The organism is Burkholderia sp. BCC1988 (assembly GCF_905339895.1).
Lineage (GTDB): Bacteria > Pseudomonadota > Gammaproteobacteria > Burkholderiales > Burkholderiaceae > Burkholderia.
Genome location: NZ_CAJPHA010000002.1, coordinates 57,065 through 110,963 on the forward strand (window position 1 = coordinate 57,065; position 53,899 = coordinate 110,963).

61 protein-coding genes and 1 pseudogene (2 of these 62 cut by a window edge) are annotated in these 53,899 nt (G+C 68.0%); 37 read left to right on the forward strand and 25 right to left on the reverse strand.

Annotated features, from left to right (window positions below; genetic code table 11):
* A protein-coding gene (locus U4012_RS03055; RefSeq protein ID WP_124487108.1) for a LysR family transcriptional regulator crosses the window boundary here: on the forward strand, positions 1-269 show its 3' end. 685 nt of this gene lie to the left of the window's left edge; 269 of the gene's 954 nt are visible here — the last part of the coding sequence; its start codon lies off the left edge, out of view; its stop codon occupies positions 267-269.
* A gap of 38 nt (positions 270-307) precedes the next feature.
* Here U4012_RS03055 and U4012_RS03060 read toward each other — a convergent pair whose 3' ends face one another.
* A complete protein-coding gene (locus U4012_RS03060) occupies positions 308-529 on the reverse strand; it encodes a hypothetical protein (RefSeq protein ID WP_321796104.1) in 222 nt (73 codons plus the stop codon).
* A 192-nt stretch (positions 530-721) separates the two neighbouring features.
* Between U4012_RS03060 and U4012_RS03065 the strand changes: the two genes are divergently transcribed.
* Both U4012_RS03065 and U4012_RS03070 read left to right on the forward strand, forming a co-directional pair.
* Positions 722-1,627, forward strand: a complete 906-nt coding sequence (locus tag U4012_RS03065; protein ID WP_124667405.1) for an AraC family transcriptional regulator — start codon at positions 722-724, stop codon at positions 1,625-1,627.
* Between the two features lie 295 nt (positions 1,628-1,922).
* A complete protein-coding gene (locus U4012_RS03070) occupies positions 1,923-2,810 on the forward strand; it encodes an NAD(P)H-binding protein (protein WP_321796631.1) in 888 nt (295 codons plus the stop codon).
* Positions 2,811-2,837: 27 nt separating this feature from the next.
* Here U4012_RS03070 and U4012_RS03075 read toward each other — a convergent pair whose 3' ends face one another.
* On the reverse strand, positions 2,838-4,040 hold the full coding sequence (locus U4012_RS03075) for a benzoate/H(+) symporter BenE family transporter (protein ID WP_321796108.1): 1,203 nt from the start codon (positions 4,038-4,040) through the stop codon (positions 2,838-2,840).
* A 235-nt stretch (positions 4,041-4,275) separates the two neighbouring features.
* Positions 4,276-5,301, reverse strand: a complete 1,026-nt coding sequence (locus U4012_RS03080; protein WP_321796110.1) for a fatty acid desaturase — start codon at positions 5,299-5,301, stop codon at positions 4,276-4,278.
* A 343-nt stretch (positions 5,302-5,644) separates the two neighbouring features.
* Between U4012_RS03080 and U4012_RS03085 the strand changes: the two genes are divergently transcribed.
* Entirely contained in the window at positions 5,645-6,469 is an 825-nt protein-coding gene (locus tag U4012_RS03085; RefSeq protein WP_321796112.1) for a phosphate/phosphite/phosphonate ABC transporter substrate-binding protein, read from the forward strand.
* A 24-nt stretch (positions 6,470-6,493) separates the two neighbouring features.
* On the opposite strand, the gene U4012_RS03090 is transcribed toward U4012_RS03085, so the two are convergent.
* From U4012_RS03090 to U4012_RS03100, 3 genes are all read right to left on the reverse strand, one after another.
* Positions 6,494-7,234, reverse strand: coding sequence for a GntR family transcriptional regulator (locus U4012_RS03090; RefSeq protein ID WP_321796114.1), 741 nt, complete (start codon positions 7,232-7,234; stop codon positions 6,494-6,496).
* Between the two features lies 1 nt (position 7,235).
* Positions 7,236-8,924 (reverse strand): sigma 54-interacting transcriptional regulator, encoded by a 1,689-nt coding sequence (locus U4012_RS03095; protein WP_321796116.1) that lies wholly within the window; start codon positions 8,922-8,924, stop codon positions 7,236-7,238.
* 81 nt (positions 8,925-9,005) lie between these two features.
* On the reverse strand, positions 9,006-9,230 hold the full coding sequence (locus U4012_RS03100) for a hypothetical protein (protein ID WP_185500417.1): 225 nt from the start codon (positions 9,228-9,230) through the stop codon (positions 9,006-9,008).
* Between U4012_RS03100 and U4012_RS03105 the strand changes: the two genes are divergently transcribed.
* From U4012_RS03105 to U4012_RS03185, 17 genes are all read left to right on the forward strand, one after another.
* Entirely contained in the window at positions 9,229-9,441 is a 213-nt protein-coding gene (locus tag U4012_RS03105; RefSeq protein ID WP_321796119.1) for a phenol hydroxylase subunit, read from the forward strand. The genes U4012_RS03100 and U4012_RS03105 overlap by 2 nt on opposite strands.
* A 16-nt stretch (positions 9,442-9,457) precedes the next feature.
* On the forward strand, positions 9,458-10,453 hold the full coding sequence (locus U4012_RS03110; RefSeq protein WP_321796121.1) for a phenol hydroxylase: 996 nt from the start codon (positions 9,458-9,460) through the stop codon (positions 10,451-10,453).
* Between the two features lie 37 nt (positions 10,454-10,490).
* Positions 10,491-10,760: an MmoB/DmpM family protein gene (locus tag U4012_RS03115; RefSeq protein WP_044845465.1), complete on the forward strand. Its 270-nt coding sequence runs from the start codon at positions 10,491-10,493 to the stop codon at positions 10,758-10,760.
* A gap of 37 nt (positions 10,761-10,797) precedes the next feature.
* Complete coding sequence (locus U4012_RS03120) at positions 10,798-12,348, forward strand: aromatic/alkene/methane monooxygenase hydroxylase/oxygenase subunit alpha (RefSeq protein ID WP_044845464.1); 1,551 nt, start codon at positions 10,798-10,800, stop codon at positions 12,346-12,348.
* Between the two features lie 74 nt (positions 12,349-12,422).
* The gene (locus tag U4012_RS03125) at positions 12,423-12,779 is read left to right on the forward strand and encodes a phenol hydroxylase subunit P4 (RefSeq protein WP_321796125.1); all 357 of its coding nucleotides are present in this window, start codon (positions 12,423-12,425) and stop codon (positions 12,777-12,779) included.
* Positions 12,780-12,804: 25 nt separating this feature from the next.
* Entirely contained in the window at positions 12,805-13,869 is a 1,065-nt protein-coding gene (locus U4012_RS03130) for an NADH:ubiquinone reductase (Na(+)-transporting) subunit F (RefSeq protein WP_124892922.1), read from the forward strand.
* Position 13,870: 1 nt separating this feature from the next.
* Positions 13,871-14,227 carry a 2Fe-2S iron-sulfur cluster-binding protein gene (locus U4012_RS03135; RefSeq protein WP_044845461.1) on the forward strand — a complete coding sequence of 119 codons (357 nt, stop codon included), beginning with the start codon at positions 13,871-13,873 and terminating at the stop codon, positions 14,225-14,227.
* A gap of 25 nt (positions 14,228-14,252) precedes the next feature.
* Positions 14,253-15,197 (forward strand): catechol 2,3-dioxygenase, encoded by a 945-nt coding sequence (locus U4012_RS03140; RefSeq protein ID WP_321796129.1) that lies wholly within the window; start codon positions 14,253-14,255, stop codon positions 15,195-15,197.
* Positions 15,198-15,218: 21 nt separating this feature from the next.
* The gene (locus U4012_RS03145) at positions 15,219-15,668 is read left to right on the forward strand and encodes a heme-binding protein (protein ID WP_321796131.1); all 450 of its coding nucleotides are present in this window, start codon (positions 15,219-15,221) and stop codon (positions 15,666-15,668) included.
* Positions 15,669-15,757: 89 nt separating this feature from the next.
* On the forward strand, positions 15,758-17,269 hold the full coding sequence (locus tag U4012_RS03150; protein WP_321796133.1) for a 2-hydroxymuconic semialdehyde dehydrogenase: 1,512 nt from the start codon (positions 15,758-15,760) through the stop codon (positions 17,267-17,269).
* Positions 17,270-17,297: 28 nt separating this feature from the next.
* The gene (gene dmpE, locus U4012_RS03155; RefSeq protein ID WP_321796135.1) at positions 17,298-18,080 is read left to right on the forward strand and encodes a 2-oxopent-4-enoate hydratase; all 783 of its coding nucleotides are present in this window, start codon (positions 17,298-17,300) and stop codon (positions 18,078-18,080) included.
* 41 nt (positions 18,081-18,121) lie between these two features.
* On the forward strand, positions 18,122-19,042 hold the full coding sequence (locus tag U4012_RS03160) for an acetaldehyde dehydrogenase (acetylating) (protein ID WP_124892930.1): 921 nt from the start codon (positions 18,122-18,124) through the stop codon (positions 19,040-19,042).
* 44 nt (positions 19,043-19,086) lie between these two features.
* Positions 19,087-20,133: a 4-hydroxy-2-oxovalerate aldolase gene (dmpG, locus tag U4012_RS03165; protein ID WP_044845455.1), complete on the forward strand. Its 1,047-nt coding sequence runs from the start codon at positions 19,087-19,089 to the stop codon at positions 20,131-20,133.
* Positions 20,130-20,918, forward strand: a complete 789-nt coding sequence (gene dmpH, locus U4012_RS03170; RefSeq protein ID WP_044845454.1) for a 2-oxo-3-hexenedioate decarboxylase — start codon at positions 20,130-20,132, stop codon at positions 20,916-20,918. The genes dmpG and dmpH overlap by 4 nt, the downstream gene beginning before the upstream one ends.
* Before the next feature lie 24 nt (positions 20,919-20,942).
* Positions 20,943-21,137, forward strand: coding sequence for a 2-hydroxymuconate tautomerase (locus U4012_RS03175; protein ID WP_257129466.1), 195 nt, complete (start codon positions 20,943-20,945; stop codon positions 21,135-21,137).
* Positions 21,138-21,174: 37 nt separating this feature from the next.
* Positions 21,175-21,996: an alpha/beta fold hydrolase gene (locus tag U4012_RS03180; RefSeq protein ID WP_044845453.1), complete on the forward strand. Its 822-nt coding sequence runs from the start codon at positions 21,175-21,177 to the stop codon at positions 21,994-21,996.
* A gap of 67 nt (positions 21,997-22,063) precedes the next feature.
* Positions 22,064-22,966, forward strand: a complete 903-nt coding sequence (locus U4012_RS03185; RefSeq protein WP_124487088.1) for a transporter — start codon at positions 22,064-22,066, stop codon at positions 22,964-22,966.
* An 84-nt stretch (positions 22,967-23,050) separates the two neighbouring features.
* Here U4012_RS03185 and hndA read toward each other — a convergent pair whose 3' ends face one another.
* Positions 23,051-24,001: a 2-hydroxy-1-naphthoic acid nonoxidative decarboxylase gene (gene hndA / locus U4012_RS03190; protein ID WP_124520918.1), complete on the reverse strand. Its 951-nt coding sequence runs from the start codon at positions 23,999-24,001 to the stop codon at positions 23,051-23,053.
* Positions 24,002-24,122: 121 nt separating this feature from the next.
* Between hndA and U4012_RS03195 the strand changes: the two genes are divergently transcribed.
* Complete coding sequence (locus tag U4012_RS03195; protein ID WP_321796142.1) at positions 24,123-25,007, forward strand: LysR substrate-binding domain-containing protein; 885 nt, start codon at positions 24,123-24,125, stop codon at positions 25,005-25,007.
* 27 nt (positions 25,008-25,034) lie between these two features.
* Here U4012_RS03195 and dbpA read toward each other — a convergent pair whose 3' ends face one another.
* From dbpA to U4012_RS03220, 5 genes are all read right to left on the reverse strand, one after another.
* Complete coding sequence (gene dbpA / locus U4012_RS03200) at positions 25,035-26,432, reverse strand: ATP-dependent RNA helicase DbpA (RefSeq protein WP_044845449.1); 1,398 nt, start codon at positions 26,430-26,432, stop codon at positions 25,035-25,037.
* Positions 26,429-26,626: a hypothetical protein gene (locus U4012_RS03205; protein ID WP_044845448.1), complete on the reverse strand. Its 198-nt coding sequence runs from the start codon at positions 26,624-26,626 to the stop codon at positions 26,429-26,431. Before U4012_RS03205 ends, dbpA begins: the two co-directional genes overlap by 4 nt.
* A 432-nt stretch (positions 26,627-27,058) precedes the next feature.
* A complete protein-coding gene (gene mqo, locus U4012_RS03210; RefSeq protein WP_321796145.1) occupies positions 27,059-28,702 on the reverse strand; it encodes a malate dehydrogenase (quinone) in 1,644 nt (547 codons plus the stop codon).
* Between the two features lie 537 nt (positions 28,703-29,239).
* Entirely contained in the window at positions 29,240-29,566 is a 327-nt protein-coding gene (locus U4012_RS03215) for a hypothetical protein (protein WP_321796147.1), read from the reverse strand.
* Positions 29,567-29,627: 61 nt separating this feature from the next.
* The gene (locus tag U4012_RS03220) at positions 29,628-30,116 is read right to left on the reverse strand and encodes an Lrp/AsnC family transcriptional regulator (protein WP_124487083.1); all 489 of its coding nucleotides are present in this window, start codon (positions 30,114-30,116) and stop codon (positions 29,628-29,630) included.
* A 125-nt stretch (positions 30,117-30,241) separates the two neighbouring features.
* On the opposite strand from U4012_RS03220, the gene U4012_RS03225 reads away from it, so the two are divergent.
* Entirely contained in the window at positions 30,242-31,279 is a 1,038-nt protein-coding gene (locus tag U4012_RS03225) for a histone deacetylase family protein (protein ID WP_321796149.1), read from the forward strand.
* Positions 31,280-31,349: 70 nt separating this feature from the next.
* On the forward strand, positions 31,350-32,495 hold the full coding sequence (locus tag U4012_RS03230; protein ID WP_321796151.1) for a branched-chain amino acid ABC transporter substrate-binding protein: 1,146 nt from the start codon (positions 31,350-31,352) through the stop codon (positions 32,493-32,495).
* Positions 32,496-32,549: 54 nt separating this feature from the next.
* Here the strand turns inward: U4012_RS03230 and U4012_RS03235 are convergent, their stop codons facing one another.
* Positions 32,550-33,425, reverse strand: a complete 876-nt coding sequence (locus U4012_RS03235) for a mechanosensitive ion channel family protein (RefSeq protein ID WP_124487080.1) — start codon at positions 33,423-33,425, stop codon at positions 32,550-32,552.
* 325 nt (positions 33,426-33,750) lie between these two features.
* Here U4012_RS03235 and U4012_RS03240 point away from each other — a divergent pair, with 325 nt between their 5' ends.
* The gene (locus U4012_RS03240; RefSeq protein WP_321796154.1) at positions 33,751-35,121 is read left to right on the forward strand and encodes a M23 family metallopeptidase; all 1,371 of its coding nucleotides are present in this window, start codon (positions 33,751-33,753) and stop codon (positions 35,119-35,121) included.
* A gap of 185 nt (positions 35,122-35,306) precedes the next feature.
* On the opposite strand, the gene U4012_RS03245 is transcribed toward U4012_RS03240, so the two are convergent.
* The 3 genes from U4012_RS03245 to U4012_RS03255 all read right to left on the reverse strand — a co-directional run bounded on the left by U4012_RS03245 (position 35,307) and on the right by U4012_RS03255 (position 37,584).
* A complete protein-coding gene (locus tag U4012_RS03245; protein WP_321796155.1) occupies positions 35,307-36,047 on the reverse strand; it encodes a fucose-binding lectin II in 741 nt (246 codons plus the stop codon).
* Positions 36,048-36,249: 202 nt separating this feature from the next.
* Positions 36,250-37,068, reverse strand: coding sequence for a fucose-binding lectin II (locus U4012_RS03250; RefSeq protein ID WP_321796156.1), 819 nt, complete (start codon positions 37,066-37,068; stop codon positions 36,250-36,252).
* A gap of 126 nt (positions 37,069-37,194) precedes the next feature.
* On the reverse strand, positions 37,195-37,584 hold the full coding sequence (locus tag U4012_RS03255) for a fucose-binding lectin II (RefSeq protein WP_044845439.1): 390 nt from the start codon (positions 37,582-37,584) through the stop codon (positions 37,195-37,197).
* Between U4012_RS03255 and U4012_RS03260 the strand changes: the two genes are divergently transcribed.
* Both U4012_RS03260 and U4012_RS03265 read left to right on the forward strand, forming a co-directional pair.
* The gene (locus tag U4012_RS03260; protein ID WP_321796159.1) at positions 37,583-37,846 is read left to right on the forward strand and encodes a hypothetical protein; all 264 of its coding nucleotides are present in this window, start codon (positions 37,583-37,585) and stop codon (positions 37,844-37,846) included. The two genes, U4012_RS03255 and U4012_RS03260, sit on opposite strands and share 2 nt — an antisense overlap.
* Positions 37,847-38,269: 423 nt before the next feature.
* Positions 38,270-38,674 carry a hypothetical protein gene (locus U4012_RS03265; protein ID WP_044845438.1) on the forward strand — a complete coding sequence of 135 codons (405 nt, stop codon included), beginning with the start codon at positions 38,270-38,272 and terminating at the stop codon, positions 38,672-38,674.
* 115 nt (positions 38,675-38,789) lie between these two features.
* Here the strand turns inward: U4012_RS03265 and U4012_RS03270 are convergent, their stop codons facing one another.
* Both U4012_RS03270 and U4012_RS03275 read right to left on the reverse strand, forming a co-directional pair.
* Positions 38,790-39,599: a TlpA disulfide reductase family protein gene (locus U4012_RS03270; protein WP_321796162.1), complete on the reverse strand. Its 810-nt coding sequence runs from the start codon at positions 39,597-39,599 to the stop codon at positions 38,790-38,792.
* 229 nt (positions 39,600-39,828) lie between these two features.
* Positions 39,829-40,842 carry a hypothetical protein gene (locus U4012_RS03275; RefSeq protein ID WP_321796164.1) on the reverse strand — a complete coding sequence of 338 codons (1,014 nt, stop codon included), beginning with the start codon at positions 40,840-40,842 and terminating at the stop codon, positions 39,829-39,831.
* Between the two features lie 219 nt (positions 40,843-41,061).
* Here U4012_RS03275 and U4012_RS03280 point away from each other — a divergent pair, with 219 nt between their 5' ends.
* Entirely contained in the window at positions 41,062-41,787 is a 726-nt protein-coding gene (locus U4012_RS03280) for a class I SAM-dependent methyltransferase (RefSeq protein WP_124529310.1), read from the forward strand.
* Positions 41,788-41,832: 45 nt separating this feature from the next.
* Here the strand turns inward: U4012_RS03280 and U4012_RS03285 are convergent, their stop codons facing one another.
* Positions 41,833-42,309: a GNAT family N-acetyltransferase gene (locus U4012_RS03285; RefSeq protein WP_321796167.1), complete on the reverse strand. Its 477-nt coding sequence runs from the start codon at positions 42,307-42,309 to the stop codon at positions 41,833-41,835.
* A 131-nt stretch (positions 42,310-42,440) separates the two neighbouring features.
* On the opposite strand from U4012_RS03285, the gene U4012_RS03290 reads away from it, so the two are divergent.
* Positions 42,441-43,919 (forward strand): PLP-dependent aminotransferase family protein, encoded by a 1,479-nt coding sequence (locus U4012_RS03290; RefSeq protein WP_321796170.1) that lies wholly within the window; start codon positions 42,441-42,443, stop codon positions 43,917-43,919.
* Positions 43,920-44,053: 134 nt separating this feature from the next.
* Here U4012_RS03290 and U4012_RS03295 read toward each other — a convergent pair whose 3' ends face one another.
* Positions 44,054-45,091, reverse strand: a complete 1,038-nt coding sequence (locus U4012_RS03295; protein WP_321796172.1) for an aldo/keto reductase — start codon at positions 45,089-45,091, stop codon at positions 44,054-44,056.
* Between the two features lie 128 nt (positions 45,092-45,219).
* Between U4012_RS03295 and U4012_RS03300 the strand changes: the two genes are divergently transcribed.
* The 5 genes from U4012_RS03300 to U4012_RS03320 all read left to right on the forward strand — a co-directional run bounded on the left by U4012_RS03300 (position 45,220) and on the right by U4012_RS03320 (position 49,488).
* Positions 45,220-46,107, forward strand: a complete 888-nt coding sequence (locus U4012_RS03300) for a LysR family transcriptional regulator (RefSeq protein ID WP_321796174.1) — start codon at positions 45,220-45,222, stop codon at positions 46,105-46,107.
* 186 nt (positions 46,108-46,293) lie between these two features.
* Entirely contained in the window at positions 46,294-46,593 is a 300-nt protein-coding gene (locus tag U4012_RS03305; RefSeq protein WP_040139054.1) for an ArsR/SmtB family transcription factor, read from the forward strand.
* Positions 46,594-46,613: 20 nt separating this feature from the next.
* On the forward strand, positions 46,614-47,966 hold the full coding sequence (locus U4012_RS03310; RefSeq protein WP_321796175.1) for a pyridoxal phosphate-dependent decarboxylase family protein: 1,353 nt from the start codon (positions 46,614-46,616) through the stop codon (positions 47,964-47,966).
* A gap of 163 nt (positions 47,967-48,129) precedes the next feature.
* Entirely contained in the window at positions 48,130-48,597 is a 468-nt protein-coding gene (locus tag U4012_RS03315; RefSeq protein WP_321796177.1) for a cupin domain-containing protein, read from the forward strand.
* Between the two features lie 69 nt (positions 48,598-48,666).
* Positions 48,667-49,488, forward strand: a complete 822-nt coding sequence (locus tag U4012_RS03320) for an SDR family oxidoreductase (RefSeq protein ID WP_321796179.1) — start codon at positions 48,667-48,669, stop codon at positions 49,486-49,488.
* Between the two features lie 19 nt (positions 49,489-49,507).
* Here the strand turns inward: U4012_RS03320 and surE are convergent, their stop codons facing one another.
* From surE to U4012_RS03335, 3 genes are all read right to left on the reverse strand, one after another.
* On the reverse strand, positions 49,508-50,287 hold the full coding sequence (gene surE / locus U4012_RS03325) for a 5'/3'-nucleotidase SurE (protein WP_321796181.1): 780 nt from the start codon (positions 50,285-50,287) through the stop codon (positions 49,508-49,510).
* A 350-nt stretch (positions 50,288-50,637) separates the two neighbouring features.
* The gene (locus U4012_RS03330; protein WP_039322838.1) at positions 50,638-50,937 is read right to left on the reverse strand and encodes an AzlD family protein; all 300 of its coding nucleotides are present in this window, start codon (positions 50,935-50,937) and stop codon (positions 50,638-50,640) included.
* Complete coding sequence (locus tag U4012_RS03335; protein WP_321796183.1) at positions 50,930-51,667, reverse strand: AzlC family ABC transporter permease; 738 nt, start codon at positions 51,665-51,667, stop codon at positions 50,930-50,932. The genes U4012_RS03330 and U4012_RS03335 overlap by 8 nt, the downstream gene beginning before the upstream one ends.
* Before the next feature lie 126 nt (positions 51,668-51,793).
* On the opposite strand from U4012_RS03335, the gene U4012_RS03340 reads away from it, so the two are divergent.
* The 3 genes and pseudogenes from U4012_RS03340 to U4012_RS03350 form a co-directional block, all read left to right on the forward strand.
* Positions 51,794-52,252, forward strand: a complete 459-nt coding sequence (locus U4012_RS03340) for an Lrp/AsnC family transcriptional regulator (protein ID WP_006486309.1) — start codon at positions 51,794-51,796, stop codon at positions 52,250-52,252.
* 219 nt (positions 52,253-52,471) lie between these two features.
* A complete protein-coding gene (locus U4012_RS03345) occupies positions 52,472-53,041 on the forward strand; it encodes a hypothetical protein (RefSeq protein WP_321796185.1) in 570 nt (189 codons plus the stop codon).
* Positions 53,042-53,234: 193 nt separating this feature from the next.
* Positions 53,235-53,471 (forward strand): annotated as a pseudogene (locus tag U4012_RS03350) (hypothetical protein); the annotation flags it as partial.
* 75 nt (positions 53,472-53,546) lie between these two features.
* On the opposite strand, the gene U4012_RS03355 reads toward U4012_RS03350, so the two are convergent.
* Both U4012_RS03355 and U4012_RS03360 read right to left on the reverse strand, forming a co-directional pair.
* Entirely contained in the window at positions 53,547-53,834 is a 288-nt protein-coding gene (locus U4012_RS03355; RefSeq protein ID WP_044845424.1) for a helix-turn-helix domain-containing protein, read from the reverse strand.
* Positions 53,821-53,899: the end of a type II toxin-antitoxin system RelE/ParE family toxin gene (locus U4012_RS03360; RefSeq protein WP_415750353.1), read on the reverse strand. It continues 290 nt past the right edge of the window; 79 of the gene's 369 nt are visible here — the last part of the coding sequence; its start codon lies off the right edge, out of view; it ends in the stop codon at positions 53,821-53,823. Before U4012_RS03360 ends, U4012_RS03355 begins: the two co-directional genes overlap by 14 nt.

A 53,899-nucleotide genomic window follows, 5' to 3' on the forward strand; every position in this document is an offset into this window, starting at 1 on the left:
CGAGCAACGAGGCGATCAAGCAGATGGCCGAAGCGGGGCTCGGCGTCGCGTTCCTGTCGTTGCACGCGTGTGCACTCGAGTTGCGCACGGGGCTGCTCGGGCAGTTGCCGTTTCCGGGCAACCCGATCGAGCGCGAATGGTATGTGGTCACGCTCGCCGACCGGCGGATCTCGCAGGTGACGGGGCTGTTTCGCGACTTCCTGATCAAGCAGGGCGCGCCGGTGATCGACGGCGCGACCGTCGCGCCGCACGAGCGGCGGCGCAAGTAGGCCGACGCGGGCGGCGCGTGTGCCCTGTGTCGCGGCGGTTAAACGATCCCGAAGTCGTCGTTGCTGTCGGGAATCGACGCGAGCAGCCGCTCGAGCCGGTACCAGCCGATCATGCGCAGGCAACGTGCGGCGAGTGTCGCGCGGATACTGCCGGAACGCGGACGGGAAACAGCGCGGGAAGCGCGGCGGGAAGCAACGCGGGTGGCCCCGGACGGCGGCGGCGCGGCGAACGTCGCGCGAAACGGGCGGCAATCGGGCATGACGGGCTCCGTAGGTGTCGGATGAGGCGATCGTAGGCGTGTCGGCGCTTGCCGGCGCGCAGGCACGGATCGGCTGGAGCAGAAACGGATGATCTTTTTCCGCGCGGCGCGGGAACGGGCGTTCAGGCCCGGCAAGCACCGTGGAAAAGCGTCACAATGCGCGTTCGACACCCGATCTGGTGGAGGGGAACCATGAGCGATCCGATTCTCGCCGCGCCGACCGACAACGGCGTGCCGGTCAGCCTGCGCTCCAGCCGCGGGCTTGGCTGGCGCGGCTTCGGCGCGTCGCTGCTGGAGATTCGCGCGGGCACGTACCGGATTCCGGCCGCCGAGCATCACCGCATCGGCGTGCATATCGGTTCCCCCGTGCGCGCGGATTGTGTCTGCGACGGCGAACGCGTGTCGCGCATCCAGGCGCACGGCGACGTCGACGTGATTCCCGCCGGCCTGCCGGGCCGGTGGACCGACAGCGCCGACTGCCGGATCCTGCACATCGCGCTCAGCGACACGTTCGTGCGGCGCACGTTCGAGCAACTCGAACTGAAGCCGTCGCAGGCGCAGATCCGCCGGCGGCTGCAGGTGCGCGATCCGCGCCTGCAGCACATCGCGTGGGCGATGGCCGCCGAACTCGAGGCGGAAGACGCGTCGGACCCGCTCTATGCGGAGAGCCTGTGCACGGCGCTCGTCGCGCGGCTGGTCGACAGCCAGCCGGCGTTCCGCGAGCGCCGGCGTACGCTTGCGCCGAAGGCGGCGGCCCGCGTGATCGACTATGTCGAGGCGAACCTCGAGCGACGCATGACGCTCGCCGAACTCGCGGCGCTCGTGTCGATCAGCGTGCCGCATTTCAAGGTGCTGTTTCGCGAGACGCTCGGGATGCCGGTGCATCAGTACGTGGTGCGGCGCCGGGTCGAGCGTGCGAAGGCGTTGCTGCTCGAAGGCCGGCTCAGCATCAGCCAGATCGCGCTCGAAGCCGGGTTTGCGCATCAGAGCCACATGGCGAACTGGATGAATCGCGTGCTCGGCGCGACGCCGACGGAGATCGCGCGGTCAGGGGCGCGGGGTGGGCTGAGGCTCGCTTATGACGGCGACGACCGTTGATCGAGCGCGGTGGCTCAATGTCCGCGCGTGCGCGACGACGATCGGCGAGTGCTCGATTCGTCGCGCGCGGACAATGCTTCGTTTCGACTGCATGAGCGTGGCTGGCGGCACCATGCGAGCCTCGATCGCGAGCGTTCGACACCGTGCCGCACAACGTCCGGTTCCGGCCATGCAGCGGGCGAACCCGGCACGCGCCTGATCCGTCATCCTTTCCTGCTCGCGTCATCCGTCCGTGCGCGTCACGTCGGCGATGCGCACCGACAATCACATCACCTTCATCCCCCAGGAGCGGATCGTGTTCGTGATTTTCGGCGCATCAGGCAACGTCGGACTGTCGACTGCAACGACCCTGCGTCAGGCAGGCCATCCCGTGCGCGCGGTGCTGCGCGACGCACGCCGGCGCGATCGTTTCGCGCAACTCGGCTGCGACGTCGCGATTGCCGACCTGACCGACGCACGCGCGGTTGCGGCGGCGCTCGATGGCGCGCAAGCCGTGCAGATGCTGTGTCCGGTGCCGGTCGCCGACAGCGACCCCGCGGCAACGATGGAGCGGACGATCGACATCGTGACCGGCGCACTTGCCGCGAATCCGCCGCCGGCGCTGCTCGCGCTGTCGGACTACGGCGCGGAGCGTGAAGGCAACACGGGCATCACGCGGCTCTTTCATCGTCTGGAAGAAGCGGTGAAGACGGTTCCGACGCGGCTCACGCTGCTGCGCTCGGCCGAGCACCTGCAGAACTGGACGCGCGTGTTGCCCGTCGCGCTCGCAACCGGTGTGCTGCCGAGCTTTCACCATCCGGTCGACAAGGCGTTTCCGACGGTCTGGGCGCCCGATGTGGGTGTCGCGGCGGCGCGGTTGCTGCTCGATTCCGCCGAAACCGGCAACGGGCCGCGTATCGTCAGCATCGAAGGGCCGCAGCGCGCGAGCGTGCGGGACATCGCGGATACGCTCGGCGCGGCGGCCGACCGCGAGATCGTCGCGCGCGAACTGCCGCGCGACGCATGGACCGCGACGCTGTTGCGCGCGGGGCTCAGCGAACGGCATGCGCAATTGATCGTCGATCTGTACGACGTGCACAACGCGGGGCAGATCGATGTCGAGGCCGGCGTGTCGGAGCGCGTGTACGGCACGACGACACTGGCGGACGCGCTCGCGACCTTGGTGCGCGCGCACGCGCGATGAGCGGGGCGGCGGCTGGAAGGATGCGCGTTACGCCTGCCGCCGCGCCCTGCCGGACACCGCATACGCGACCGACCCGATCACGATCCCCCAGAACGCGGATCCGAGCCCGAGCCACGTCATCCCCGAAGCGGTCGCGAGGAACGTGATCACCGACGCTTCGCGATGGGCCTCGTCCTCGAAGATCCCGTGCACGTTCGCGCCGATCGCACCGATCAGCGCGAGCCCCGCGAGGATCGCGACGAACGCCTTCGGCAGCGCGAAGAACAGCGTGACGATGGTGCCGGCAAAGAGGCCGCCGATCAGGTAGATCACGCCGTTCGCGATGCCCGCGATATAACGCCGGTCCGGATCCTCGTGCGCGTCCTTGCCGGTGCATAGCGCCGCGGTGATCGCCGCGACCACGATCGTGATCCCGCCGAAGCACGCGACCGCGAGCGACATCACGCTGGTTGCCGTGATGATCGGCCGCGCGCTCGTGTGGTAGCCCGACACGCGCAGGATCGTCATCCCCGGCAGGAACTGGCCGGTGAGACTGACGACGACGAGCGGCAGCGCGAGGCTGAGCGTCGTGCCGAGCGTCCATTCGGGGGCGATGAAGACCGGCCGCGCGATGCTCGGCGACACGTTGCCGAGATGCGCCATCCCGAGCAGCGTCGCGAGCGCGGCGCCCGTCAGCAGCACGAGCACGATGCTGTAGCGCGGCAGCAGGCGCTTGAAGATCACGTACGCGGCGATCATTCCGAACCCGAGCACCGGCTGCGCGGTCGCGGCGGAGAACGCGCGCATGCCGAACGGCAGCAGGATGCCGGCCATCATCCCGCACGCGATGCCGCGCGGAATATGGCGCACGAGCCGGTCGAAATAGCCGGTGATGCCGATCACGAGGATGATCAGCGCGGCCGTGATGTACGCGCCGACGGCCTGGTTCAGCGTCAGTTGCGGAAAGAGGCCGACGAGCAGCGCGGTGCCGGGCGCCGACCACGCGGTCACGACCGGCACCTTCAGTTTCCAGCTCGCGAACAGCCCCGACACGCCCGCGCCGATCGAGATCGCCCAGACCCACGAAGCCACCATCTCGTTGGACGCATGCGCGGCCTGCGACGCCTGGAAGAAGATCGCGAGCGGGCCCGCGTAGGAAATCAGCACCGCGAGAAAGCCCGCGGTGACCGCGGAGACGGACCAGTCGTTGCCGATCGAGCGGATCGCGCCCGGCGAGGTGTTCGGTTGCATCGTCGTAGGGAGTGCGGCGCGCGGCCGGGAGGCTGAGCCGGGGCGAATGATTGTTGGAAGCCCCGGACGAGCCGTCATTCTGGACATTGCCGGTGGAATTGGCAATTCGCCGATGAAGCTCGGCGTTGTCGGCTTTTTGTAATGAATACGCGCCGGGGCGGCTTGGCGCGCGTCGTCGCGTCGTCGCATCGTCGTATCGGGCGGCTTCACGGCGGAGCGCAGCCCCGCTCGCGCGTTACGTACTGATCTGAAGATACCCGTCGACCGCGGCGACCCTCGCACCGCCGCCCGTCGACAGCGATGCCGTGCCCTGGTCGAACGGGTGCACGGGCGTGTCGGTCGGCGTCCACGCATGGCGCGCCAGCAGTTCGCGATACCCGCCGCGGATCACGAAGCCGCCGCATTTCTCCGCATAGGCGTCGCGCCGCATCCGGTACGCGCGCGGCAGGTCGTACCACGGCAGCCTCGGCAGGTCGTGATGCACGAGGTGGTAGTTGTTGTTCAGGTACAGCAGCCGCATCGCAAAACCGGCCTCGTTGATCGCGATGCGCGCCTTCGGATGCCGCGCGACGCGGTGCTCGAACAGCGAACGGATCATCGCGAGCGACAGCGCGGGCCACGTCACACCCAGCAGGTAGTACCACCACGGCACGCCGATCGCCCACTGCAGCCACGCGAGCAGCGCGACCACGCAGGCGGCGTGCGTCGCCCACATCGGCAGATAGCGGAAGTCGCCGCGCCGGAACGCGGCGAACGCGTCGGCGAACATCGCGGCGATGCTCGTCGGCGGCCCGACCACGAGACGTCCGACGAAGGTGGTGCGCGCAACCGTCAGCGCGCGACGCCAGCGCGGCAGCCGCGCCCACTGCTCGCGCGACACGTAGTTCGTTTCCGGGTCGACGCCCGGCACGGTCAGGTCCTCGTCGCGGTGATGGTCGAGGTGCGTGTCGCGATAGAGCGTGTACGGGTACCAGATCGTCAGCGGCGGATAGCCGAGCAGCCGGTTCACGAACGCGGAGCGCGTCGGATGGCCGTGCAGCAGCTCGTGCTGCAGCGACATGTGCCACGCGCCGAGCAGGATCAGCGGCGGCGTCGCGCCCGCGAGCGACAGGCGCTCGGCACGCACGAGCAGCAGCACGGCGAGCCAGCCGCCGTAGATCGTGACGACCAGCAGCCAGGTCGGCCACTCGGTACGGGCAGTGAAGCGGGCGTCGAGCGTGGCGATCGCGCGCGCGTGGTCGACGTCGAAGTATTCGGCCATGGTGCTGGGGCGGATGAAGCGGGTGAAGCGGGCGATATACGGATAACCGGTAGCGGACGATCGCGCCGGTGCGGGCTGCGATGCGGTTGGCCGACAGGCGTTGCGGCTCGCGGTCAGCCGCTGAAGCGGCATGCGGCGGCGTCGCGACACTGGAACGCTAACCGGGCCGCGTAGTCAGGCCAACCAAGCAATTCGGATTTGCTTATCGCTGCGCGGCCGATAAGCATTGGCCGCCCCGGCCCCGGCCCCGGCCCCGGCCCCGGCCCCGGCCGCGTGCCGGACCCCGGCGACGCCCGGGCGAACGGGCTTTCTCCAGGGCGCCGCCAATGCGTAGAATGCCCGCATGCGCCAATGGATCGCCGGACTGCCGATGTACAACGTGACGCCGCGCCACGCCGCGCTGTGGCGCGCGCTGCTGCGTGACGCGCTCGATGCGTTCGCGCGCGCCGGCGGGCCGGCCGGCGTCGCGTTGCTCGACGAGCCGTTCGGGGATCTGCACGCGCTGTGGCGCCGCAACGACCTGCTGTTGTCGCAGACGTGCGGTTATCCGTACCGGATGCTCGGATTGCGCGATACCGCGCACCTGATCGCGACACCGGCCTTCGATGCCCCCGGCTGCGACGGCGCGCGCTACAGCAGCGTGCTGGTCGCGTCGGCGCGCGTGCATGCGGGCGGCGCGACGACGCTGGCCGCGTGTCGCGGATTGCGGGCCGCCTTCAACGGCGCGGATTCGCACAGCGGGATGAACGCGTTCCGGCACGCGGTCGCGCCGCACGCGCACGACGGGCGTTTCTTCGGTTCGGTCGTGCCGTTCGGCTCGCACCTGAACGTGCTGCGCGCGCTGGCGGCAGGCGTTGCCGATTGCGCGGCGATCGATTGCGTGACCTTCGCGTACGTGCGTGACGCGCTGCCCGAGTTGTTGAAAGAGATCCGGATCATCGGCATGACGGCGTCGGCGCCGGGGTTGCCGTTGATCGCGTCGAAAGCGCTGGAAGGGCGGCTCGTGGAGGCGTTGCAGGATGCGCTCGATCACGCGGTCGCGCTCGATCCGGCGCGGGCGAGCGCACTGCGGCTGAAGGGATTCGAGCGCCTGCCGCCGGGCGCGTACGACACGATTGCCGGGTTCGCGCGGGACGCGGCCGCGCACGGGTATCCCGAGCTGGCGTGATCGCGTCGTCCGCGGGGCGGCACGCTAGAACGGCAACGTACCGGGCGGCGCGTTGCGCACCACCGCGAGTGTCGTGCCGATATGGTCTTCGAGCGCGAGCGCGGCCCGCGCATCGGCGCGGCGCATCGCGGCTTCGAACAGGCACGTGTGTTCCGCATGCACGTCGCGCTTCGAATCGCCGAGCCCGATGCACACGCGCCGGTAGCGCTCGCTTTGCTGCGACAGCATGCGCAGGATCAGGTAAGTCCACGGCGTCGCGGCCGCCGAGATCAGCGCTTCGTGAAAGCGCCGGTTGCACGCTTCCCATGCGGCGCGGTGCTCGATCGACACCGGCTGCTCCCAGGCCGACAACTGCTCGAAGCTCTGCCGCACACGCTGCGCCCATGCGTCGTCGCCGTGCCGCACGGAGTCGCGCAGCGCATCGACCTCGATATGAATGCGCAGGCGCGTGATCGCTTCCAGATCGTCGACCGACATCGGCGTCACGCGAAACCCGCGCTGCCCTTCGGCGACGACCAGCGCATCGCTGACGAGCCGCGTGAGCGCCTCGCGCAGCGTGCCCGCGCCGACGCCGTACACGTCTTTCAGGTGCTCGACGCGCAGCTTCGTGCCGGGCGGGTAATGCCCTTCGACGATGTGCTGCCGGAGCTGGTGATACGCGTGCTCGCTGAGCGTGCGGGCGTGCGGTTCGGCGGCGTCGTCGGCGGCCGGTTCGAGCGCCGGCGGCGGATCGTCGAACGGATGGGCGGGCAGGATGCTGTTCATGTCACGCGTCCTCCTGATCCTGTTTGCGGTTGAGCCGATAGCTGAGCTGCGCGCGGGTCAGCCCGAGCAGGCGTGCGGCGGCCGACAGGTTGCCGTTCGCGCGGTCGACGGCTTCATGCAGCAGCGCCCGCTCGAGGCCGTCGAGCCCGCCGCCGCCTTGCAGCTGGTCGAGGATCGACCCGCAGTCGATCGATATCGCGGCCGCCGGCCGGATCTGCCCGGCCCGGTCGACCGTCGCGCCGCCGGGCGAGCCGACGCCGGGGAACAGGTCCTTCGCGTCGACCGGACGGTTCGGCCGCGACAGGATCACCGCGCGCTCGATCAGGTTCTCGAGCTCGCGCACGTTGCCGGGCCAGCGATAGCCGCGCAGCGCGTCGTACGCGTAATCGGTCAGCGTGGGCGTCGGCTTGCCGTGCAGCGCCGCGAAGCGGTCGAGCATCGCGTCGGCGAGCGGTGCGATGTCGTCCTGCCGGTCGCGCAGCGGCGGAATCAGCACCGGATAAACGTTGATCCGGTAGTAGAGATCCGCGCGAAAGGTGCCGTCGCGCACCGCCTGTTCGAGATCGCGGTTGGTCGCCGCGACGACGCGCACGTCCACCTTCCGGCCGTCGGTCGCGCCGAGCCGCTCGACCTCGCCGTCCTGGAGCACGCGCAGCAGCTTCGCCTGCACGTCGAGCGGCAGCTCGCCGATCTCGTCGAGAAACAGCGTGCCGCCGTCCGCGCGCTCGAAGCGCCCGGCGCGGGCGGTTTGCGAGCCCGTGAACGCGCCTTTCTCCGCACCGAACAGTTCCGACTCGATCAGCGCATGCGGAATCGCCGCGCAGTTGATCGCGACGAACGGCTTCGCCGCGCGCGGGCTGAGGCCGTGCAGCGCACGCGCGAAGCGTTCCTTGCCGACGCCCGTCTCGCCGGTGAGCAGCACGGCGACCTTGGTCGGCGCGGCCGTCTCCAGCAGCGCATAGGCCGCGCGAAACGCGTCGGAGCGCCCGACGAGCCGCGTGCGGCCGTCGTCGGGCGTCATCTCGAGGCGCAGCGATTCGACTTCGGTCTGCAGGTCGCGGATCGTGTTGATCAGCGAGTCGGCCTTGAACCACGACGTGATTTCCTCCGCGTCGGGCCATTCGTCGGCCGGCTTGCCGACGATCGTGCAGTGCGGGTCGTTCATGCCGACGCAGGTCGTTTCCTTGAACAGGATCGTGCGGCCGATGAACGCGCTGGTATAGCCGGTCGCATAACCGATCAACATCCAGCACACCGGTTCGGGCTGCGGCCCGAACGTGCGGCGGTGCACGTCGGCTTCCCATGAATGTTCCCAGCGGTATTCGCAGTAGAACGCGCCGGTCGCGGGATCGGCCTCGAAACGCAATGGCGTGACCTGCACCGCGCCTTCGAGCATGTGCAGTTGCGGGCCGACGTGGAACATGTCGAACAGCGACGCGCCGCTGCGGATCTCGCGCGCGAGCGCGGCGTCGCGTTCGCCGGCCGCGAAGCCGACCCGCGTGAAGAAACGCCGCGTCTGCGCGGCGCCGACGCTTTCCATCAGTTCCTGGCGCAGCGTCGCCAGCGCGCCGGCATGCAGCAGCACCATCCGCTGTCCGGCCAGCCAGATGCGACCGTCGCTCGCCGAAAAATGGATCAGCTTGCGCAGGTCGGTGTCCGGCGGCAAAGGGGGCAGGCTGGGCCGCGTCATGTCTCCTCCGTCGAGATTTCTCGTGATTTTCAAAGTTTTCGCCAGCAGCGCCGCGGTGAGCGGATCGATTTGATCATTTCATCAAATGCGCTCGACCGAGTTGCTCAAATGATGAAAAAGGCCGCCGGATATAGGTTCCGGCAGGGTCGCCGGCGTGCGTTTGCCGTTCTGGTTAACCGCCATTGTGGATCGCGAATTCGAACTTTGCGTCAGGGCTTTCCCTGAATTATCGAGATTTTTTGAAGGTCGATCCGAACGTGGCACGGATGCTGCATTGAAGTCCGGCATGGAGGCGACACCGATCATGAATCAGCATCCGACCGATCTTTTCCCGCTCGATCCCGGCCGCAAGTGCGTCCGCGTGACGGGCACGAACGTGCGCGGCTTCGTCGAATTCGAGCTGTCGATCGGCGGTGCGCCGGAGCTGTGCGTCGAGCTGACGTTGCCTCCTGCCGCCTTCGATGCGTTCTGCCGCGAACAGCAGGTCACGCGGCTCGACGTCGAAGCGAACCCATGACATTGAGGAGCAAGAAGTGACCATCGAGCTGAAGACAGTCGACATCAAGCCGCTCCGGCACACCTTCGCGCACGTCGCGCAGCACATCGGCGGCGACAAGACGGCGACGCGCTACCAGGAAGGCATGATGGGCGCGCAGCCCCAGGCGAACTTCCATTACCGGCCGACCTGGGATCCGGATCACGAGATCTTCGATCCGTCGCGTTCGGCGATCCGGATGGCGAGCTGGTACGCGCTGAAGGATCCGCGCCAGTTCTACTACGCGTCGTGGGCGACCACGCGGGCGCGCCAGCAGGACGCGATGGAGTCGAACTTCGAGTTCGTCGAGTCGCGCCGGATGATCGGCCTGATGCGCGACGACGTCGCCGCGCACGCGCTCGACGTGCTGGTGCCGCTGCGCCACGTCGCGTGGGGGGCGAACATGAACAACGCGCAGATCTGCGCGCTCGGCTACGGCACCGCGTTCACGGCGCCCGCGATGTTCCATGCGATGGACAACCTCGGCGTCGCGCAGTACCTGACGCGCCTTGCGCTCGCGATGGCCGAGCCCGACGTGCTCGACGCGGCCAAGGCGGCCTGGACGAACGACGCCGCCTGGCAGCCGCTGCGCCGCTACGTCGAGGACACGCTGGTGGTGGCCGACCCGGTCGAGCTGTTCGTCGCGCAGAACCTCGCGCTCGACGGCCTGCTGTATCCGCTCATCTACGACCGTTTCGTCGACGAACGGATTGCGCTCGCGGGCGGCTCGGCGGTCGCGATGCTGACTGCGTTCATGCCCGAATGGCACGCCGAATCGAACCGCTGGATCGACGCGGTCGTGAAGACGATGGCCGCCGAATCCGACGACAACCGCGCGCTGCTCGCCCGCTGGACCCGCGACTGGTCGGCCCGGGCCGACGCGGCGCTCGCGCCGGTCGCCGCACGCGCGCTGCAGGACGCCGGCCAGGCCGCGCTCGACGAAGTGCGCGAGCAGTTCCACGCGCGTGTCGCGAAGCTCGGCATCGCGCTCTGACGACGGGCATTCACCTCACATCCCAAGGATAACCAGCATGTCCAACGTATTCATCGCCTTTCAGGCCAATGAGGACTCCAGACCGATCGTCGACGCGATCGTCGCCGACAACCCGCGCGCGGTGGTGGTCGAGTCGCCCGGCATGGTCAAGATCGACGCGCCGGACCGGCTGACGATCCGCCGCGACACGATCGAGGAACTGACCGGCACGCGCTTCGACCTGCAGCAGCTGCAGGTGAACCTGATCACGCTGTCCGGCCACATCGACGAGGACGACGACCAGTTCACGCTGAGCTGGTCGCACTGAACGCCGCGCTACGCGCACCGACAACACGGAGACACGCATGGACACGCCAACGCTCAAGAAAAAGCTCGGCCTGAAGGACCGCTACGCGGCAATGACGCGCGGCCTCGGCTGGGAGACGACCTACCAGCCGATGGAGAAGGTCTTCCCGTACGACCGCTATGAAGGCATCAAGATCCACGACTGGGACAAGTGGGTCGACCCGTTCCGCCTGACGATGGATGCGTACTGGAAATACCAGGGCGAGAAGGAGAAGAAGCTGTACGCGGTGATCGACGCGTTCACGCAGAACAACGCGTTCCTCGGCGTGACCGATGCCCGCTACATCAACGCGCTGAAGCTGTTCATCCAGGGCGTGACGCCGCTCGAATATCTCGCGCACCGCGGCTTCGCGCACGTCGGCCGGCACTTCACCGGCGAGGGCGCGCGCATCGCGTGCCAGATGCAGTCGATCGACGAGCTGCGGCACTACCAGACCGAAACGCACGCGATGTCGACGTACAACAAGTTCTTCAACGGTTTCCATCATTCGAACCACTGGTTCGATCGCGTCTGGTATCTGTCGGTGCCGAAGTCGTTCTTCGAGGATGCGTATTCGTCGGGCCCGTTCGAGTTCCTGACCGCGGTCAGCTTCTCGTTCGAATACGTGCTGACGAACCTGCTGTTCGTGCCGTTCATGTCGGGCGCCGCATACAACGGCGACATGTCGACCGTCACGTTCGGCTTCTCCGCGCAGTCGGACGAATCGCGTCACATGACGCTCGGCATCGAGTGCATCAAGTTCCTGCTCGAACAGGACCCGGACAACGTGCCGATCGTGCAGCGCTGGATCGACAAGTGGTTCTGGCGCGGCTACCGGCTGCTCACGCTGGTCGCGATGATGATGGACTACATGCAGCCGAAGCGCGTGATGAGCTGGCGCGAATCGTGGGAGATGTACGCGGAGCAGAACGGCGGCGCGCTGTTCAAGGATCTCGCGCGCTACGGGATTCGCGAGCCGAAGGGCTGGCAGGACGCGTGCGAAGGCAAGGACCACATCAGCCACCAGGCCTGGTCGACGTTCTACGGCTTCAACGCGGCCTCCGCGTTCCACACCTGGGTGCCGACCGAAGACGAGATGGCGTGGCTGTCCGCGAAGTATCCCGATTCGTTCGACCGCTACTACCGGCCGCGTTTCGACTACTGGGGCGAGCAGGCGAAAGCGGGCAACCGCTTCTACATGAAGACGCTGCCGATGCTGTGCCAGACCTGCCAGATCCCGATGCTGTTCACCGAGCCCGGCAACCCGAAGAAGATCGGCGCGCGCGAGTCGAACTACCTCGGCAACAAGTTCCATTTCTGCAGCGATCACTGCAAGGAAATCTTCGACCACGAGCCGCAGAAATACGTGCAGGCGTGGCTGCCGGTGCACCAGATCCATCAGGGCAACTGCTTCCCGCCCGATGCGGACCCGAGCGCGGAAGGCTTCGATCCGCTCGCCGCGGTGCTCGACTACTACGAAGTGCAGATGGGCCGCGACAACCTCGATTTCGATGGCTCGGAAGACCAGAAGAACTTCGCGGCCTGGCGCGGCCAGGCCACCCGCAACTGACCCGCAATCGATACGCAACCTTGAACAGGACCCGCGCGCGCCACGGCGCGAACGCGGGCCGACAGGAGACAAACATGGCCGTCATCGCGCTCAAACCCTACGACTTCCCGATCAAGGATGCCGTCGGGAAGTTTCCGGCGCCGCTGCTCTACGTGTGCTGGGAAGACCACCTGATGTTCCCGGCGCCGTTCTGCCTGCCGCTGCCGCCCGACCTGCCGTTCGGCGCGTTGGCCAACAAGGTGCTGCCGCCCGTCTATGGTTATCACCCCGACTTCTCGAAGATCGACTGGGATCGCGTCGCGTGGTTTCGCTCCGGCGAGCCGTGGACGCCCGACGCAGCGAAGAGCCTGGCCGACAACGGCCTCGGGCACAAGGACCTGATCAGCTTCCGCACGCCGGGCCTCGACGGCCTCGGCGGCGCGAGCTTCTGACCGCCACGCGGACGAGCGAACCATCATGAGCCATCAACTTACCATCGAGCCGCTGGGCGTGACGATCGAGGTCGAGGAAGGACAGACGATGCTCGACGCCGCGCTGCGACAGGGCATCTACATTCCGCACGCGTGCTGTCACGGCCTGTGCGGCACCTGCAAGGTCGCCGTGCTCGACGGCGAAACCGATCTCGGCGACGCGAACCCGTTCGCGCTGATGGATTTCGAGCGCGAGGAAGGCAAGGCGCTCGCGTGCTGCGCGACGCTGCAGGCCGACACCGTGATCGAGGCCGACGTCGACGAGGAGCCCGACGCGGAGATCATCCCGGTCAAGGACTTCGCGGCCGACGTCACGCGCATCGAGCAGCTCACGCCGACCATCAAGTCGATCCGCCTGAAGCTGTCGCAGCCGATCCATTTCCAGGCGGGCCAGTACGTGCAGCTCGAGATTCCCGGCCTCGGGCAGAGCCGTGCGTTCTCGATCGCGAACGCGCCGGCCGACGTCGCGGCCACCGGCGAGATCGAGCTGAACGTGCGGCAAGTGCCGGGCGGGCTCGGCACCGGCTATCTGCACGAGCAGCTCGCGACGGGTGACCGCGTGCGGCTGTCGGGCCCGTACGGCCGCTTCTTCGTGCGCCGCTCGGCCGCGCGTCCGATGATCTTCATGGCGGGCGGATCGGGGCTGTCGAGCCCGCGTTCGATGATCGCGGACCTGCTCGCGAGCGGCGTCACCGCGCCGATCACGCTGGTCTACGGTCAGCGCAACGCGAAGGAGCTGTACTACCACGACGAATTCCGCGCGCTCGCCGCACGCCATCCGAACTTCACGTACGTGCCGGCGCTGTCCGAAGGCGCGCCGGATGCGGGCGGCGACGTCGCGCAAGGGTTCGTGCACGACGTCGCGAAGGCGCATTTCGACGGCGACTTCTCGGGGCACCAGGCGTACCTGTGCGGACCGCCCGCGATGATCGACGCGTGCATCACGACGCTGATGCAGGGGCGCCTGTTCGAGCGCGACATCTATCACGAGAAGTTCATCTCGGCGGCGGACGCGCAACAGACGCGCAGCCCGCTGTTCCGGCGGGTGTGACATGGACGCGGGCCGCGTATGCGGGACGGTCCGGATCGCGCAGACCGACGAGCGCTATGCGTGCGTGTCCGGCGAGTCGCTGCTGGCCGGCATGGCGAAGCTCGGCCGGCGCGGCATTCCGGTCGGCTGCCTGAACGGCGGGTGTGGCGTATGCAAGGTGCGTGTGCTGCGCGGCGCGGTGCGCAAGCTCGGGCCGATCAGCCGAGCGCACGTGAGCGCGGAGGAGGAAAGCGACGGCTACGCGCTGGCGTGCCGCGTCGTGCCGGACGGCGACGTCGAACTCGAAGTGGCCGGCCGGTTGAAAAAGCCGTTCTTCTGCGGCGCGTCCTGTGCAGGCGCGCCGGCGATCGACAAGTAATCAGGAAACCAGGAGGAGACACATCATGGGTGTGATGCGTATTGGTCATGTCAGTCTGAAGGTGATGGACATGGAAGCGGCGCTGCGTCATTACGTGCGCGTGCTCGGCATGCAGGAGACGATGCGCGACGCGGCGGGCAACGTCTACCTGAAATGCTGGGACGAATGGGACAAGTATTCGCTGATCCTGTCTCCGTCCGATCAGGCGGGGCTCAAGCATGCCGCGTACAAGGTCGAGCACGACGCGGATCTGGACGCGCTGCAGCAGCGTATCGAAGCATACGGAATCGCGACCGAGATGCTGCCCGAAGGCGCGCTGCCGGCGGTCGGGCGTCAATTGCGGTTCCTGCTGCCGAGCGGGCACGAGCTGCGCCTGTTCGCGAAGAAGGACCTGGTGGGCACCGCGGTCGGCTCGCTGAACCCCGATCCGTGGCCCGACGACGTGCCGGGCTCGGCCGTGCACTGGCTCGACCACTGCCTGCTGATGTGCGAGCTGAATCCGGAGGCCGGCGTGAACCGCGTCGAGGAGAACACGCGCTTCATGGCCGAGTGTCTCGACTTCCACCTGGCGGAACAGGTGATGGTCGGGCCGGGCAACACGATCCAGGCCGCGACGTGGATGTTCCGCAGCACGACGCCGCACGACATCGCGTTCGTCGGCGGCCCGCGCAACGGGCTGCATCACATCGCGTTCTTCCTCGACGACTGGGCCGACGTGCTGAAGTCGGCCGACGTGATGGCGAAGAACAAGGTGAAGATCGACGTCGCGCCGACGCGGCATGGGATCACGCGCGGCACCACGATCTACTTCTTCGATCCGAGCGGCAACCGCAACGAGACGTTCGCGGGGCTCGGCTATCTCGCGCAACCCGATCGCCCGGTCACCACGTGGACCGAGGAGGAACTCGGGCGCGGGATCTTCTTCCACTCCGGCGAGCTGAACGAAGCGTTCACGACCGTCTATACCTGACCCGCGAAGGAGCGCAGCGCAATGAACCGAAACGATACGACCCGCAGCGTCGAGCTGCGCACGATCGACTGGCCTGCCGCCGCGCGTGCCGCGCAGGCGGCGGCCGAGGCCGCCGGGCGGCTCGGCGTGCGCGTGAACGTCGCGGTCGTCGATGCGGCGGGGCTGCTCGCGGCGTTCGTGCGCATGCCCGGCGCGCCGCTGCATTCGATCGACATCGCGATCGACAAGGCGTACACGGCCGCGAGCTTCGGTCTGCCGACCGGCGCGTGGCATGCCGCCCTGGCGTCGCACTCGGACGCCGTGCGGCAGGGCCTCGTGCTGCGACCGCGCTTCGTCGCGTTCGGCGGCGGGCTGCCGATCGTCGACGACGGTGCATTGATCGGCGGCATCGGCGTGTCGGGCGGCAACGAGGCGCAGGACGCGCAATGCGCGCAGGCGGGGCTCGATGCGGCCGGCCTTGGCGGGTCGTGACACGTGGCATGCGACACGACACGACATCGCACGCGAACACGCTTCACGAACCCACGGATCACGGATTCACGACTATCGGTAACTCCATCATGTACGACACCGAACCCAACGCCGCGACACGCGGCCCCGCCGGCGGGCAGCCGGAACCGCGGCGCGTCCGCAACTTCATCGACGGCGACTATCGCGCGGGCGAGCGCTGGTTCGACAAGCGCTCGCCGCTCGACAACGCGGTGATCGCGCGCGTGGCCGAAGCGAGCCGCGCCGACGTCGACGCGGCGGTGCAGGCCGCCCGCGCGGCGCTGGCCGGCCCGTGGGGCGGGCTGACGGTCGCGCAGCGCGTCGAGCTGCTGTATGCGGTGGCCGACGGCATCACGCGCCGCTTCGACGATTTCCTCGAAGCGGAAGTGGCCGACACCGGCAAGCCGGTGAGCCTCGCGAGCCATATCGACATTCCGCGCGGCGCCGCGAACTTCAAGGTATTCGCCGACGTCGTGAAGAACGTGCCCGGCGAAACCTTCGAGATGGCGACGCCGGACGGCGCGGGCGCGCTCAACTACGCGATCCGCCGGCCGGTCGGCGTGGTCGGCGTGATCTGCCCGTGGAACCTGCCGCTGCTGCTGATGACGTGGAAGGTCGGGCCCGCGCTCGCGTGCGGCAACACGGTGGTCGTGAAGCCGTCGGAGGAGACGCCGCAGACGGCCGCGCTGCTCGGCGAAGTGATGAACGAGGCGGGCATGCCGCGCGGCGTCTACAACGTCGTGCACGGCTTCGGGCCGGCTTCCGCCGGCGAATTCCTGACGACCCATCCGGGCGTGAACGCGATCACGTTCACCGGCGAGACGCGCACCGGCGCGGCCATCATGAAGGCCGCGGCCGACGGCGCGCGGCCCGTCAGTCTCGAGATGGGCGGCAAGAACGCGGCGATCGTGTTCGCCGATTGCGACTTCGACGCGGCCGTCGAAGGCACGTTGCGCTCGTGCTTCGCGAACGCGGGGCAGGTCTGCCTCGGCACCGAGCGCGTGTATGTCGAGCGTCCGCTGTTCGAGCGCTTCGTCGCGGCGCTGAAGGCCGGCGCCGAGCAGTTGCAACCCGGCCCCCCGGAAGCGGCGTCGACCGGCCTCGGCCCGCTGATCAGCCAGGAGCATCGCGACAAGGTGCTGTCGTATTACCGCAAGGCGGCCGAACTCGGCGCGACGATCGTGACGGGCGGCGGCGTGCCCGACATGCCCGACGACCTGCGCGGCGGCGCGTGGGTGCAGCCGACGATCTGGACCGGCCTCGGCGACGATTCGCCGATCGCGCGCGACGAGATCTTCGGGCCGTGCACGCTCGTGATGCCGTTCGATTCGGAAGCCGAAGTGATCGGCCGCGCGAACGCGAATGCGTACGGGCTGTCGACCGCGATCTGGACGACCAGCCTGTCGCGCGCGCATCGCGTCGCGGCGTCGATCGACGTCGGCATCGCGTGGGTCAATTCGTGGTTCCTGCGCGACCTGCGCACCGCGTTCGGCGGCGCGAAGCAATCGGGCATCGGCCGCGAGGGCGGCGTGCATTCGCTCGAGTTCTACACGGAGCTGCGCAACGTCTGCGTGAAGCTCTGACCCAACCGTTACTGACCGGAACACTCTTATGGACTCCACGTTGATTACCACGCTGGGCGACCGGCTGTACGACGCGATGACGTCGCGCGAACCGATCGCGCCGCTGACGTCGCAGCACGAGGACCTGTCGGTCGACGACGCGTACCGCATCCAGCAGCGCTTCGTGCAGCGCCGCCTCGACGCGGGCGAGACCGTGATCGGCAAGAAGATCGGCGTCACGTCGAAGGCGGTGATGGACATGCTCGGCGTGTACCAGCCCGACTTCGGCTACCTGCTGTCGGGCATGGTGTATGGCGACGGCGAGTGCATCGCGCTCGACACGCTGATCCAGCCCAAGGCCGAAGGCGAGATCGCGTTCGTGCTGAAGCGCGACCTGCTCGGCCCGGGCGTGTCGAACGCGATGGTGCTGGCGGCGACCGAATGCGTGATGCCGTGCTTCGAGATCGTCGATTCGCGCATTCGCGACTGGAAGATCCGCATCGGCGACACGGTCGCCGACAACGCGTCGTGCGGCGTGTTCGTGCTTGGCGACAAGGCCGTGAGCACGCGCAGCGTCGACCTGTCGACCTGCGGGATGGTGCTCGAGAAGAACGGCGACGTGATCGGCACCGGCGCCGGCGCGGCCGCGCTCGGCTCGCCGGTGAACGCGGTCGCGTGGCTCGCCAACACGCTCGGCCGCCTCGGCATTCCGCTGAAGGCCGGCGAAGTGATCCTGTCCGGCGCGCTCGCCGCGATGGCGCCGGCCGCGCGCGGCGACAACTTCCGCGTGTCGATCGGCGGGATCGGCGCGTGTTCGGTGCGGTTCGCGTGAGCGCCGCCCGTTCTCCTTTCCACGCAAACGAGGCATTCCCCATGACCCGAAAGATCCGTTGCGCGCTGATCGGTCCCGGCAACATCGGCACCGACCTGCTCGCCAAGCTGATGCGCAGCCCCGTGCTCGAACCCGTGTGGATGGTCGGCATCGATCCCGATTCCGACGGCCTGAAACGCGCGCGCGAACTCGGCCTCAAGACCACCGCGGACGGCGTCGACGGCCTCCTGCCTCACGTGCAGGCGGACGGCGTGCAGATCGCGTTCGACGCGACGAGCGCGTACGTCCACGCGGAGAACAGCCGCAAGCTCAATGCGCTCGGCGTGCTGATGATCGACCTGACGCCGGCGGCGATCGGTCCGTACTGCGTGCCGCCGGTCAACCTGAAGGACCACATCGGCTCCGGCGAGATGAACGTCAACATGGTCACCTGCGGCGGCCAGGCGACGATCCCGATGGTGCGCGCGATCTCGCGCGTGCAGCCGGTCGCGTACGGCGAGATCGTCGCGACCGTATCGTCGCGCTCGGTCGGCCCCGGCACGCGCAAGAACATCGACGAATTCACGCGCACGACGGCCGCGGCCGTCGCGCAGGTCGGCGGCGCGAAGGCGGGCAAGGCGATCATCGTGATCAACCCGGCCGACCCGCCGCTGATCATGCGCGACACCGTGCACTGCCTGACGGAGAGCGCACCCGACGAAGCGCGCATCGTCGAATCGGTGCACGCGATGATCGCCGACGTGCAGCGCTACGTGCCCGGCTACCGGCTCGTCAACGGGCCGGTGTTCGACGGCAATCGTGTGTCGGTCTATCTCGAGGTCGAAGGCCTCGGCGACTACCTGCCGAAATACGCGGGCAACCTCGACATCATGACGGCCGCCGCCGCGCGCACCGCCGAGATGTTCGCCGAGGAACTGCTGGCCGGCCGCCTCACGCTGGCATCGGCCGCGCAGGCGGCCTGATGCCCGCGGACGCGACTTCCACGACCGGACGAAAAGGAACGGAAATGAATCTCAAAGGCAAGCGAATCACCGTCCACGACATGACGCTGCGTGACGGCATGCACCCGAAGCGCCACCAGATGACGCTCGACCAGATGCGCTCGATCGCGAGCGGGCTCGACGCGGCCGGCGTGCCGCTGATCGAAGTCACGCACGGCGACGGCCTCGGCGGCTCGTCGGTGAACTACGGCTTTCCCGCGCATACCGACGCGGAATACCTCGGCGCGGTCATCCCGCTGCTGAAGCGCGCGAAGGTGTCGGCGCTGCTGCTGCCGGGCATCGGCACCGTCGATCACCTGAAGGAAGCGCACGCGCTCGGCGTGCATACGATCCGCGTCGCGACGCACTGCACCGAGGCGGACGTCTCCGAGCAGCACATCGCGATGGCGCGCAAGCTCGACATGGATACCGTCGGCTTCCTGATGATGAGCCACATGAACAGCCCGGAAGGGCTGGTGAAGCAGGCGAAGCTGATGGAATCGTACGGCGCGAACTGCATCTACATCACCGACTCAGCCGGCTACATGCTGCCCGACGACGTGAAGGCGCGCCTCGGCGCGGTGCGCGACGCGCTGCAGCCCGACACGGAGCTGGGCTTTCACGGTCACCACAACCTCGCGATGGGCGTCGCGAACTCGATCGCCGCGATCGAGGCCGGCGCGAACCGGATCGACGGCGCGGCGGCGGGGCTCGGCGCCGGCGCCGGCAACACGCCGCTCGAAGTGTTCGTCGCCGTGTGCGAGCGGATGGGCATCGAAACCGGCGTCGACGTGTGGAAGATCCAGGACGTCGCCGAGGATCTCGTCGTGCCGATGATGGATTTCCCGATCCGGATCGACCGCGACGCGCTGACGCTCGGTTATGCGGGCGTGTACGGGTCGTTCCTGCTGTTCGCGAAGCGGGCGGGCGACAAATACGGGATTCCGGCGCGCGACATCCTCGTCGAGCTCGGCCGGCGCGGGATGGTCGGCGGCCAGGAGGACATGATCGAGGACACCGCGCTGACGCTCGCGAAGGCGCGCGCGGCGCAAGCGAAGCGGGAGGCCGCATGAACCTGTCGACCGACACGATCGAGGCGCTCGCCGCGCATCTCGACGACTGCATGCGTGAAGCATGCGACACGCCGAAGATCACCGACCGCCATCCGGAGATGGACTGGGACGACGCCTACGCGGTGCAGGATGCGATCCGCCGCCGGCAGCTCGCGCGTGGCGCGCGGATCGTCGGCTACAAGGCCGGCCTGACGTCGCACGCGAAGATGCGGCAGATGGGCGTCGACACGCCCGTGTTCGGCTTCCTCACCGACGTCTACGACCTGCCCGACGGCGGCGAGTGCGACACGTCCGCGCTGATCCATCCGAAGGTCGAGCCGGAGATCGCGTTCGTGACGAAGGCCGAACTGAAGGGGCCCGGCTGCCACGTCGGCGCGGTGCTCGCCGCGACCGACTTCGTCGTCGCCGGGATCGAGGTGATCGACAGCCGCTACCGCGATTTCAAGTTCGACCTGAAGAGCGTGGTGGCCGACAACACGTCGGCCGCGCGCTTCGTCGCGGGCGGCCGCCCGCTGCCGGTGGACGGCGTCGACCTGCGCACGCTCGGCATCGTGCTCGAGAAGAACGGGCTGCCGGTCGCGTTCGGCGCCGGCGCGGCCGTGCTCGGGCATCCGGCCGCGGCGATCGCGATGCTCGCGAACCACCTCGGCGCGCGCGGCGAGTCGATTCCGGCGGGCAGCCTGATCCTGTCAGGCGGCATCACGGAGGCGGTGGCCGTCGCGGCCGGCGACAACGTGACGCTGCGCGTGCAGGACATCGGCTCGGTCGGCCTGCGCTTCATCTGAACGTTCCGAACGCAACGGGAGGCCATCGTGCCGGTAGCTCATCTGTACATCCTGGAAGGCCGCGACGACGACAAGAAGGAACGCCTGATCGCCGAAGTCACCGAAGCCATCCATCGCTCGCTCGACGCACCGCTCGAATCGGTGCGCGTGATCATCACCGAGATGCCGAAGGCGCATTTCGGAATCGGCGGGCAGAGCGCGAAGAAACGCGGGCGCTGACGCGCCGCGCGCCACCGAAACCGACTGGAGAAGCATCATGTCAAGCAATCCCGAACTGGGCCGCCGGATCGTCGCGGCCGGTCTCGACACCAACTATCACGACCTCGGCGACGGGCCGCCGGTGCTGCTGATCCACGGCTCGGGGCCGGGCGTCACGGCCTATGCGAACTGGCGGCTCACGATGCCCGCGCTTGCCGCGCGGTTTCGCGTGATCGCGCCGGACATGGCCGGTTTCGGCGAAACCGAGCGGCCGCGCGATTACGTGTATTCGATGGACCACTGGGTCGACCACGCACTCGGCCTGCTCGATGCGCTCGACGTCGAGCGCGCGCACGTGATCGGCAACTCGTTCGGCGGCGCGCTCGCGCTCGCGCTGGCGATCCGCGCGCCCGAACGGGTCGGCCGGCTCGTGCTGATGGGCGCGGCCGGCACGCGCTTCACGCTCACCGAAGGGCTCGATGCCGTGTGGGGCTATACGCCGTCGATCGCGAACATGCGCGGCCTGCTGGACATCTTCGCGTTCGATCGCACGCTGGTGAACGACGAGCTCGCGAAGCTGCGCTACGACGCGAGCGTGCGGCCCGGCTACCAGGAGGCGTTCGCGAACATGTTTCCCGCGCCGCGTCAGCGCTGGGTCGATGCGCTCGCGAGCGACGAGGCGAAACTGCGCGCGCTGCCGCACGAGACGCTGATCGTGCACGGCCGCGAGGACCGCGTGATTCCGCTCGACAGCTCGACGCGGCTGCTGGAACTGCTGCCGAATGCGCAGTTGCACGTGTTCGGCCGCTGCGGACACTGGACGCAGATCGAGCATGCGGCGCGCTTCAACCGGCTCGTGATCGAGCACTTCAGCGAATAGCCGGCGGGGGCGGCGCGCGGGACGACCATAAAAAATCAATTCAGTAGAACGAATATTGGAGACATCGATGAAACGAAAGGCTGCCTTCGGACTGGTTTCGCTCGCCGCGTGCGCGGGCATGGCGCTGAGCACCGGCGCGTTCGCAACGGAGGGTGGCGGCGACACGATCGGCGAGGGCGCGGAAGCGTTCTTCGCCGGCGCGCTGCCGCCGGCCGGGCTGTACGCGCTGCTGTACTACACGCACTACCATGCGTCGCGCTTCAACGATTCGCACGGCAACGGTTCGGTGCCCGGATTCAAGCTCGATGCCGACGTGCTGATTCCGCGCGTCGTGTGGATGTCGAACCTGTCGGTGCTCGGCGGGCGCTACGGTGCGTATGCGGTGCTGCCGATGGAGCATCTGGCGCTGGATGCGGGCGGCGCGTCGTTCGACCGCACCAATCTCGGCGACCTGATCGTCAGCCCCGCGCTGATCGCGTGGGGATCGGGCGCGCTGCGCACCGTCGCGGCGATCGAATTCGTGTTCCCGACCGGCCAGTACGACATGCGTGCGGCGCTGAATACCGGCAAGAACTACTACACCGCGCGGCCGGTGTTCGGCGTGACGTGGCTGCCGAACGACAAGGTCGAGGTGTCCGCGAAGATCACGTACAGCTTCAACTCGCCGAACAACGACACCCATTACCACTCGGGCAACCTGTTCCACATCGATTACTCGGCGAGCTATGCGGTCACGCCGAAGGCGCGCGTCGGACTGTCGGGCTACTTCGTCAAGCAGACCACCGACGACATGCAGAACGGCCAGCCGGTCGCGGGCGACGGCTTTCGCGGACAGACGTTCGCGATCGGCCCCGGTGTCCGTTACCAGTTCGGCAAGGTCAGCCTGGAAGCGCGCGTCGTGAAGGAATTCTTCGTGCGCAACCGGCCGGCCGGCGAGGCCGTTTGGGCGAAGGCCGTCATTCCGTTCTGACGGTGCCGCGCGGCGCGGACGGCCGCGGGCGGTTGCGCGCGTGACGCCGCCGCGATGGGGCGTCACGCGGCACTGCGTCGCGCGTTATCGCGCGAGTGCGGCGAGGCGCGGGAACAGCGGCAGCGCGTTCGCGCGATTGAGCGCGGCGTGCCGGTCGGCGCCCAGCGCGGCATACGCGTCCTGCGCCGCGGTGAACGACGTGCCGACGGCCGGCGGCGCATACGGGAAGTCGCTGCCGTACAGCACGCGATCCGGTTGCGCGAACGCGGTGAGGCTCGGCAGCGCGGACGGCGACGACAGCGCGGTGTCGAAGTAGAACGTGCGCAGCAGGTCGAGCAGCCCGTCGCGATCCGGCACGTCGTTGCGCACGCCCGGCGCGAGTTCGGCAAAGCGGTACGCGGTGTACGGCAGGAAGCCGCCGGCGTGCGACAGGATGATGCGCACGTTCGGGTAGCGCGCGATCACGCCGTTGAGCACGAGCTGCAGCGCGGTGCGCGTCGTATCGAACGGGTAGTCGAGCAGCGGGCCGGGCATGCCGGGCAGCACGTCGATCGCGGGCTTGGCCGGATGAATGAACACCACCGCGTGGCGGCGATCCAGCGCGGCCCACACGGCGTCGAATGCCGCATCGCCGAGATAGGTGCCGCCGTAGTTGCTGAGCAGCACGACGCCGTCGGCCTTCAGCGTGTCGAACGCGTGATCGATCTCGGCGAGCGTGCCGTCGACGTCGGGCAGCGGCAGCGTCGCGAAGTTGCCGAAGCGGGTCGGCCGTTGCGCGACGAGGCCGGCCACGTATTCGTTGACCTGGCGCGCCATGTCGCGCTTGGCCTGGCCGTTCCAGCCCTGCACGCCGGGCGCCGTCAGCGACAGCACGCCGGTCTGGATCTCCAGCGAGTCCATGAACGCAAGCGCGGCTTCCGGGCTCCAGGTCGGGCTGCCCCAGCCGGACGGATCGCCGCCGTGCGACGGGAGGGCTGCGGCCCAGAACGGCGGGACGACATGCTGGTGAACATCGATGCGGTTGCGGTCGGACACGACGGGGCTCCTTGCAGGTGGGCTGCGACGCAGCGGATCACCATCAGGATGCGCGCGCTTGATTTTTCATTCCAATAGATTAAATTTCGAGATTAATCGTTTCGGGTGATCAATCGACCGTATGGACCTTCGCCATTTGCGCTACTTTCTCGCGGTTGCCGAAGAAGGGCATTTCGGCCGCGCGGCGGAGCGGCTGCATATCGTGCAGCCCGCGTTGAGCGCGCAGATCCGCGCGCTCGAGGAGGAACTCGGCGCGACGCTGTTCGAGCGCAGCACCCGCAAGGTGCTGCTGACCGACGCGGGCCGCTTGCTCGTGGCCGAAGCGCGGCACACGCTCGAGCAGGCCGCGCGCGCGAAGACGGTCGTGCAGCGCGCGGCGCGCGGCGAGACGGGCGTGGTGCGGATCGGCTTCGTCGGCAATGCGGTCGCGACGGGGCGGCTGTCCGACGACCTGATCGCGTTTCACGCGGCATGGCCGGAAGTGGCGCTCGACCTGCACGAAATGGCGCCGGCCGCGCAGCAGGACGCGATCCTCGCGGGCCGGCTCGACATCGGCTATTGCCCGGCCTTCGGCACGGCGTTCGATCCGAAGCTGGCCGTGCGCACGGTCGGCAGCTGGGCGTGGGACGTGATGATGAGCGACCGGCATGCGCTCGCGAAGCGGCGCTCGGTGAGCGTCGCGGCGCTCGCGGACGAACCGTTCATTTTCTATGCCGCCGACGGCGACGACGAAGGGCAGCTGGCGGTCCTGCGGCGGGTGCTCGGCAAGACGCCGCACATCGCGCACAAGGTGAGCAGCACGCTGTCGGTGCTGGCGCTGACGGGCGCCGGTCTCGGCGTGGCGCTGGTGCCGGCGCCGCTCAGCCGGATCGCGGCGCCGAACGTCGTGTACCGGAAACTCGCCGGCAGCGTGTCGGGGTCCGAACTCGTCGCGCTCAGCCGCAGCGGCGGGGAATGGGGCGCGGTACGGCAGTATCTGGCGATGCTGGGCGGGCGCGCCGCATAAGGATTGCGGCGCGCCGGCATCACCGCGTCACTCTTCGTCCATCAACCGGACCTTGACCCGCTTGCCCTTGATCTTCCCCGCATTGAGCTTGCGCAGCGCGTCGCGCGCGACGCCGCGCTCGACCGCGACATAGGTCGAGAACTCGGTCACGTTGATCTTGCCGATCTGCTTGCCGTCGAACCCCGCATCGCCGGTCAGCGCGCCGAGCACGTCGCCCGGGCGGATCTTGTCCTTGCGTCCGCCGAGGATCTGCAGCGTTTCCATCGGCGGCAGCAGCGTGTCGTTGCCGGCCGGCTTCAGTTCCGCGAGCGGATGCCATTCGACGTCGCGCTTCTGCGCCTGCTCGATCGCGCCGACGCGGCCCATCTCGTCCATGCTGGCGAGGCTCAGCGCCCAGCCTTCCTGGTCCGCGCGGCCGGTGCGGCCGATACGGTGCACGTGCACTTCGGGGTCGGGCGTCACGTCGACGTTGATCACCGCCTCGAGCTGCGCGATGTCGAGCCCGCGCGCGGCCACGTCGGTCGCGACCAGCACCGAGCAACTGCGGTTCGCGAACTGGATCAGCACCTGGTCGCGCTCGCGCTGTTCGAGCTCGCCGTGCAGCGCGAGCGCGTGGAAGCCCTGCGCGTGCAGCACGTCGAGCAGGTCGCGGCATTGCTGCTTGGTGTTGCAGAACGCGATCGTGCTCACCGGCCGGTAATGGTTCAGCAACTGGCCGACCGCGTGCAGCCGCTCGGTTTCCGTCACTTCGTAGAAGCGCTGGCGGATCTTGCTGTCGTCGTGGCGCTCCTCGAGCTTCACTTCCTTCGGATTGCGCAGGAACTGCTGGCTCAGCTTCGCGATGCCGTCCGGGTAGGTCGCCGAGAACAGCAGCGTCTGGCGCGTCGTCGGGCACATGCGCGCGACTTTCGCGATGTCGTCGAAGAAGCCCATGTCGAGCATCCGGTCGGCTTCGTCGAGCACGAGCGTGTTCAGCGCGTCGAGCTTCAGGTTGCCGCGGTCGAGGTGATCCATGATGCGGCCCGGCGTGCCGACGACGATGTGCGCGCCGTGTTCGAGGCTCTGCGCCTGCGGGCGCATCGGCGTGCCGCCGCACAGCGTCAGCACCTTCACGTTTTCCTCGGCGCGCGCGAGGCGGCGCACCTCCTGCGCGACCTGGTCGGCGAGTTCGCGGGTCGGGCACAGGATCATCGCCTGCACGTCGAAGCGGCGCGCGTCGAGGCGCGCCAGCAGCGCGAGCGAGAACGCGGCGGTCTTGCCGCTGCCCGTCTTCGCCTGCGCGATCAGGTCCTGGCCGGCCAGCGCGATCGGCAGGCTCGCGGCCTGGATCGGCGTCATGTCGACATAGCCGAGCTGCGCGAGGTTCGCGAGCGTGGCGGGCGTCAGCGGCAGCGCGCTGAAGGGCGTGGCGGTCGGCTGCGTCATTCGAGGTCTCCGAGGTAAGGCTTGCCTTCCATCTGTTCGTAGGCGACGTTGCCTTCATCGTCCTCGAAGCGCTCGAGATAGTTGCGCGCGCCGCACAGCGGGCAGCGGAACAGCAGCCCCTGGCCTTCGTCCTTGATGACGACGTCGGACGTTTCCCACTGCGTGCCGCAGCTCTGGTTTCGGCAAGTAAACACGGTCTTTCTCCAGCTGAATTCGGTTGGTGGCGCGCCCGGGCGGGCGCGGCAACGAAGTGCGGCGCTCGCGCGGCTCGGGCGCGGGCCGCACCGGCGGTCGCGTGGACCGCGTCGATGCGGATGGTGGATCGGTGGCGACGGTGTCGCGCGTGCCCGCAATTCTAGCGGATGCGGGACGGTGGCTGGGGCGACCGGCCCCGCGCGGCCCGCAGCGGGGTCATCGGCAGCGGGTCGGCTGGCGGCGGACGGCCGGTGGCGGACGGCCGGTGGCGGACGGCCCCCGGCAGCGGGCGATCGGCCGTGGTGTGGCGGGCGGTATGGCAGCCGGTGAAGCCTGCGCAGGACGCAGCACGCTGCGCCGTCCGCATTCGCGATGAAAAACGGCCGCCCCGAAGGGCGGCCGTGCGATGCGGCGAAACGGGACCGGACGCGTTACAGCGCCATGTCGGCCGCTGCCTTCGCGGGGCGCGCCGGAGCCGTGCCCGTCGCCTGCGACGGCGCCGTCAGGTCGATCTTCGGCGGCGGCGACAACTGCAGCACGCCGCTCGTATAGGTCCATTCCTCGACGACCTTCGCCGGGCTGTCGTTCAGTTTCGTGCCGTAGCTCGGCACGATCTGGCGGAGCTTCTGCTGCCATTCGGGCGTCGCGACCTTGTCCTTGAACACCTTCTGCAACAGGCTCAGCATGATCGGCGCGGCCGTCGACGCGCCCGGCGATGCGCCGAGCAGGCCCGCGATGCTGCCGTCCTGCGAGCTGACGATCTCGGTGCCGAGCTTCAGCACGCCGCCCTTCTTCGGGTCGCGCTTGATGATCTGCACGCGCTGGCCGGCCTGCCACAGGCGCCAGTCTTCCTTCTTCGCGTCCGGGAAGTATTCCTTCAGCGCTTTGAAGCGGTCGTCGTCGGACAGCATCAGCTGGCCGGCGAGATACTCGACGAGCGGGAATTCGTCGACGCCCACGCGCATCATCGGTGCGACGTTGTGCAGGTTGGTGCTCTTCGCGAGGTCGAAGTACGAGCCGTTCTTCAGGAACTTGGTCGAGAACGTCGCGAACGGTCCGAACAGGATGATCTTCTTGCCGTCGATGATGCGCGTGTCGAGGTGCGGCACCGACATCGGCGGCGAGCCGACCGACGCCTTGCCGTACGCCTTCGCGAGGTGGCGCTTCACGACCTCGGGGTTGTCGGTCACGAGGAACGAGCCGCCCACGGGAAACGCGCCGTAGTCCTTCGCCTCGGGGATGCCCGACGCCTGCAGCAGGTGCAGCGCACCGCCGCCCGCGCCGATGAACACGAACTTCGCGTCGACGGCCTGCGGCGGTTCATCCGAATGCAGCTTCACCCACGACACGTGCCACGTGCCGTCCGCGTTGCGCGAGATCTCGCGCACTTCGCTCGACAGCGACAGCGTGAAGTTCGGCTGCGTCTTCAGGTAGCCGACGAACTGGCGCGTGATCTCGCCGAAGTTCACGTCGGTGCCGATCGGCGTCCACGTCGCCGCGACCTTCTGGTTGCGGTCGCGGCCTTCCATCATCAGCGGCACCCACTGCTTGATCTGGTCGTAGTCTTCCGAATACTGCATGCCGCGGAACAGCGGGCTCGCCTGCAGCGCGTCGTAGCGCTTCTTCAGGAAGCGGACGTTGTCGTCGCCCCACACGAAGCTCATGTGCGGCGTCGAGTTGATGAACGAGTGCGGGTTCTTCAGCACGCCCTGCCGGACCTGCCAGGCCCAGAACTGGCGCGAGATCTGGAACGACTCGTTGATCTCGATCGCCTTCGAGATGTCGATCTTGCCGTCCGCCTTCTCCGGCGTGTAGTTCAGCTCGGCGAGCGCCGAGTGGCCGGTGCCCGCGTTGTTCCAGCCGTTCGAGCTTTCCAGTGCGACGCCGTCGAGGCGCTCGACCATCGTCATCGACCAGTCGGGCTGCAACTCGTGCAGCCACACGCCGAGCGTCGAGCTCATGATGCCGCCGCCCACCAGCAGGACGTCGACCTTCTTCGTATCGGCAGCATGCGCGGACGACGTCGCGACGCACAGCGCGAGCGCCGACAGTATTACCCGTAACGTTTTGATCACAGCAGATCCCTTTTTCAACTTGGATGCATCGGTTTGCCATGCCGCCCGGCCGATGCGGATTCGCAACCGGATCGCGCATCCGGAGATCCGGACCGCGAATCCGGAATTCCGGACCGACCATGTTCACCGTTGCATTTGCGCACGCGAAGCCGTTGCGAAGGACACCTTCGGATCGGCTTCATGTACTCGTGCAATCAGCTGCTTCACGGTCGTGCGACGGGCGCGCAGGCCCTTGCTGCGGGCCTCGCCGGAAGGCGTTTCAGGCCGCGTCGAAAGCGGCCGCGCGCAATGCGTTCCGCGGGGCGGGATGGCAAGGGGCGCGTAATATAACCGAACTCGATTGCCGTGTCGCTCGCGCGGAATATCCCTGATTTCGTGGGGTTTTTTGTGTGTCCGGGTTTCCGGAATGACGGTGCGCGGAACGGGAAAAAAGGCGGGATCGGCGGGGCGAAACGCGCGCGACGGGCATGGCGCGCATCGCGCTCGCGCTTCATCGGGGCGCGACGTTGCATCGCGACCCGGTCACATCGCATTCCTTCACTTCGCTGCGCCGTTCCGGCAGAACTGCTCGTACCCCTGCGCCGAGTTCGCGAAGCCATGCGCCTTCGCAAGTTCCCACGGGCGCTCGCATTGTCGGGTCGTTTCGCACCAGGCATAACCGGCCGAGCCGATGCAGCCGTGCGCGTCGCGATCGCCGCCGACCATCGGCGGGGCGGCTTCGGTAGCCTGGGCGGTCTGCGCGCCTTGCGTGTCCTGCCCGGCGACATTGGGTGGAAGCGGGGCAGGCGGTTGCGTCGCGCACGCGCCCAATGCAAACGCGAGAGCGATCGCGGCAAGCGGCGCGGAAGGAATGCAATGTTTCATGCGGTAGCGCTCCAGGGGATGAAGGTCGACAGCGGATGCCCGTGCGCGGGCGCTTGATCGATCACGCGTCCGGCACCGGCACGCGCGACGAGAACTTGACCTCGCGCAGCGCGAGGCTCGACTGGATCGACGACACGCCAGCCTGCTTTCGCAGCACGCGTTCGACGAATTCCGCATACGTGTCGAGATCGGCGGCCACGACCTGCAGGATGTAGTCGGCCGCGCCGGTGATCTTGTGGCACGACGTCACTTCATCGTGACGCCGCATCACGTCCTCGAAGTGATCCGAATCCTGGTCCGAATGCATGTTGAACGTGACCTGCACGAACGCGAATACGTTCATGCCGAGCGCGCGGCGGTCGAGGTTCGCCTGGTAGCCGGTGATCACGCCTTCGTCCTCGAGCCGCTTGCGCCGCCGCCAGCACGGCGTGACGCTCAGCGCCAACCGTTCGCCGAGCGTCGCGTTGGACAGCGCGCCGTCTTCCTGCAGCAGGCGGAGCATCGCGCGATCGACGCCGTCCAGCTCAACCGAAGCGCGATTTTTGCTCATTTCCGGGTCTCCGTAGACGGTTTTCTCAAAATTGTACGAAACGAAGAGTTGAAAAGCAAAGTTATTGCCGGCTGGCCTCAATAGACTGTTGCCACCCCTCACAGCCTTCACTGCAACGGTCAACCATGCTCACGGTCTACAGCAGCGATCACCATCTGCATCGCGGCGTCGAACTGAAGGACGGCGCGATCACCGATTCGTTCGAGAACCCCCTTCGCGCCGAAACGGTGCTTGCGCAGGTCCGCGCGGCCGGCCTCGGCGACGTGATCGCGCCGCGCGCGTTCGACCGCTCGAGCTATGCCGGCGCGCACAGCGCGCGCTATGTCGACTTTCTCGCCGGCGCATGGGACGAATGGGCCGCGACCGGCCGCACCTGCCAGGCGCTGCCGCTCGTGTGGCCGGTGCGCGCGATGCCGTCGGCGGCGACGCTGCCCGACTTCATCGACGGCAAGCTCGGCTTCTTCGCGATGGATGCCGGTGCGCCGATCAACGCCGGCACGTGGGACGCGGTGAGCGCGAGCGCGAACTCGGCGCTCACCGGCGCCGACCTGCTGGCGAACGGCAGCGCGCGCGCGGCGTTCGCGCTGTGCCGTCCGCCCGGCCACCATGCGGGCCGCGAGTACATGGGCGGCTACTGCTACCTGAACAACGCGGCGATCGCCGCGCAGCACGGCATCGCGAGCGGTGCGGCGCGCGTCGCGGTGCTCGACGTCGACTTCCATCATGGCAACGGCACGCAGGACATCTTCTACGAGCGTTCGGACGTGTTGTTCGCGTCGCTGCACGGCGAGCCGGCGGTGTCGTATCCGTACTTCTCGGGCCATGCCGACGAGCGCGGCGCGGGCGTGGGCGAAGGCTTCAACCTGAACCTGCCGCTGCCGAAGGGCACGCAGTGGGACACCTACTCGGCGGCGCTCGGCCAGGCCACTGCGGCGATCGCGAAGCACGCGCCCGACCTGCTCGTCGTGTCGCTCGGCGTCGACACGTTCGAGCACGATCCGATCAGCCATTTCAAGCTGCGCTCGCCCGACTACCTGCGGATCGGCGCCGCGCTCGCGCGCCTGAACCTGCCGACGCTGTTCGTGATGGAAGGCGGCTACATGGTCGAGGAAATCGGTATCAACGCGGTGAACGTGCTGCTCGGCTTCGAAGGGCGCGCGTGAGCGCATCGCTTTGCCTGCAATCGACGATGGTATGGATCACGAACCAACAGCGACAAGGAAGGAGACGAACATGAATCGGAATCGGCATCGGAACAAGGCGGCATGCGCGGTCGCGCTGGCGTGTGCACTATTCGCGCTGTCCGCGCACGCGGACGAGATCGTGCGCATCGGGCACGTCGCGCCGCTGACCGGCGCGATCGCGCACCTCGGCAAGGACAGCGAGAACGGCGCGCGGCTCGCGGTCGAGGAAATCAACGCGAAGGGGCTCGCGATCGGCGGCAGGAAGGTCACGCTGCAGCTCGACGCGCAGGACGACGCGGGCGACCCGCGCACCGCGACGCAGGTCGCGCAGCGGCTCGTCGACGACAAGGTGGTCGGCGTCGTCGGCCATCACAACTCGGGTACGTCGATTCCCGCATCGCGCGTCTATCGCGACGGCGGCGTCGTGCAGATCTCGCAGGCCGCGACCAACCCGACCTACACGCAGCAGGGCTTCAAGACGACCTATCGGGTCGTCGCGACCGATGCGCAGCAAGGGCCCGCGCTCGCGATGTACGCGGCGAAGCACCTGGGCATCAGGACGGTCGCCGTGGTCGACGATTCGACCGCGTACGGGCAGGGCCTCGCGACCGAATTCGAAAAGGCGGCGAAAGCGTCCGGGATGAAGATCGTCTCGCGCGATGCGACCAACGACAAGGCGATCGACTTCCGCGCGATCCTCACGAAGATCAAGGGCGAGAACCCCGACGCGATCATGTACGGCGGGATGGACGCGACGGGCGGTCCGCTCGCGAAGCAGGCGCGCCAGCTCGGCATGCGCGCGAAGATCCTCGCGGGCGACGGCGTGTGCTCGACCGACCTGCCGAAGCTCGCGGGCCCGGCATCGGACAACGTCGTGTGCTCGGAAGCCGGCATCGCGCTCGAGAAGATGCCGGGCGGCGCGGCGTTCGTGAAACGTTACGAGGCGCGCTATCGCCAGCCGATGCAGGTGTATGCACCGTTCTCGTACGACGCGGTGTACATCATCGTCGACGCGATGGAGCGCGCGAACTCGACGGACCCGGCGAAGGTGCTCGCCGCGATGCCGGCGACCGACTATCGCGGCGTGATCGGCGAAACGAGCTTCACGCCGCAGGGCGACCTGAAGCACGGTGCGATCTCGGTATTCACTTACAAGAGCGGCAGGAAGGCGCTGCTCGATATCGTCAGGATGTGACGCGAGCGGGGCGCACGAAGCAGCGCGCCGTGCGCGCTCGTGCGCCCCGACGTCTTACGACGCCTGTACGCGTCGCGGGTCGGCCCGGCGCTGCTGTTCGGCGTCGTGCACGATGTGCAGTTCGCGCGTGCGGATCGGCAACGCGCAGTCCGCGTCGGCGAGCGTCTTGCGCACCTGGCGCGCGAGGCGCCAGCGCATCGCCCAGAACTTGTCGGTGTGCGTCCACACGCGCATGTTCGCGATCGCCGTGCTGTCGTCGAAGCGCATCACCATCACGTCCGGTGCCGGTTCCGTCAGCACGTCGGGATCGGCTTCGGCCAGCGCGCGCAGCGCGTCGAGCGCACGATCGATGTCGTCGTGCACCGACACTTCCACCTCGAGATCGAGACGGCGCGTCGGATTGCGCGTGTAATTGCGGATCGCGCTGCCCCACAGCGCGCTGTTCGGCACGTATTCGCAGATGCCGTCCGGCTTCGTCAGCCGCGTCATGAAGAGGCCGACTTCGTCCACCGTCCCCGCGACGCTCGAGCCGCCGTCGATGTAGTCGCCCACCTTGAACGGCCGCAGCAGCAACAGCATGATGCCGGCCGCGATGTTCTGCATCGTGCCCTGCAGTGCGAGCCCGATCGCGAGGCCGGCCGCGCCGAGCACCGCGACGATGCTCGCGGTTTCGATGCCCAGCTGCGACAGCGCGCCGACGATCGCGACGATGCGGATGCCCCACACGGCGACGTCGCAGAGGATCGGCCGCAGCGTGTCGTCGACGCGCTCCTTGTTCGCGAGCAGCCGGCTCAGCCAGTTGCCGATGCGTTTCGACAGCCACCAGCCCGCGACGAGCAGCGCGAGGGCGGCGCAGAGCCTGAGCGACAGCGTGGACAACGCGTTCCACAGGAACGTCCAGCGTTCCGGATGAAGATGATCGAGAAACATGACGGGATTCCGGGTTGAGGACAGAAGGCGCGACGGGCGGCGCACCCGCCGTGGCCGGGCGGGCATGCGCGCGTGCGCGGGCAACCCTCGACTGTACAGCCATGCGCGGTGTCACGCGACCGAAGGGGCGCATCCCGCGCATTTTTTGCGGCGACTTTTATCTTTCGTTCATGTACTAAGACAACATCTGACCAAATCGGATCGGTCCTATTCAGCGGTGTTGGTCGCGCCAGTACACTCGCCTCCAGGCTACCGGATCGCGACGCTCTTTCCTCCGCGATACCCGGTTCATTTCCAGTTTTCATAGATAGCGAGTGACGACGCGATGCGGTTCGACCTGTGTTTACGTCTCGCACGCGAACGAGGTCGATCCGCGCAACGCGGCGCCATCCGCTTTCCCGTTCGCCGCGCGCTGCTGCGCGGTGTCGTTGCGGCGGCGTGGCTTGCCGGCACACAGGGCGCGATGGCGCTGGCATCCTCCGGTGCCGAGCCGTCCGCGCCTGTGGCGGCGCAAGCGGCCGACCTTGTCGACGTGCCTTTCTTCAATTCCGCCCGCACCGTCTGGGGCGGCTTGCTTGCGTCGACGGTGGTTTCGCGCATCGTGGCGGATTCGCAGGCGGTGCGTGTGCGTGCGGAGGCCTATCCCGGCAGGTTCGTCGTGCGTGCCGGCGCCTGTGCGCCGTACGTTGTCCTTTGCGATGCGGCGCGGGGTGCGATCGAGCGCGGTTACGCAGGGCGTTTCGATTACGGTTTTGCATCGCATCTGCCCGCGATCGGCGCGCCTTCGGCATTCGCATCGCGTCGTGTCGATCTGGCGTCCGCGCAACCGTTCGTGCTCGTGGAGCAGGAGAGCGGCGCGCGGGCCGGTGTGATAACCGGCAGCCTGCGTGCATCGCTGGCGCGTGCCGAATTGCCCGACGGTGTCGTGGCGCAACTGACGCGCATGTTGGCCGGTCGTATCGACCCGAAGCTGCACGGCGCGACCGGCGACACCTTCCGTGTCGCATTCGAACCCGATGACGATGCGGCACTGCCGGGCGGCGTGCGCGTGACGGCGCTCGACATCCGCTTTCGCGGCCGGCGCGTCGCGGCCGTGTGGTTCGCCCCCGGAGCGGCGGTGCCGGGCGCCTATTACGATCTCGACGGCATGCCGTTCGAAGGCACCCGGTTCGCGATGCCGGTCCGGTCGACACGCACCAGTTCGCGCTTCGGCGCGCGCGTGCATCCGGTGACCGGCGCGCGCCACGTGCATTCGGGCGTCGATCTCGCCGCGCCGACAGGGCGCGCCGTCCATGCCTCCGAGCGCGGCGTCGTGACGTTCATCGGCACCGAGCCGCGCGGTTACGGCAAGTATGTGGTGATCCGTCATGACGGTGGCTATGCGTCGTACTACGCGCACTTGTCGGCGTTCGAGCCCACGCTGCGAACCGGTGCGCGGGTCGCCCGCGGTCAACGGGTGGGCGCGGTCGGCAGTACCGGGACCGCGACCGGCCCGCATCTGCACTTCGAGGTCCGGCGACATGGTCGTCTTGTCGATCCGATCGGCCTCGTGCAGGCGTCGAAGGCAGCGAAGCTGAAGGGTGAGCAGCGTGTCGCGTTCAACCGCGTGGCTTACGCCGCGCGCACGCAGTTGGCCGCGGCCAGCTTGACGGCGCCGCTCGCGATGTCACAGCGTGGCGCCCGGCACGACGGCTGATGTCACGACGTCGCGCGTGCTCGCCCGGCGTACCGTGTGCAGGCGCGACGACGTGATGTTTCAGGCTACCCATCCGGTGCTCATCACGCGCGTGCACGGTATTCCCGGCGGGCATCGGAAGCAATAAAGGCAAGCGCCGGGCGAATCGGCGCCCAGCGCTTGCCTTCCGTTTAACGGTCAGCCCGTCAACCCAGCGGCCAGTTCAGGATCGCGATGCCGTCGTTGTAGTCGCCGTCCGTACCGTCTTCAGAGCCGACCAGTCCGAAATAGGTCTTCTTGAAGATGTCGACCTGGCGCGAACCGATCTTCGACGGCTTGCCGTTCGCCGTCACGACCACGCGCACCTTCCCCTTGCCCGAGTTCACGATCTGCGTGTTCAGGTTCGCGTCCTGCGTGCCGGCGCCCTGGAACGTTGCGGCCGGTTTCGGGTTGTCGTCGACGAAGACTTCGATCGTCTGCTGCGCGGACGAATTGACGAGCGCCGTCACGCCGAATGCAATGTTCGGCGGCAGGTTGAAGATGCCGTCGCGTTCGCCGCCGCCGGTCGTCGTGGTGCCCGGCTGCGTGGGTTGCGGTTGCGGCGTCGCCTTCGAGAAGTAATTGACCACCGCACCAACACCGAACTTCGCTGCCGCGCCGGGCAGCACGCCGGGCGCGCCGGCCCACGTCACCGTGCAGGCGATCACCTGCCCGGCCGCATCGGCCTTCACCTTGTTCTGCCAGCTGCCGACGTCGAAGCTGTACGGGATCGTTGCAATGTCGACGAACACATCGTATTGCGGCAACTTCTCCACGAGCTGCGCGGTCATGAACTGACGCATCCGGTCGAGCACGGCCTGATCGCCGTTCGATTGCACGGCGGTTGCATCGTTGCCGGCGAGTTGCAGCAGGGCGTACAGATCGTCATGGGTAAACGGTTGTGACATGTCTTCCTCGTCTTGATGGAATGTCTCGCATCGCGCGACCGGTGAGCGGATCTCGCCGTCGTCGCGCGCGGAGCGCGGCGTGGGACTGCAAATGACTGCTCGAGTGAATCGATTCGCAACGGGTGGCTGGGGCGGTTGGCGCCGTCGCCATTGCGCGTTCGACGGCGGCGCGCACGCGTTGCCGCCCCGCGCATCGTCGGGTTCAGCCCAGCGGCCAGTTCAGGAACACGATGCCGTCGTTGTAGTCGTCGTCGGTGCCGTCTTCCGAGCCGACGATTCCGAAGTACGACTTCTTGAAGAGGTCGATTTGCCGCGAGCCGATGCGCGACGGCTTGCCGTTCGCCGTCACGATCACGCGTACGCGCCCCTTGCCGGAGTCGAGCACTTTCGTGCCGAGGTTCTGGTCCTGCACGCCCGCGCCCTTGAACGTGGCGGCCGGTTTCGGGTTGTCGTCGATGTAGATGTCGATCGTCTGGTCGTTCGCCGCGTTGGTGAGTGCGGTCACGCCGAACTTGATGTTCGGCGGCAGGTTGAACGTGCCGTCGCGTTCGCCGCCGCCGCCGATGTTGCCGGCGCCGCCGCCGGTTTCGGTGCCCTGATTCCCGCCGCCTTGCGACGACGATTGCGCGGCCGTGTCGCCGATCGCGGAAATGCTCGCGTACGAATCGATATGCATCGCGCTGCCGCGCACGCTTTTCCACTGCCCTTTCACGAACGTGACGCCGCTGCCGACGTCGATCGTCGCGACGAGCGTGAACGGCATGCGCCCGGTGCTTTCGGGCACCTTCGACGAATAGGTGAAGCAGCCGTCCGCGACGACGCCCTTGTCGGTCGCGATCGCGAAATAGATGCCGGGGAAATTGTTGCCGGTCGCGTACGGCGTCGGCACGTTGAGGATGACCTGCAGTTTCCCGTCGCGAATCTCTGCGTTGGCGATGTCGATATGCAGGCCGGGGATGTCGACGTACGTCTCGGACGTGACGACGGGTGCGCTGTTGATCGAAGCCGAAAGAAGCGGCATGGAAGTCTCCTGTGATAACGCTGTTTTGGATTGGGGTGCTGCGTGAGGCCCGCTTGATGAGCGCGAACCGCTGGCCGGCCCGACGACGGCGGGCCGGCACGGCGCGGCCGCCGATCGTGCGTCAGGTCAGCCGATCGGCCACTGCAGCACGACGATGCCGTCGTTGTAGTCGCTGTCGTGACCGTCTTCCGACACGACGATCCCGAAGTTGACGGTGAACGGCGAACCGTCCGATTTCTTGCCGCTGATCGGCGCGAGGCGCGCATCGGTGGCCGACGTCTTGCCGTTTACCGTCACTTCGAAGCGCAGCTTGCCGTTGCCCGAATTCAGCGTGGCTTCGCGCGGGCCGTCGCGCGTGGTCAGCTTGTGATAAGCGGCCGGTTCCTTGCTGTCGCCGATGAAGAGCTTGATGTGCTGCTGCTCGGCAGCATTCGCGAAGAAAATCGCGCGGAAGTCGGTGTTCGGCGGAATCGAAAACTCGCCGGCGCGATTCGAAGACGTTTGAGATTCGGCCATGCTTTCCTCCTGGAAGTCGATGGATAAGGCACTTCACCGTGTCTCGCAAACGCTTGCAGTTTCAAACACGGTTCAGTCAGCATGGCGAAAAATAAATGAAAAAATATTCCGCCGGGAATGGGAATCGTTCAGAAAATCGGAAACCGAAACAGTCCGATTTAATGGTGAAAATTCAATGGAGTGCCGTTCGATATATCTCGGAAATTATATCGATGCGTGTCACGCTTTTTTGAATAATGGCGGGGTGTGCAGGCGGGAATGACGGGAATGGCAAGAGGATCCGGTTTCGGCGCAGACGCTCGGCGTTCGCATATGGCAGCGTGTTGTTTCAACATCGTCTTTCCCTGTCGTGGCCGCGCCCACCGGCCACCGTCGAGCGCCCGCGCCGAAGCCGGATCGCAACGAAGCGGGGTGCGGCGCCGACGAAGCTCAATGACCGGCTCACTCCGAACTTGAACAGGGCATTTCACCGGCACCGCACCCGACGAAGCATATCGGCCTGCTGTCGCGACGCCTGTCGGACGCGGCTGATTTTTGCACACGATATTGCCAAGCGCGGCCTGATATACCTGACAGGCGATCAATTCCGAGATTGGCGGTATCGTGCAAGACGCGCGTGCGCTCGCTATTCGGCGGATTTATTCATTCAATTGGCCCTTTACCGGGCCCTCACGAGGACAGTGCGATGACGAAACCCGATAGTCTGAAAGGCGAGATCAAGGGACAGGCACAGGACGCAGACCGTCACAACCTGGCGCGGCCCGCCGTGAACGGCGCGTTGTGGGCGCGCGGCCTGACGACGCAGCGTGTGGCCGACCTGTTCAGGACCCTGCCCGGCCTCCCGGGGCACTGGATGCAGCTGCAGAACGAGGTCAACGCAGGGAACCGCTATTTCTACGGTGTCCAGAACGGTCACCAGACGACCGACGAAGGAAAGGAACTGATTCGCTGGATCGCCGATGCGGTGGTCAGCGCCGCGCAGAAGGCGGGATTCGATTTCCCGTTGCAGCAGCTCAGGTTCACCGCCGACACGGGGTGGCTGAAGCTTCAGCGCGTGTCGGGGCGGGTGATGGTGCTGTCGAGGCCGTGAGCGTAGCCGATGGCGGTCGAAGTGCCGGCGTGTCGGCGGTCGAGTCAGCCGCGGCTGCGGGAACGCGCGCTGCCATCGACGATCGATCGTGGCGTCGAGCAGGCGGCCGACGGCATCACTGACCGAAACGCTGCGCCACCGCATCCTTCAATCGCGCGGCGGTGAGCTCGCCCATGTGCGATTCGACGAGTTCGCCTTTCGCATTGAAGAACAGCGTCGTGGGCAGCCCGCGCGATCCGTACGCATGCATCGCATGCAACGACGGATCGAGCAGCACGTTGTCGAAGCGCAGCCCCTGCTGTTCGAGGAACGCGCGCACGGCCTGCGCGTTTTCCCCCTGGTTGAGCATCAGCACCGTGATGCCCGGGTGATCGCGTTGCGCCTGTTCGAGGAGCGGCATCTCGCGCCGGCACGGTGCGCACCACGTCGCCCACAGGTTCACCACGACCGGCTTGCCTGCGAAGCGTTGCGGCAGGACAGGCGTCGCATCGAGAGTTTCGAGCTGCAGCGCGGCGAACGGCGGCGCGGTGCGCTGCAGTGTCGCCAGCGTGCCTTGCGCGATGCCCCACGCGGCGAGGCCCGCGACGATGCCGGCCGCCACGGGTTTGCGCAGCGCGGGCAGGCGACGCAGCCGCCAGACGGCGAACGCCAGCGCGGCGGCGATGCCGATGCGCCAGTCGAAGCCGCCGTCACCGAGCGCGACGATGGCGCGCGGCGTCGTCGCGTAGTCGCGCCACCATTGCGCGACATAGCCGATACGCGCGGCGACCAGCCCGAGCAGCAGCACGTCGAGGATCAGGCTCGACGCGCTCTTGTGATGTCCATCGGGCGGGCGGCGCTGGATGAAGCGGGCAACGAGCCACGCCAGCAGCGCGGCGGCGGCTACCGCGACGACGCGGATCGAGAAGGGACCGATGCTCAACATGGGGAGAAAAGGGTGCGGGGATCGTGGATCGACCGGCGAACGCGATGCCGTCGACGGTCATGTGACGTTTCGACCCTACGGGACGCACACGGGTTCCCTTGGTGACCGAGCGCCATGCACCGCCCGACGCGTGCGAATCGCATGCCGGGCGCCGGCATTCAGGACGACGTCGTTTTCGTCGAAGTCTCGCGACGCATCAGGCCGACCGACGATCGCGCAGGCCCGGTAATTACTGCCTGCTTCCGCTCGAGCCGGAAGGCGCACCGCCAAGCCGGTACGCGGTAAAGAATTCGTACCACGGCGAACCCTGTCCGGCCGGCACGCCGAGTGCCGACGTCCTCTGCTTCAAGGCCGTGAACACGTCGTTGATGCGCGCGGCCTGTTCGGCATCACTGAACGGACGCGGCTTCGCCCTGCCGGCCGCGAATGCGCCGAAGGCGATGGCGAGCAGGCGCGCGCCGTCGTCGATCGAGGCGACGGACCCGTTGATCGCCTCGACGAAGCGCGGCCGGTCCGCTTCTCGCGATGCGGCGATGCACTGAAACACGATCGCCGACACTTCGTGCAGGTCGCTCGCGCGCAGCAATGCCGGCAGGCGCGCGGCGATCCGGTCGGCCGGTTCCTCATGCAGCGCGGCGGCGAAGTCGAGCACGGCGGCCATCGGATTGCCGTCCTGCTGCACGCGATCGAGCGCCGATGCAGGTGCGGCCGCTGCCGTTGGCGCGACGTTTCCGGGCGCGCCGCGCAGCACGTCCGCGACCTGCTGTTGCCACGCCGGAAAGATCATCCGCACGTTGCCGAACTGCTCGCCGCCTTGCGCGTCCGGATTCCACCGATAGACGATCGTGCCGCCGCGAATGAACGGCGAATACAGATGCTCGGGCGTTTGCGGCAGCGGCCGTCCGTTGATCGGCAGCCATGCGAGCGTGAGCCAGTCGTAGCGGCCGGTGGCGGGCACCGCCGGGCTGGAACTCGCGATAACCTGCCAGGTGCCGCGGTTCGCGTAACGCCGACGCGCGTCGGGCACTGCGACGGTTTGCCGTTTCGCGGTATCGAAGTAGGTATTGCCGGTCACGTTTTTGCCGCTGTCCGGCGCCGGCGTGAGGGTGGCAATGACCCACGATGCACCGTCGGCCGAACGGTAGTCCGACGGCTGCAGCGTGGCGACGTCGTGCACCATGCGCGTTTCGGCGGCGACGGGGCTCGGCGGCAGATCGGCGGGGCCGGCGACGATACTCGGCATGGACGTTCCTCGGAATCGGGGGTGTATCGGCACGCGCGCCGAACGCGAACGATGTGTGGCGGCGCATGTCGTCCGTCGTAAGAACTGTAGAACGCCGCCGCCGGAAACGGAAACCGGCCGCGGCGGCCTCGTGCCGCGCGACGCGCTCACGCGCACCGCCGCTTCGGCTTACCATGCGCATCCTGAACCAGCAGGACGAACACCGATCGGGGAGCGAACATGACCGACAGCAAAGCCATCACCGAACACTGGACGCACGTCGCCGACCAATGGATCGACTGGGCCGGCAGGCCGGGCCATGATGCGTTCTGGAAGTATCGCGACGGGCTGGCGGCCTACCTCGGCCGCGGTACCGGCCGCGCACTGGAGATCGGCTGCGGCGAGGGACGCGTGAGCCGCGAGCTGAAGGCGCTCGGCTACGACGTGACCGCGAGCGACGCGGTGCCCGCGATGCTCGACGCCGCGCGTCGCGCGGCATCGGCGCACCGCTATGCGCTCGCCGATGCCGCCTCGCTGCCGTTCGATCCGGCCAGCTTCGACATCGTGATGGCATACAACGTGCTGATGGACCTCGACGACATGGCGGCCGCGTTGCGCGAGGCACGTCGCGTGCTGAAGCCGGGCGGGCTGCTGTTCGTGTCGCTCGTGCATCCGTTCCGCGATCGCGGCCGTTTCGCGGGGCCGCAGCCCGACGCGCCGTTCGTGCTCGAAGGCACGTATTTCGGCAGCGAGCATTTCGAGGGCGTGGAAACGCGCGACGGGCTGTCGATGCACTTCGCGGGCTGGTCGCTGCCGCTCCAGGCCTACATGGATGCGCTGGAGGCGGCCGGCTTCGCGATCGTGTCGCTGCGCGAGCCGCTGCCAGATCGCGCCGACACGGACACGCTGAAGCAGTGGTCGCGCGTGCCGCTGTTCCTGTGGATCAAGGCGCGGCCGCTGGATTGAAACCGTCGCGGCCGCGCGGCGTGCGGCCTGCGGCACGCCGCATGATCAGCGCGGCAAGACCTTCCGGTAGATCACGAATCCGGTTTTCTCCGCGACGGTGTCGTAGAGCCGCATCGCCGTGCGATTCGTCTCGTGCGTCTGCCAGTACACGCGTTCGGCGCGCTGCGCCTGCGCGGCGTCGTACACGGCTTCGATCAACGCGCGGCCCACGCCCTTGCCGCGTTCGCGCTCGAGCGTGAAGAGATCCTGCAGATAGCAGGTCGGCCCGGCCAGCGTCGTGCTGCGGTGATACAGGAAGTGCACGAGCCCGACGAGCCGGCCGTCGAGTTCCGCGACACGCGCATGCACGGGCTCGTAGCCGTCGAAGAAGCGCGACCACGTGAGCCGCGTGATCTCGCGCGGCAGCGCGGTATCGCCGAAGCGGCCGTAGAAGCGGTTGTAGCCGTCCCACAGCGGCAGCCAGTTGTCGAAATCGTCTTCGCGCACGGGGCGTACGGTCAGGCCGGTGTCGGTAGCGTTCATGGTCGCGAACCTTTCGAGGATGGATGAAGTGAAGCGTTGCCGGCACGACCGGAAACGCGCGCAGACCTCTACGATAGAAAGTTCGTGGCACCATGTGTAGACCCATGACATCCACACAATCTGGAGCCACGATGGATTACGCGTTGCTGCTGTCGACCTTCGAGCGCGAAGCGGGGCCGCACGCGGCCACGCGGATGTCGCAGCAGCAGCGGCTGTACGCGTGCCTGCGCGACGCGATCCTGAGCGGCCGGATCGCCGAGGGCACGCGGCTTGCCGCATCGCGCACGCTGGCCGACGAGCTCGGCATCGCGCGCAATTCGGTGCTGTACGCGTACGAGCGGCTCGCATCGGAAGGGTTCGTGACCGGCACGCGGCAGGGCACGGTGGTCGCCCGGATGGGGTTGCGCGGGTCGCAGGTCGCCGCCGCGGCGCCCGCCGGCGCTACGGCGGTGCTGTCGCGGCGCGTCGCGCAGGCCGAGCGCGCGACGAGCGGCCTCGACGAATCGCTGCCGTTCATGCCGGGCGTGCCGGCCGTCGACGCGTTCCCGCTCGCGCAGTGGCGGCGCTGCGTCGAGCGCGCATGGCGCTCGGCGGGGCCGGCGCAGCTCGGCTATCAGTCCGCGGAAGGCGACGCGGTGCTGCGCGATGCGATCGCCGGCTATCTGCGCGCGTCGCGCGGTGTGCGCTGCGACGCCGCGCAGGTGATCGTCACCGACGGCACGCAGGGCGCGCTCGACCTGTGCGCCCGCGCGCTGGCCGACGCGGGCGATGTCGCATGGATCGAGAATCCCGGCTACCACGGTGCGCGCAACGCGTTTCTCGCGGCCGACCTTCGCGTCGAGCCGATCGGCGTCGATGCGCAGGGGCTCGCGCCGCATCCGGACGACTGGCGCGCTCGTCCGCCGAAGCTCGTCTACATCACGCCGTCGCACCAATATCCGCTCGGCGCGGTGATGAGCCTCGAACGGCGGCTCGCGCTCGTCGCGCAGGCGCGCGCGGCCGGCGCATGGATCGTCGAGGACGACTACGACAGCGAGTTCCGTCACCACGGCACGCCGCACGCGGCCGTGCAGGGGCTCGCCGACGACGCGCCGGTGATCTACCTCGGTACTTTCAGCAAGGTGATGTTTCCGGCGTTGCGGCTCGGCTTCATGGTCGTGCCGGCCGCGCTTGCGCAGCCGCTGCGCGACGCGGCGGGCGCGCTGATGCTGCAGGGCCGCGCCGTCGAGCAGCGCGCGCTCGCGGATTTCATCGACGCCGGGCATTTCACGCGGCATCTGCGGCGCATGCGCCGCGTGTATGCCGAGCGGCGCGACGCGCTGCACGACGCGCTGGCGCGGCGGCTGCATACGCGGCTGACGGTGTCGGGCGGCGCGGGCGGCATGCATCTGTCCGCGCGGCTCGACGTGCCGGTGGCCGACACGGAACTGAGCCGCGTCGCGCAGGCGCACGGGCTGATCCTGCGGCCGCTGTCGTCGTTCTGCCTGCCGGGCACCGCGGCGGGTTACAACGGGCTCGTGCTCGGCTACGGCGGCGTGCCGGCCGAGCGGATGGACGGGCTCGCGCGGCGGATCGGCGAAATGATCGACCGCGTGCTGGCCGCGCGGTGACGGTCGTTGTGCCGTGTCGTCGCTACGTCGTTATGCCGTTACGCCGCTATGTCACTAGGCCGTTACGCCGCTACGCCGCCACGTCGCCACGTCATCGCGTCATTGCATCGGAGCGCGACGGTCCGCTGCTCCGCTTACCCGCGCATCGGCGGATTGAGCCGCGCGAACGCGTCCTGCCGGCGATACGGGAAGTACGGATACGGCGCTTCGATCGCACTCGCCGCATCGAGTTTCGCGACCTGCGCATCGGTCAGCGACCAGCCGACCGCACCGAGGTTCTGGCGCAACTGTTCCTCGTTGCGCGCGCCGATGATCACCGACGACACGGTCGGGCGCTGCAGCAGCCAGTTCAGCGCGATCTGCGGCACGGTCCTGCCGGTTTCCTCGGCGATCGCGTCGAGCGCGTCGACCACGTCGTACAGCCGTTCGTCGTCGACCGGCGGCCCGAAGCCGGCCGTGTCGTGCAGGCGGCTGCGTTCGGGCAGCGGCGCGTGGCGGCGGATCTTGCCGGTGAGCCGGCCCCAGCCGAGCGGGCTCCACACCAGCGCGCCGAGGCCCTGGTCCGCGCCGAGCGGCATCAGGTCCCACTCGTAGTCGCGGCCGACGAGCGAGTAGTAGACCTGATTCGCGACGTAGCGCGACCAGCCGTGCCGGTCGGCAACCGCGAGCGATTTCATGATCTGCCAGCCCGCGAAATTCGACACGCCGATGTAGCGCAGCTTGCCCGCGCGCACGAGATCGTCCAGCGTCGACATCACTTCCTCGACCGGCGTGGCCGCGTCGAACGCATGGAGCTGCAGCAGATCGATGTAGTCGGTATCGAGGCGGCGCAGCGCGTCGTCGACCGCGCGGATCAGCCGTGCGCGCGACGTGCCGGCGTCGTTCGGGCCATCGCCGGTCGGCAGGCCCGTCTTGGTCGAGATCAGCACCTGGTCGCGCCGGCCGTGGATCGCGGCGCCGAGCACGCGCTCGGATGCGCCGTCCGAGTACACGTCGGCGGTGTCGAACAGGTTGACGCCGGCTTCGAGGCAGATGTCGACCAGGCGGCGCGCTTCATCGACGTCCGTGTTGCCCCAGGCGCCGAACAACGGGCCGGTGCCGCCGAACGTGCCTGCGCCGAAGCTCAGCGCGGGAACCTTGAGGCCGGAGCGGCCGAGCGTGCGGTATTCCATGGCGGGTGTCCTCTCGTCGTCGAGGCCGGCGCGAGCGGGCGTCGGCAAGGTGAGCGTTCACTCTAGCGCTTGCGGTTCATCCGGATAATTGGGCAGACTTCGAAAATATCCTTCGGAGGAAGCGAAGAATGCTGCTCGACAACCTGGCGCTGTTCCTGCGCATCGTGGAGAAGGGCGGGCTGGCCGCGGCCGGCCGCGAGGTCGGCCTGTCGCCGGCCACGGTTTCCGAGCGGCTGACGGCGCTCGAGCGCCACTACGGCGCGGCGCTGCTCACGCGCACGACCCGCGCGATCAGCCTGACCGACGAGGGCCGCACACTGGTCGCGGGCGCGCGGCGCCTGCTCGCCGAGGCCGACGAACTCGAAAGCCGCGTGCGGCTCGGCGCGCAGACGCTGTCGGGGCCCGTGCGGCTGAGCGCGCCGGCCGATCTCGGGCAGGCGCGCGTCGTGCCGGTGGTCGACGCGTTCCTGGCCGAGCACCCGGGCGTCACGGTCGACCTGCATCTCGGCGACGGCTACGTCGATCTCGTCGGGCAGGGGCTCGACTTCGCGATCCGTCGCGGCCAGCTCGCGGACAGCGCGCTGCGCAGCCGCTCGCTCGGCCGCTCGCGCCGCGTGGTGTGCGCCGCTCCTGCGTATCTCGCCGCGCACGGCACGCCGCGGCATCCGGCCGAGCTTGCCGCGCACGACTGCATCGTGATGCGCTTCGGCCAGGAGCTGTATGCCGAGTGGCCGTTCCGTATCGACGACGAACCGAAGCGCGTGACGGTGCGTGGCCGGCGCGTCGCCAACGACGGCGCGCTCGTGCGCGCGTGGTGCGTCGCGGGGCACGGGATTGCGCTGAAGTCGCTGCTCGACGTCGAGCAGGATCTGGCGTCCGGCGCGCTGGTCGAGATCCTTCGCGAGTTCTCGCCGGGCGAAGTCGACCTGCAGATCGTCTATCCGGGCGGTGCGGTGCAGCCGCGGCGCGTGCGGGCGCTGATCGAACGGCTGGCGCAGGCGTTGGCGATGGGGTGAGCGCAACCGGATCGCGCCGCGGCCGATGCGTCCGCGCGTCGGCGTCCGACGCAATGACGCTAAAAGCGGCGCAGTAGCGGACGGGGCCGCTTCCCGCACGACAGTGAACGCAAAATCGCCCGCGAAGCGGGTTGTCCACGTTTCGTCATTTAGCTAATATTCAAAACGTCAAACGAGACCGGAACCATGGACGACGTCACCCGCATCAGCGCACTGGCCAACGAAAGCCGTCTGGCCGTGATGCGCTGGCTTAAGCAGCCGCGCAAGCATTTCCCGCCGCAGCCGCACGGCGACTTCGACGAGCTCGGCGTGTGCTGCACGTACATCACCGAGAAGCTCGGCATCGCGCCGGCGACGACCACGCGCCACATGCGGATCCTCGCGGATGCCGGGCTCGTGCGGGCGACGCGCGTCGGCAAGTTCACGTACTACAAGCGGATCGACGATGCGCTGCATCGGTTGGGCCGCGACCTCCTGCAACTCTGATCTTCACAGAGGCAATCGACATGGATGAACTCGCCCTGCTGGCCGATGCCGACCGGCGCGCGCAAGCGTATCTCGCAGCGATCGACGAACGGCGCGCCTATCCCGACGCCGCGGCGCTCGCGGGTCTTGCGGCCTTCGACGAGCCGCTGCCCGATGCGGGCCGCCCGGCCGCCGACGTGCTGCGCCTGCTCGACGACAAGGGCACGCCCGCGACCGTCGCATCGAACGGCCCGAACTACTTCGGCTTCGTGATCGGCGCGACGCTGCCGGCCGCAGCAGCCGCCGAGCGGCTGATGCTCGCGTGGGACCAGTGCGCGTCGTCGTTCGCGAATTCGCCGGTGGCCGCGACGATCGAGCGGCAGGCCGCGCGCTGGGTCGTCGACGTGCTCGGGCTGCCGGAAGGCAGCGCGGTCGGCTTCGGCACGAGCGCGACGGCCTGCACGCTGGTCGCGCTGGTGGCCGCGCGGCGTGCGCTGCTCGCGCGCAAGGGCTGGGACGTCGACGCGGACGGCCTGATCGGCGCACCCGAGGTGAAGGTCGTGCTCTCGGAGCTCGCGCATATCACGGTGAAGAAGGCGCTGCGCGTGCTCGGCTTCGGGATGAAGCGCCTGATCGTCGCGCCGGTCGACGCGCACGGCCGCATCGACCCCGCGCAATTGCCGCCGCTCGACGACATGACGATCCTCTGCGTGCAGGCCGGCGAAGTGAACACCGGCGAATTCGATCCGTTCGCGGCGCTGATTCCGCGCGCGAAGGCCGCCGGCGCGTGGGTGCACGTGGACGGCGCGTTCGGGCTGTGGGCGCGCGCGTCGTCGAAGCGCGCACTGACCGACGGCATCGACGGCGCGGACAGCTGGACCACCGACGGCCACAAGTGGCTCAACACGCCGTACGACGGCGCGATGGTGATCTGCCGCGACGCGGCCGCGCTCGCGACCGCGATGAACAGCGATGCCGTCTACCTGAGCGGCGCGCAGGATGCGCAGAAGAACCTGAACCTCGAATTCTCGCGGCGTGCGCGCGGCATTCCGGTGTGGGCCGCGCTGCGTGCGCTCGGCCGCGCCGGCGTGGCGACGATGGTCGAGCGGCATTGCGCACAGGCCCAGCGCGTCGCGGACGGCCTGCGCGCGGCCGGCTACGACGTGCTGAACCGTGTCGTGCTGAACCAGGTGCTCGTGCGCGCCGGCACCGACGACGAGACGATCGCGATCCTTCAGGCCGCGCAGGACTCGGGCGACGTATGGTTCGGCCAGACCGTATGGCAGGGGCGGCCGGCGTTCCGGATCAGCGTGTCGTCGTGGCGCACGGAGGACGAGCACGTCGACCGTCTCGTCGCGTTGCTGACGACGCTGCGCGGCGTGCACGTCGGTTGAGCGGCGGCGGCGAATGCGTCGCGCGCGTGCCGCCGCCGCCGGCTATCCGTATCTGGAGATGTGCGGCTCGTCTGCGTGAAAATGTCGGACAATAATGCGGCATGCGCGCCGTGCCCGCCTGGGCGGCGCGCCCAACCGCAGCATTCACGCCGACGAGATCCCCATGTCCACGACACCTCCCCGGGAGCTGCTGAAAGCCGCCGACATCGCGAAGATGGAACCGACGCGCGCGGTGCATTCGCTCAATCCCAATGCCGTTCGCCTCAAACGACAGCTCAGCGACCTGACCGGCCTCACGCAGATCGGCGCGCACCTGCTCACGCTGATGCCCGGGCACGAATCGGCCGAGTATCACCGCCACCTGTACGAGGAAGAATGCGTGTACGTGCTGTCCGGCACCGGCTCGGTCACGATCGGCGAACGCACGTGCGAAATCGGGCCGGGCGATTTCCTCGGTTTTCCGCGCGGCGGCGACGCACACACGTTGCAGAACACCGGCCAGGTGCCGCTGGAACTGTTCATCCTCGGCCAGCGCCTCGAACACGACGTCTGCGAATACCCGAGAATCGGCAAGCGGCTTTACATCGCCGGCGAGCTCGAGGATTTCGTCGACCTGCCGAAACGGCCGTAGACGGCACGCATCCGCATCGGCCGTCGTCATGCTTATGATGCGGGAACGCCACTGACAGGATTCCACGCCATGGACGCGCCGCATCCGCCGATGAATGCCCCGATTTCCGAAACGGAACCTGAAACCGAAACCGTCGCCGAGCCGCGCGCGTCGCGCGTGCATCGGCCTGTCGCGCTCGTCACCGGATCGACGTCGGGAATCGGCGCGGCCATCGCGCGACGCCTGGCGGCGGACGGCTACGCGGTGATCCTGCATTCGCGCAGTTCCGCCGACACCGGTCGCGCGATGGCGCGCGAACTCGGCGCGACCTACGTGCAGGCCGATCTCGCCGACGACGCGCAACGCGTGCGGTTGATTCGCGACGCGCTGGCGGTGCACGGCCGCCTCGACGTGCTGGTCAACAATGCGGGCGTCAGCCGCGTGATTCCGCACGACGATCTCGCCGCCGCGACGCCCGACGTGTGGCGCGAGATGCACGAGATCAACGTGATCGCGCCGTTCCGGCTCGTCGCCGAAGCGCAGCCCGCGCTGCTCGAAGCGGCGTCGGGCGGGCGTGCCGGGTGCGTCGTCAACGTCAGCTCGCACGCCGGCGTGCGGCCGAAGGGGGCGTCGATTCCCTATGCGGCGGCGAAGGCCGCGCTCAATCACACGACGCGCTTGCTGGCGCGTACGCTCGCGCCGGCGATTCGCGTCAATGCGGTGGCGCCGGGGCTCGTCGACACGCCGCTGACCGCGGACTGGACCGACGCGCAGCAACTCTGGCGCGAGCGCGCGCCGATGCGCCGTGCGGCGACGCCGGACGACGTCGCGCAGACGGTTGCGATGCTCGTTGCGTCCGATTATGTGACGGGCGAGATCGTGATGCTCGACGGGGGAATGAACCTGACGTGACCGGTAACCGTTCTCGAGGTCAGTCGAGGTTCGACCGCAGCCGCGCGAGCGCCTGGTCGTGCGTGCGTTCGAACTTCAGCGGCGTGACCGCGATATAGCCTTCGCCGAGCGCGACCGTTTCGGAACCCGCATCGTCGTCGCGCGGTGCGCGCGCCAGTTTCAGCCAGTGGTATTCGATGTCGCGCGGATCGCGCCCCGACACGATGTCGACGCCTTGCAGCGTGCCGGCGCCCTGGTTTGTCACCTTCAGGCCGCGCACGTCGTCGGCCGGCCGCGCCGGGAAATTCACGTTGAGGCACGCGTCGCTGTCCCAGCCGGCCGCGACGAGCCGGCGAATCACGTCCGGCGCGTGCGTGAGCGCCGTATGCCACGGCACTGCGTTGCGGTCGACGAACGCCTGGCTCAGCGCGATCGCCGGCACGCCGACCAGCATGCTCGTCATCGCGGCGCCGACCGTGCCGGAGAACACCGTTTCGGTGCCGAGGTTCGCGCCGCGATTGACGCCGGACAGCACGAAGTCGGGCCGCGCGTCCTTCATCAGGTGGCTGACCGCGATCGCGACGCAATCGCCCGGCGTGCCGCGCACCGCAAAACGGCGCTCGCCCTTGCGATGCATGCGCAGCGGTTCGTGCAGGCTCAGCGAATGCGACGTGCCGCTCTGGTCCTCGGCCGGCGCGACGATCCAGACTTCGCGCGCCAGTTGCGTGGCGACCTGTTCGAGCACTTCAAGGCCGGGGGCGTCGAATCCGTCGTCGTTGGTGAGCAGGACGCGGTCGAACAGCGGGCGGGTTTCTTGCATCGGGACGATCCTCGCAGGTAGGCAATGAGAGGGGAAAGGCACCACAGGTACACCCGCAAGGCTAGCATCCCGTCGCGGCGCATGTTGTGTCGTGTCATGCCGCATCTCATTGCACCTCACCTTAGCGCACCTCACCTCGGCCACCTCAGCGCACCTCAGCGCACCTCAGCGCACCGCACCGCACCGTACCGCACCGCGCCGCGCCGCGCCGCGCCGCGCCGCGCCGCGCCGCGCCCGGCGCCCGGCGCCCGCCGCGCGTGGATACGCGGATACGAAAACAGGCGCATGGCGCGCCCGTTTTTCCGGTTCGATGTGCCGCCCGGGCGGCGGGTGGGACCCGCGAGATCCGATTACCCGAGCAGATGCCGCAGCAGGCCGGCCGACGCGACGCCGACGATCACGGTCGGCAGGATCGACAGGCGCGTCGCGGCGATCAGCGTGACGGCGAGCGCGAGCAGGTCGGCCGGGCGCGTCGACACGAACGCCGGTGCGATCACCGAGATCAGCACGCAGCCGGGCACGTTCTCCATCACCGACGCCATCCGCGGGCTCAGCGTGCGGTTGCGCAGCAGCACGTAGCCGAGCACGCGCGACAGGTAGGTCGTCGACGCCATCAGCACGATGGTCGCCACCGTCGCGAAATCAGGCATCATCGCGCGGCTCCCACAGCAGCGCGGCGATCAGACCCGCGCATGCGCCGGCCGCGACGTACCACGCGCCGGGCACCGCGAGGTGCGTGGCGGCCGCGACGACGAGGCTGACGAACCACGGACGGCTCGCGCGCATGCCTTTCCACATGCCGCGCAGCAGCACCAGAAACACGGCGGTGAACGCCATGTCGAAGCCGTATTGCTCGACGTCGCCGATCGTCGGGCCGAGTGCCGCGCCGAGCGTCGTCATCGAGATCCACGTCAGGTAGAGCCCGGAACACACGCCCGCGTAATAGGGGACGCTGATGTGCGTGGCCGAGCGCGAGCGTGCGTCGGCAAGCGACATCGCCCAGCTTTCGTCGCACATGAAGAACAGCGCGGCGAACGCGCGGCGGCGCGGCAGGCGCCGGATGTACGGCGCGAACGCCGCCCCCATCAGGATGTGGCGCGAATTCACGAGGAACGACATCGCGACGATCAGCGCGATGTGCGGCGGCGACGTCCATAGATGGATCGCCGCGAATTCCGAGCCGCCGCCGAAGTTCAGGCCCGTCATCATCGGCACCTCGAACAGGCTCAGCCCTTTTTGCGCGGCCTGCGCGCCGAGCACCAGCGCGAACGGCACGAAACCCAGCATGACGGGCAGCGCCGCGCGCAAGCCGCGACCCATCTCGGCGACATAGGCGGGCTTGTCGCGAAGCCCGGTCGACGTTGAAACGCTACTGCTCATTACTCCTCCTTCGGGGGAGGAGGATTGTCTGCTTTTTTGACTCGAATCGGGTTGCGTTGCGGACCAATTTTTATGAGAATTTGGCATCCAACGAGTGATTTGCGATTTTTTTGGAATTCGATGCCAATGAAGCTTGACGCGATCGACCGCCGGATCCTGAGCGCGCTGCAGCGCGACGGCCGCATGCAGAACGTGGAACTCGCGCACGAGGTCGGGCTGTCGCCGTCGCCGTGCCTGCGGCGCGTGCGCCTGCTCGAGGAAGCGGGCGTGATCGAAAAATACGTGGCCGTGCTGAACCCGGCGAAGGTCGGCAAGGGGCTGACGATCTTCACGCGCGTGTGGCTGAAGGGGCAGGATGCGGAATCGGTGAACCGCTTCGCCGAGGCCGTCCAGCAGATGCCGGAAGTCGTCGAATGCCACCTGATGGCCGGCGACTGCGATTTCCTGCTGCGCGTCGTCGCGGCCGATATCGACGACTATCGGCGTTTCCAGATGGAATACCTCACGCGCATTCCCGGCGTGCTCAGCGTGAAGACCGACATTCCGATGCAGAAGGTCAAGCTCACGTCGGCACTGCCGACGTAACGTGCCGCGAGCGCGCGACGGCGATTCCGCGAATCGTCACCAGCCGGTGACGATCGGCCGATACACTGTCGGGACAAGCCGCTTCGCCGCGCACTGGCTGCATCGCAGTGCGACTTCGATGCGCAAGCAACTAACGGTCAACCGCGACGCGATCGACGAACACGCGCGCCGCGCGCGACGTGACCGGCCGATCGATGCGTTTTTCTTGTCGAGCCATTCATGCAGCCATTCAACGATCCGTGGAATTCGCTGGAAATCGTCAAGCTCGTGCTCGGTGTGCTGACGCCGTTGTCGGTCGCGTGCCTGGGCTGGCTCGTCGCGCGCCGGCTGAAGCGGCTCGAGCTCGTGCAGTGGACCAACCAGCGGCTGATCGAGAAGCGGCTCACGCTGTACGACACGGTCGCGCCGCAACTCAATGCGCTGCTGTGCTTCTACACGTGGATCGGCTACTGGAAGGACATCTCGCCGGACGACGTGATCCGCGCGAAGCGCGAACTCGACCGCACGTTTCACATCTACCGCTACCTGTTCGACGACGACGTGTACGACGCGTATCACACGTTCATCCATGCGTTGTTCGAGATGCATACGGGGCCGGGTCGCGATGCGCGGATCCGTTCGCTGATCCTGTCGCCGGACGGCGACCGCAGCGTGCACGGCACGTATGAATGGAAGGCGGCGTGGTCCGAGCGGTTCTCGACCTCGAACGTGACGGACAAGGCCGACGTGGTGCAGTTCTACACGCGGCTGATGGAGCGGCTGCGCGTGGCGCTGGGCGCGAATCGCTGACGATTGCGCACGCGTGCTGCACGCCGGTACCGGAATTCGCTACCCGGTGGCGCGGATTGATTCCCTCACGCACGGCGCGGATGCGCGACGCGGCCTCGGCTGACATGCTCGCGCCATGTCCATTCGCGTGAGGTTCGCATGCACGTCGACACGGGTTCCCGGCCGCTCATGGCTCGTCGGCCGGGTGCGTACGCTCGGCGACGTCGAGACCTTCGATACGCTGCTGCGCCGCAATCCCGATCATCCGCTCGGGTTCTGGAAGATCTGGTATTTCGGCCGGATTCCGTGGCAGCGCCGCACGGTGACGCCGGCGAGCGTGTTCGAGAGCCGTGAGTTGCGTGTGGTGGTGGATACGCGTGGACGCGATCCCGGGGCGCGGGAACTGCGTGGCTCGGAAGAGGCGGAAACCGGTGGCGCATCTGATTGCTGATGCGGCATCGTCCGGGGTTTGAACAACCGTGGCGACGCGCCGGCCGCTCGACCGGCCGGTGGTCGGAACGAGGAATCAAGCGAACGAGATCACGAGTTTCTTGCCACAAGCTGCCGCGTACTTGCGCAGCGTATCGATGGACGGTGAATGCTGGCCCGTTGCGAGTGCGCGCTCGAGTCGCGTCACTGCCGGTGCTTTGGTGCCCATGCGCTGGGCTACATCGGCTTGCGACAGGCCGGCGTCTCGCCGAGCAGCCAGCATCACGTCGAGCAGTGCGAGTTCTTCGCGGTTCAGCCGTTCGTATTCGGCGCGCACCTCGGGGTCGGACAATGCACGCGCGCGCAGTTCCTTATACGTTGCCATCTTGAACCTCCTTGAGTCGGTAGCGCGCGATCTCCAGTTCTTTCCGGGGCGTCTTTTGCGTCTTC

Excerpts from the sequence above, each read along its gene's own strand:
- U4012_RS03060 (WP_321796104.1), bottom strand. The coding sequence starts at position 529 with ATGCCCGATTGCCGCCCGTTTCGCGCGACGTTCGCCGCGCCGCCGCCG.
- U4012_RS03065 (WP_124667405.1), top strand. The coding sequence starts at position 722 with ATGAGCGATCCGATTCTCGCCGCGCCGACCGACAACGGCGTGCCGGTC.
- U4012_RS03075 (WP_321796108.1), bottom strand. The coding sequence starts at position 4,040 with ATGCAACCGAACACCTCGCCGGGCGCGATCCGCTCGATCGGCAACGAC.
- U4012_RS03080 (WP_321796110.1), bottom strand. The coding sequence starts at position 5,301 with ATGGCCGAATACTTCGACGTCGACCACGCGCGCGCGATCGCCACGCTC.
- U4012_RS03085 (WP_321796112.1), top strand. The coding sequence starts at position 5,645 with ATGCGCCAATGGATCGCCGGACTGCCGATGTACAACGTGACGCCGCGC.
- U4012_RS03090 (WP_321796114.1), bottom strand. The coding sequence starts at position 7,234 with ATGAACAGCATCCTGCCCGCCCATCCGTTCGACGATCCGCCGCCGGCG.
- U4012_RS03095 (WP_321796116.1), bottom strand. The coding sequence starts at position 8,924 with ATGACGCGGCCCAGCCTGCCCCCTTTGCCGCCGGACACCGACCTGCGC.
- U4012_RS03105 (WP_321796119.1), top strand. The coding sequence starts at position 9,229 with ATGAATCAGCATCCGACCGATCTTTTCCCGCTCGATCCCGGCCGCAAG.
- U4012_RS03100 (WP_185500417.1), bottom strand. The coding sequence starts at position 9,230 with ATGATCGGTGTCGCCTCCATGCCGGACTTCAATGCAGCATCCGTGCCA.
- U4012_RS03115 (WP_044845465.1), top strand. The coding sequence starts at position 10,491 with ATGTCCAACGTATTCATCGCCTTTCAGGCCAATGAGGACTCCAGACCG.
- U4012_RS03120 (WP_044845464.1), top strand. The coding sequence starts at position 10,798 with ATGGACACGCCAACGCTCAAGAAAAAGCTCGGCCTGAAGGACCGCTAC.
- U4012_RS03125 (WP_321796125.1), top strand. The coding sequence starts at position 12,423 with ATGGCCGTCATCGCGCTCAAACCCTACGACTTCCCGATCAAGGATGCC.
- U4012_RS03130 (WP_124892922.1), top strand. The coding sequence starts at position 12,805 with ATGAGCCATCAACTTACCATCGAGCCGCTGGGCGTGACGATCGAGGTC.
- U4012_RS03135 (WP_044845461.1), top strand. The coding sequence starts at position 13,871 with ATGGACGCGGGCCGCGTATGCGGGACGGTCCGGATCGCGCAGACCGAC.
- U4012_RS03140 (WP_321796129.1), top strand. The coding sequence starts at position 14,253 with ATGGGTGTGATGCGTATTGGTCATGTCAGTCTGAAGGTGATGGACATG.
- U4012_RS03145 (WP_321796131.1), top strand. The coding sequence starts at position 15,219 with ATGAACCGAAACGATACGACCCGCAGCGTCGAGCTGCGCACGATCGAC.
- U4012_RS03150 (WP_321796133.1), top strand. The coding sequence starts at position 15,758 with ATGTACGACACCGAACCCAACGCCGCGACACGCGGCCCCGCCGGCGGG.
- dmpE (WP_321796135.1), top strand. The coding sequence starts at position 17,298 with ATGGACTCCACGTTGATTACCACGCTGGGCGACCGGCTGTACGACGCG.
- U4012_RS03160 (WP_124892930.1), top strand. The coding sequence starts at position 18,122 with ATGACCCGAAAGATCCGTTGCGCGCTGATCGGTCCCGGCAACATCGGC.
- dmpG (WP_044845455.1), top strand. The coding sequence starts at position 19,087 with ATGAATCTCAAAGGCAAGCGAATCACCGTCCACGACATGACGCTGCGT.
- dmpH (WP_044845454.1), top strand. The coding sequence starts at position 20,130 with ATGAACCTGTCGACCGACACGATCGAGGCGCTCGCCGCGCATCTCGAC.
- U4012_RS03180 (WP_044845453.1), top strand. The coding sequence starts at position 21,175 with ATGTCAAGCAATCCCGAACTGGGCCGCCGGATCGTCGCGGCCGGTCTC.
- U4012_RS03185 (WP_124487088.1), top strand. The coding sequence starts at position 22,064 with ATGAAACGAAAGGCTGCCTTCGGACTGGTTTCGCTCGCCGCGTGCGCG.
- U4012_RS03195 (WP_321796142.1), top strand. The coding sequence starts at position 24,123 with ATGGACCTTCGCCATTTGCGCTACTTTCTCGCGGTTGCCGAAGAAGGG.
- dbpA (WP_044845449.1), bottom strand. The coding sequence starts at position 26,432 with ATGACGCAGCCGACCGCCACGCCCTTCAGCGCGCTGCCGCTGACGCCC.
- U4012_RS03215 (WP_321796147.1), bottom strand. The coding sequence starts at position 29,566 with ATGAAACATTGCATTCCTTCCGCGCCGCTTGCCGCGATCGCTCTCGCG.
- U4012_RS03220 (WP_124487083.1), bottom strand. The coding sequence starts at position 30,116 with ATGAGCAAAAATCGCGCTTCGGTTGAGCTGGACGGCGTCGATCGCGCG.
- U4012_RS03225 (WP_321796149.1), top strand. The coding sequence starts at position 30,242 with ATGCTCACGGTCTACAGCAGCGATCACCATCTGCATCGCGGCGTCGAA.
- U4012_RS03230 (WP_321796151.1), top strand. The coding sequence starts at position 31,350 with ATGAATCGGAATCGGCATCGGAACAAGGCGGCATGCGCGGTCGCGCTG.
- U4012_RS03235 (WP_124487080.1), bottom strand. The coding sequence starts at position 33,425 with ATGTTTCTCGATCATCTTCATCCGGAACGCTGGACGTTCCTGTGGAAC.
- U4012_RS03240 (WP_321796154.1), top strand. The coding sequence starts at position 33,751 with ATGCGGTTCGACCTGTGTTTACGTCTCGCACGCGAACGAGGTCGATCC.
- U4012_RS03245 (WP_321796155.1), bottom strand. The coding sequence starts at position 36,047 with ATGTCACAACCGTTTACCCATGACGATCTGTACGCCCTGCTGCAACTC.
- U4012_RS03250 (WP_321796156.1), bottom strand. The coding sequence starts at position 37,068 with ATGCCGCTTCTTTCGGCTTCGATCAACAGCGCACCCGTCGTCACGTCC.
- U4012_RS03260 (WP_321796159.1), top strand. The coding sequence starts at position 37,583 with ATGCTTTCCTCCTGGAAGTCGATGGATAAGGCACTTCACCGTGTCTCG.
- U4012_RS03255 (WP_044845439.1), bottom strand. The coding sequence starts at position 37,584 with ATGGCCGAATCTCAAACGTCTTCGAATCGCGCCGGCGAGTTTTCGATT.
- U4012_RS03265 (WP_044845438.1), top strand. The coding sequence starts at position 38,270 with ATGACGAAACCCGATAGTCTGAAAGGCGAGATCAAGGGACAGGCACAG.
- U4012_RS03270 (WP_321796162.1), bottom strand. The coding sequence starts at position 39,599 with ATGTTGAGCATCGGTCCCTTCTCGATCCGCGTCGTCGCGGTAGCCGCC.
- U4012_RS03275 (WP_321796164.1), bottom strand. The coding sequence starts at position 40,842 with ATGCCGAGTATCGTCGCCGGCCCCGCCGATCTGCCGCCGAGCCCCGTC.
- U4012_RS03280 (WP_124529310.1), top strand. The coding sequence starts at position 41,062 with ATGACCGACAGCAAAGCCATCACCGAACACTGGACGCACGTCGCCGAC.
- U4012_RS03285 (WP_321796167.1), bottom strand. The coding sequence starts at position 42,309 with ATGAACGCTACCGACACCGGCCTGACCGTACGCCCCGTGCGCGAAGAC.
- U4012_RS03290 (WP_321796170.1), top strand. The coding sequence starts at position 42,441 with ATGGATTACGCGTTGCTGCTGTCGACCTTCGAGCGCGAAGCGGGGCCG.
- U4012_RS03295 (WP_321796172.1), bottom strand. The coding sequence starts at position 45,091 with ATGGAATACCGCACGCTCGGCCGCTCCGGCCTCAAGGTTCCCGCGCTG.
- U4012_RS03300 (WP_321796174.1), top strand. The coding sequence starts at position 45,220 with ATGCTGCTCGACAACCTGGCGCTGTTCCTGCGCATCGTGGAGAAGGGC.
- U4012_RS03305 (WP_040139054.1), top strand. The coding sequence starts at position 46,294 with ATGGACGACGTCACCCGCATCAGCGCACTGGCCAACGAAAGCCGTCTG.
- U4012_RS03310 (WP_321796175.1), top strand. The coding sequence starts at position 46,614 with ATGGATGAACTCGCCCTGCTGGCCGATGCCGACCGGCGCGCGCAAGCG.
- U4012_RS03315 (WP_321796177.1), top strand. The coding sequence starts at position 48,130 with ATGTCCACGACACCTCCCCGGGAGCTGCTGAAAGCCGCCGACATCGCG.
- U4012_RS03320 (WP_321796179.1), top strand. The coding sequence starts at position 48,667 with ATGGACGCGCCGCATCCGCCGATGAATGCCCCGATTTCCGAAACGGAA.
- surE (WP_321796181.1), bottom strand. The coding sequence starts at position 50,287 with ATGCAAGAAACCCGCCCGCTGTTCGACCGCGTCCTGCTCACCAACGAC.
- U4012_RS03330 (WP_039322838.1), bottom strand. The coding sequence starts at position 50,937 with ATGCCTGATTTCGCGACGGTGGCGACCATCGTGCTGATGGCGTCGACG.
- U4012_RS03335 (WP_321796183.1), bottom strand. The coding sequence starts at position 51,667 with ATGAGCAGTAGCGTTTCAACGTCGACCGGGCTTCGCGACAAGCCCGCC.
- U4012_RS03340 (WP_006486309.1), top strand. The coding sequence starts at position 51,794 with ATGAAGCTTGACGCGATCGACCGCCGGATCCTGAGCGCGCTGCAGCGC.
- U4012_RS03345 (WP_321796185.1), top strand. The coding sequence starts at position 52,472 with ATGCAGCCATTCAACGATCCGTGGAATTCGCTGGAAATCGTCAAGCTC.
- U4012_RS03355 (WP_044845424.1), bottom strand. The coding sequence starts at position 53,834 with ATGGCAACGTATAAGGAACTGCGCGCGCGTGCATTGTCCGACCCCGAG.